Origin of the sequence: Streptomyces rapamycinicus NRRL 5491, assembly GCF_024298965.1 — a bacterium.
GTDB classification, from domain to species: Bacteria; Actinomycetota; Actinomycetes; order Streptomycetales; family Streptomycetaceae; genus Streptomyces; species Streptomyces rapamycinicus.
Map to the genome: position 1 here is coordinate 5,716,307 of NZ_CP085193.1, position 56,601 is coordinate 5,772,907.

55 protein-coding genes, 5 tRNA genes and 1 pseudogene (1 of these 61 running past the window's edge) are annotated in these 56,601 nt (G+C 69.2%); 34 read left to right on the forward strand and 27 right to left on the reverse strand.

Features of this window, described 5'->3' with window-relative positions; all coding sequences use genetic code 11:
- The 14 genes from LIV37_RS23710 to LIV37_RS23775 form a co-directional block, all read left to right on the forward strand.
- A protein-coding gene (locus tag LIV37_RS23710; protein WP_148717807.1) for a phage tail family protein crosses the window boundary here: on the forward strand, positions 1-1,626 show its 3' end. 1,698 nt of this gene lie to the left of the window's left edge; 1,626 of the gene's 3,324 nt are visible here — the last part of the coding sequence; its start codon lies off the left edge, out of view; the stop codon is at positions 1,624-1,626.
- Positions 1,623-3,944, forward strand: a complete 2,322-nt coding sequence (locus LIV37_RS23715) for a LamG domain-containing protein (RefSeq protein WP_020869631.1) — start codon at positions 1,623-1,625, stop codon at positions 3,942-3,944. Before LIV37_RS23710 ends, LIV37_RS23715 begins: the two co-directional genes overlap by 4 nt.
- 14 nt (positions 3,945-3,958) lie before the next feature.
- Positions 3,959-4,390 (forward strand): hypothetical protein, encoded by a 432-nt coding sequence (locus tag LIV37_RS23720; protein WP_020869632.1) that lies wholly within the window; start codon positions 3,959-3,961, stop codon positions 4,388-4,390.
- Positions 4,387-4,887: a hypothetical protein gene (locus tag LIV37_RS23725; RefSeq protein ID WP_020869633.1), complete on the forward strand. Its 501-nt coding sequence runs from the start codon at positions 4,387-4,389 to the stop codon at positions 4,885-4,887. The genes LIV37_RS23720 and LIV37_RS23725 overlap by 4 nt, the downstream gene beginning before the upstream one ends.
- 20 nt (positions 4,888-4,907) lie before the next feature.
- The gene (locus tag LIV37_RS23730; RefSeq protein WP_148717806.1) at positions 4,908-5,999 is read left to right on the forward strand and encodes a hypothetical protein; all 1,092 of its coding nucleotides are present in this window, start codon (positions 4,908-4,910) and stop codon (positions 5,997-5,999) included.
- A 62-nt stretch (positions 6,000-6,061) separates the two neighbouring features.
- Positions 6,062-6,847, forward strand: a complete 786-nt coding sequence (locus LIV37_RS23735) for a LysM peptidoglycan-binding domain-containing protein (protein ID WP_020869635.1) — start codon at positions 6,062-6,064, stop codon at positions 6,845-6,847.
- Between the two features lie 9 nt (positions 6,848-6,856).
- Complete coding sequence (locus LIV37_RS23740; protein ID WP_020869636.1) at positions 6,857-7,081, forward strand: hypothetical protein; 225 nt, start codon at positions 6,857-6,859, stop codon at positions 7,079-7,081.
- Between the two features lie 8 nt (positions 7,082-7,089).
- Positions 7,090-7,344 carry a hypothetical protein gene (locus tag LIV37_RS23745; RefSeq protein WP_020869637.1) on the forward strand — a complete coding sequence of 85 codons (255 nt, stop codon included), beginning with the start codon at positions 7,090-7,092 and terminating at the stop codon, positions 7,342-7,344.
- Positions 7,341-8,015: a collagen-like protein gene (locus LIV37_RS23750; RefSeq protein ID WP_020869638.1), complete on the forward strand. Its 675-nt coding sequence runs from the start codon at positions 7,341-7,343 to the stop codon at positions 8,013-8,015. The genes LIV37_RS23745 and LIV37_RS23750 overlap by 4 nt, the downstream gene beginning before the upstream one ends.
- A gap of 152 nt (positions 8,016-8,167) precedes the next feature.
- Positions 8,168-9,373 carry a helix-turn-helix domain-containing protein gene (locus LIV37_RS23755; protein ID WP_121824585.1) on the forward strand — a complete coding sequence of 402 codons (1,206 nt, stop codon included), beginning with the start codon at positions 8,168-8,170 and terminating at the stop codon, positions 9,371-9,373.
- 112 nt (positions 9,374-9,485) lie between these two features.
- On the forward strand, positions 9,486-9,878 hold the full coding sequence (locus LIV37_RS23760; RefSeq protein ID WP_020869640.1) for a hypothetical protein: 393 nt from the start codon (positions 9,486-9,488) through the stop codon (positions 9,876-9,878).
- Positions 9,875-10,219 carry a hypothetical protein gene (locus tag LIV37_RS23765; protein WP_020869642.1) on the forward strand — a complete coding sequence of 115 codons (345 nt, stop codon included), beginning with the start codon at positions 9,875-9,877 and terminating at the stop codon, positions 10,217-10,219. Before LIV37_RS23760 ends, LIV37_RS23765 begins: the two co-directional genes overlap by 4 nt.
- Before the next feature lie 145 nt (positions 10,220-10,364).
- Positions 10,365-10,844 (forward strand): hypothetical protein, encoded by a 480-nt coding sequence (locus LIV37_RS23770; RefSeq protein WP_020869643.1) that lies wholly within the window; start codon positions 10,365-10,367, stop codon positions 10,842-10,844.
- Positions 10,844-10,999, forward strand: coding sequence for a hypothetical protein (locus LIV37_RS23775; protein WP_020869644.1), 156 nt, complete (start codon positions 10,844-10,846; stop codon positions 10,997-10,999). The genes LIV37_RS23770 and LIV37_RS23775 overlap by 1 nt, the downstream gene beginning before the upstream one ends.
- A gap of 220 nt (positions 11,000-11,219) precedes the next feature.
- Here LIV37_RS23775 and LIV37_RS23780 read toward each other — a convergent pair.
- From LIV37_RS23780 to LIV37_RS23795, 4 genes are all read right to left on the reverse strand, one after another.
- Positions 11,220-11,292: transfer RNA gene (locus LIV37_RS23780), tRNA-Lys, on the reverse strand.
- 130 nt (positions 11,293-11,422) lie between these two features.
- Positions 11,423-13,810, reverse strand: a complete 2,388-nt coding sequence (locus LIV37_RS23785; RefSeq protein ID WP_121824583.1) for a DEAD/DEAH box helicase — start codon at positions 13,808-13,810, stop codon at positions 11,423-11,425.
- A gap of 271 nt (positions 13,811-14,081) precedes the next feature.
- Positions 14,082-14,657 carry a hypothetical protein gene (locus tag LIV37_RS23790; protein WP_121824582.1) on the reverse strand — a complete coding sequence of 192 codons (576 nt, stop codon included), beginning with the start codon at positions 14,655-14,657 and terminating at the stop codon, positions 14,082-14,084.
- 303 nt (positions 14,658-14,960) lie between these two features.
- Complete coding sequence (locus LIV37_RS23795) at positions 14,961-15,311, reverse strand: metallopeptidase family protein (protein WP_037953306.1); 351 nt, start codon at positions 15,309-15,311, stop codon at positions 14,961-14,963.
- A 208-nt stretch (positions 15,312-15,519) separates the two neighbouring features.
- Here LIV37_RS23795 and LIV37_RS23800 point away from each other — a divergent pair, with 208 nt between their 5' ends.
- From LIV37_RS23800 to LIV37_RS23820, 5 genes are all read left to right on the forward strand, one after another.
- Complete coding sequence (locus LIV37_RS23800; protein WP_121824581.1) at positions 15,520-17,133, forward strand: metallophosphoesterase; 1,614 nt, start codon at positions 15,520-15,522, stop codon at positions 17,131-17,133.
- A gap of 81 nt (positions 17,134-17,214) precedes the next feature.
- A tRNA-Glu gene (locus tag LIV37_RS23805) sits at positions 17,215-17,290 on the forward strand.
- A 223-nt stretch (positions 17,291-17,513) separates the two neighbouring features.
- Positions 17,514-18,335, forward strand: a complete 822-nt coding sequence (locus tag LIV37_RS23810; RefSeq protein WP_020869649.1) for a DUF1684 domain-containing protein — start codon at positions 17,514-17,516, stop codon at positions 18,333-18,335.
- 236 nt (positions 18,336-18,571) lie between these two features.
- Positions 18,572-18,646: transfer RNA gene (locus LIV37_RS23815), tRNA-Asp, on the forward strand.
- 4 nt (positions 18,647-18,650) lie between these two features.
- A tRNA-Phe gene (locus LIV37_RS23820) sits at positions 18,651-18,724 on the forward strand.
- 105 nt (positions 18,725-18,829) lie between these two features.
- On the opposite strand, the gene LIV37_RS23825 is transcribed toward LIV37_RS23820, so the two are convergent.
- The 11 genes and pseudogenes from LIV37_RS23825 to LIV37_RS23875 form a co-directional block, all read right to left on the reverse strand.
- The gene (locus LIV37_RS23825; RefSeq protein WP_020869650.1) at positions 18,830-20,044 is read right to left on the reverse strand and encodes a tyrosine-type recombinase/integrase; all 1,215 of its coding nucleotides are present in this window, start codon (positions 20,042-20,044) and stop codon (positions 18,830-18,832) included.
- Entirely contained in the window at positions 20,044-20,223 is a 180-nt protein-coding gene (locus LIV37_RS23830; RefSeq protein ID WP_093463518.1) for a helix-turn-helix domain-containing protein, read from the reverse strand. Before LIV37_RS23830 ends, LIV37_RS23825 begins: the two co-directional genes overlap by 1 nt.
- Positions 20,216-21,507: pseudogene (locus LIV37_RS23835) on the reverse strand (replication initiator). The gene LIV37_RS23830 and the pseudogene LIV37_RS23835 overlap by 8 nt, the downstream one beginning before the upstream one ends.
- Positions 21,508-21,672: 165 nt before the next feature.
- Complete coding sequence (locus tag LIV37_RS23840) at positions 21,673-21,969, reverse strand: hypothetical protein (RefSeq protein WP_121824580.1); 297 nt, start codon at positions 21,967-21,969, stop codon at positions 21,673-21,675.
- 24 nt (positions 21,970-21,993) lie between these two features.
- The gene (locus LIV37_RS23845; protein ID WP_020869652.1) at positions 21,994-22,188 is read right to left on the reverse strand and encodes a hypothetical protein; all 195 of its coding nucleotides are present in this window, start codon (positions 22,186-22,188) and stop codon (positions 21,994-21,996) included.
- 13 nt (positions 22,189-22,201) lie between these two features.
- The gene (locus LIV37_RS23850; RefSeq protein WP_020869653.1) at positions 22,202-22,387 is read right to left on the reverse strand and encodes a mobile element transfer protein; all 186 of its coding nucleotides are present in this window, start codon (positions 22,385-22,387) and stop codon (positions 22,202-22,204) included.
- 12 nt (positions 22,388-22,399) lie between these two features.
- Positions 22,400-23,026: a DUF2637 domain-containing protein gene (locus LIV37_RS23855; protein WP_020869654.1), complete on the reverse strand. Its 627-nt coding sequence runs from the start codon at positions 23,024-23,026 to the stop codon at positions 22,400-22,402.
- 24 nt (positions 23,027-23,050) lie between these two features.
- A complete protein-coding gene (locus tag LIV37_RS23860) occupies positions 23,051-23,260 on the reverse strand; it encodes a hypothetical protein (RefSeq protein ID WP_020869655.1) in 210 nt (69 codons plus the stop codon).
- Between the two features lie 80 nt (positions 23,261-23,340).
- Positions 23,341-24,717 (reverse strand): FtsK/SpoIIIE domain-containing protein, encoded by a 1,377-nt coding sequence (locus tag LIV37_RS23865; RefSeq protein ID WP_020869656.1) that lies wholly within the window; start codon positions 24,715-24,717, stop codon positions 23,341-23,343.
- 5 nt (positions 24,718-24,722) lie between these two features.
- Complete coding sequence (locus LIV37_RS23870) at positions 24,723-25,073, reverse strand: SCO3933 family regulatory protein (RefSeq protein ID WP_020869657.1); 351 nt, start codon at positions 25,071-25,073, stop codon at positions 24,723-24,725.
- A gap of 184 nt (positions 25,074-25,257) precedes the next feature.
- Positions 25,258-26,043 carry a GntR family transcriptional regulator gene (locus tag LIV37_RS23875; protein WP_020869658.1) on the reverse strand — a complete coding sequence of 262 codons (786 nt, stop codon included), beginning with the start codon at positions 26,041-26,043 and terminating at the stop codon, positions 25,258-25,260.
- Between the two features lie 111 nt (positions 26,044-26,154).
- On the opposite strand from LIV37_RS23875, the gene LIV37_RS23880 reads away from it, so the two are divergent.
- The 4 genes from LIV37_RS23880 to LIV37_RS52635 all read left to right on the forward strand — a co-directional run bounded on the left by LIV37_RS23880 (position 26,155) and on the right by LIV37_RS52635 (position 28,271).
- Complete coding sequence (locus tag LIV37_RS23880) at positions 26,155-26,562, forward strand: NUDIX hydrolase (protein ID WP_020869659.1); 408 nt, start codon at positions 26,155-26,157, stop codon at positions 26,560-26,562.
- A gap of 45 nt (positions 26,563-26,607) precedes the next feature.
- A complete protein-coding gene (locus tag LIV37_RS23885) occupies positions 26,608-27,033 on the forward strand; it encodes an ATP-binding protein (protein WP_121824579.1) in 426 nt (141 codons plus the stop codon).
- Positions 27,027-27,440: a hypothetical protein gene (locus LIV37_RS23890; RefSeq protein ID WP_121824578.1), complete on the forward strand. Its 414-nt coding sequence runs from the start codon at positions 27,027-27,029 to the stop codon at positions 27,438-27,440. Before LIV37_RS23885 ends, LIV37_RS23890 begins: the two co-directional genes overlap by 7 nt.
- Before the next feature lie 396 nt (positions 27,441-27,836).
- A complete protein-coding gene (locus tag LIV37_RS52635; RefSeq protein WP_121824577.1) occupies positions 27,837-28,271 on the forward strand; it encodes an endonuclease domain-containing protein in 435 nt (144 codons plus the stop codon).
- Between the two features lie 194 nt (positions 28,272-28,465).
- On the opposite strand, the gene LIV37_RS23895 is transcribed toward LIV37_RS52635, so the two are convergent.
- Positions 28,466-28,951, reverse strand: a complete 486-nt coding sequence (locus LIV37_RS23895) for a type II toxin-antitoxin system VapC family toxin (RefSeq protein ID WP_121824576.1) — start codon at positions 28,949-28,951, stop codon at positions 28,466-28,468.
- Positions 28,944-29,771, reverse strand: a complete 828-nt coding sequence (locus tag LIV37_RS23900; RefSeq protein WP_148717805.1) for a hypothetical protein — start codon at positions 29,769-29,771, stop codon at positions 28,944-28,946. The genes LIV37_RS23895 and LIV37_RS23900 overlap by 8 nt, the downstream gene beginning before the upstream one ends.
- A 675-nt stretch (positions 29,772-30,446) precedes the next feature.
- On the opposite strand from LIV37_RS23900, the gene LIV37_RS23905 reads away from it, so the two are divergent.
- Entirely contained in the window at positions 30,447-32,528 is a 2,082-nt protein-coding gene (locus tag LIV37_RS23905) for an AIPR family protein (protein ID WP_121825308.1), read from the forward strand.
- Between the two features lie 689 nt (positions 32,529-33,217).
- Positions 33,218-33,892 carry a DUF4232 domain-containing protein gene (locus tag LIV37_RS23910; protein ID WP_020869664.1) on the forward strand — a complete coding sequence of 225 codons (675 nt, stop codon included), beginning with the start codon at positions 33,218-33,220 and terminating at the stop codon, positions 33,890-33,892.
- Between the two features lie 113 nt (positions 33,893-34,005).
- On the opposite strand, the gene LIV37_RS23915 is transcribed toward LIV37_RS23910, so the two are convergent.
- Positions 34,006-34,593 carry a hypothetical protein gene (locus LIV37_RS23915; RefSeq protein ID WP_020869665.1) on the reverse strand — a complete coding sequence of 196 codons (588 nt, stop codon included), beginning with the start codon at positions 34,591-34,593 and terminating at the stop codon, positions 34,006-34,008.
- A 287-nt stretch (positions 34,594-34,880) separates the two neighbouring features.
- On the opposite strand from LIV37_RS23915, the gene LIV37_RS23920 reads away from it, so the two are divergent.
- The 3 genes from LIV37_RS23920 (at position 34,881) to LIV37_RS23930 (ending at position 38,377) form a co-directional block, all read left to right on the forward strand.
- On the forward strand, positions 34,881-36,269 hold the full coding sequence (locus LIV37_RS23920; protein WP_121824575.1) for an MFS transporter: 1,389 nt from the start codon (positions 34,881-34,883) through the stop codon (positions 36,267-36,269).
- Between the two features lie 173 nt (positions 36,270-36,442).
- Entirely contained in the window at positions 36,443-37,198 is a 756-nt protein-coding gene (locus LIV37_RS23925; protein ID WP_020869667.1) for an SDR family NAD(P)-dependent oxidoreductase, read from the forward strand.
- Positions 37,199-37,252: 54 nt separating this feature from the next.
- Entirely contained in the window at positions 37,253-38,377 is a 1,125-nt protein-coding gene (locus LIV37_RS23930) for a DUF1152 domain-containing protein (RefSeq protein WP_020869668.1), read from the forward strand.
- 795 nt (positions 38,378-39,172) lie between these two features.
- Here LIV37_RS23930 and LIV37_RS23935 read toward each other — a convergent pair.
- A complete protein-coding gene (locus tag LIV37_RS23935; RefSeq protein ID WP_020869669.1) occupies positions 39,173-40,240 on the reverse strand; it encodes an ABC-2 transporter permease in 1,068 nt (355 codons plus the stop codon).
- A gap of 109 nt (positions 40,241-40,349) precedes the next feature.
- Between LIV37_RS23935 and hrpA the strand changes: the two genes are divergently transcribed.
- The 3 genes from hrpA (at position 40,350) to LIV37_RS23950 (ending at position 44,832) form a co-directional block, all read left to right on the forward strand.
- Entirely contained in the window at positions 40,350-44,276 is a 3,927-nt protein-coding gene (gene hrpA, locus LIV37_RS23940) for an ATP-dependent RNA helicase HrpA (protein WP_020869670.1), read from the forward strand.
- Positions 44,277-44,413: 137 nt separating this feature from the next.
- Positions 44,414-44,488: transfer RNA gene (locus tag LIV37_RS23945), tRNA-Asp, on the forward strand.
- A gap of 119 nt (positions 44,489-44,607) precedes the next feature.
- The gene (locus LIV37_RS23950; RefSeq protein ID WP_020869671.1) at positions 44,608-44,832 is read left to right on the forward strand and encodes a DUF6274 family protein; all 225 of its coding nucleotides are present in this window, start codon (positions 44,608-44,610) and stop codon (positions 44,830-44,832) included.
- Between the two features lie 452 nt (positions 44,833-45,284).
- On the opposite strand, the gene bldC is transcribed toward LIV37_RS23950, so the two are convergent.
- Positions 45,285-45,491: a developmental transcriptional regulator BldC gene (gene bldC / locus LIV37_RS23955; RefSeq protein ID WP_020869672.1), complete on the reverse strand. Its 207-nt coding sequence runs from the start codon at positions 45,489-45,491 to the stop codon at positions 45,285-45,287.
- A gap of 499 nt (positions 45,492-45,990) precedes the next feature.
- The gene (locus tag LIV37_RS23960; RefSeq protein ID WP_020869673.1) at positions 45,991-46,827 is read right to left on the reverse strand and encodes a DUF8083 family protein; all 837 of its coding nucleotides are present in this window, start codon (positions 46,825-46,827) and stop codon (positions 45,991-45,993) included.
- 176 nt (positions 46,828-47,003) lie between these two features.
- On the opposite strand from LIV37_RS23960, the gene LIV37_RS23965 reads away from it, so the two are divergent.
- Together LIV37_RS23965 and LIV37_RS23970 are read left to right on the forward strand one after the other, a co-directional pair.
- The gene (locus tag LIV37_RS23965; protein ID WP_020869674.1) at positions 47,004-48,158 is read left to right on the forward strand and encodes a Leu/Phe/Val dehydrogenase; all 1,155 of its coding nucleotides are present in this window, start codon (positions 47,004-47,006) and stop codon (positions 48,156-48,158) included.
- 424 nt (positions 48,159-48,582) lie between these two features.
- On the forward strand, positions 48,583-48,837 hold the full coding sequence (locus tag LIV37_RS23970) for a DUF3073 domain-containing protein (RefSeq protein ID WP_020869675.1): 255 nt from the start codon (positions 48,583-48,585) through the stop codon (positions 48,835-48,837).
- Positions 48,838-48,941: 104 nt separating this feature from the next.
- Here LIV37_RS23970 and purM read toward each other — a convergent pair whose 3' ends face one another.
- The 3 genes from purM to LIV37_RS23985 all read right to left on the reverse strand — a co-directional run bounded on the left by purM (position 48,942) and on the right by LIV37_RS23985 (position 52,583).
- Complete coding sequence (gene purM, locus LIV37_RS23975; protein ID WP_121825306.1) at positions 48,942-50,009, reverse strand: phosphoribosylformylglycinamidine cyclo-ligase; 1,068 nt, start codon at positions 50,007-50,009, stop codon at positions 48,942-48,944.
- A 43-nt stretch (positions 50,010-50,052) separates the two neighbouring features.
- Positions 50,053-51,612, reverse strand: a complete 1,560-nt coding sequence (purF, locus tag LIV37_RS23980; RefSeq protein WP_020869677.1) for an amidophosphoribosyltransferase — start codon at positions 51,610-51,612, stop codon at positions 50,053-50,055.
- 167 nt (positions 51,613-51,779) lie between these two features.
- Positions 51,780-52,583, reverse strand: a complete 804-nt coding sequence (locus LIV37_RS23985) for a maleylpyruvate isomerase family mycothiol-dependent enzyme (protein WP_020869678.1) — start codon at positions 52,581-52,583, stop codon at positions 51,780-51,782.
- A 93-nt stretch (positions 52,584-52,676) separates the two neighbouring features.
- On the opposite strand from LIV37_RS23985, the gene LIV37_RS23990 reads away from it, so the two are divergent.
- On the forward strand, positions 52,677-53,075 hold the full coding sequence (locus tag LIV37_RS23990; RefSeq protein WP_121825305.1) for a nuclear transport factor 2 family protein: 399 nt from the start codon (positions 52,677-52,679) through the stop codon (positions 53,073-53,075).
- A 102-nt stretch (positions 53,076-53,177) separates the two neighbouring features.
- Here LIV37_RS23990 and purL read toward each other — a convergent pair whose 3' ends face one another.
- The 3 genes from purL to purS are packed head-to-tail and all read right to left on the reverse strand — an operon-like array spanning position 53,178 to position 56,391.
- Complete coding sequence (gene purL / locus LIV37_RS23995; RefSeq protein ID WP_020869680.1) at positions 53,178-55,427, reverse strand: phosphoribosylformylglycinamidine synthase subunit PurL; 2,250 nt, start codon at positions 55,425-55,427, stop codon at positions 53,178-53,180.
- Positions 55,424-56,104, reverse strand: a complete 681-nt coding sequence (gene purQ, locus LIV37_RS24000) for a phosphoribosylformylglycinamidine synthase subunit PurQ (RefSeq protein ID WP_020869681.1) — start codon at positions 56,102-56,104, stop codon at positions 55,424-55,426. Before purQ ends, purL begins: the two co-directional genes overlap by 4 nt.
- Positions 56,101-56,391 carry a phosphoribosylformylglycinamidine synthase subunit PurS gene (purS, locus tag LIV37_RS24005; protein ID WP_121825304.1) on the reverse strand — a complete coding sequence of 97 codons (291 nt, stop codon included), beginning with the start codon at positions 56,389-56,391 and terminating at the stop codon, positions 56,101-56,103. The genes purQ and purS overlap by 4 nt, the downstream gene beginning before the upstream one ends.
- Positions 56,392-56,601 lie beyond the last annotated feature (210 nt).

Here is a 56,601-nt window from a genome sequence, read left to right on the forward strand (position 1 = left end):
GCGGTGAAGCGGTCGATCGCCTCGCTGAATACGGTCAAGGGCCGGAAGCCCGCCATCAGTGCGAGCAACAGCGGCGTGCTGTCCGCGGTCCGGAACGCCCAGAGCTGGATCAACGGCGTGCACGGCCGGACCGTCTCGATCAACGTCGTCACGGTCGGCCTGGGCGCGGCCAGGGCAGCGATCGCCGCGCTGGGCGGTTTCGCGCGCGGCGGGCTGGTCCGCGGCTACGCATCCGGCGGCCCGATCCAGGGCTTCCCCGGGGGCGGGCCGATCGCCGGGCCGGGCACGGGCACCTCGGATTCCATCCTGGCCATGGTCAGCAACGGCGAGTTCGTCATGCGGGCGAAGGCCGTGGCCCGGTACGGGGTGCGGTTCATGCGGGCGCTCAACGAGGGGCGCCTGCATCTGGGGCAGGCGCAGGCGTCCGCGTCCAGTTCGGCCGCCGGATCCGCAGCCAGCGGGACCGGCGACCTGCGCACCGCCGGGGTGGACATGGTCCGCGGCCTGATCGCGGGCATGACCTCCCAGGCCGGGGCGCTGCAGGCGGCGGCCGGGCGGACCGCCGGCGCTGCGCTGCTCGGCGTGCGGTCCGAGCTGGAGATCGCCTCGCCGTCGAAGAAGATGGCCAAGCTCGGGCGGGACGCCGGGGCGGGCATGGTCAAGGGTCTGACCGGTACCAAGGCCCAGATCTCCTCCATCTCCAAGACGCTGGCCAAGGACATCTGGGATGCGTTCTCCGGTACCAAGGACAACCGGCTGGTGGCCCAGCTGAACCGGACCACCAAGCGGCTGCAGTCGCTCGCCTCCCAGCGGGATTCCATCGCGAAGAAGATCGCGGATGCCAAGAAATTCGCCGGCGACACCGCGGCCACCGCGAAGGAGGGGGCGCAGCTGTCCAACCTCGGCATCGAGGAAGGGCAGGTCACCGCGGGCAGTATCAAGGCGGGGCTCGCCGACCGGCTGGCGAAGATCAAGCAGTTCACCAAGTACGTCGACCTGCTGGGCAAGCGGGGGCTGCACAAGTCGGTGTTGCGGCAGATCCTCAACATGGGCCCCGAGGCCGGATACGCCTACGCCTCCGCTCTCGCGGGAGCGGACAAGGGCACGCTGGGGACGATCAACTCCCTGCAGACGCGCGTCAACACCGGCGCGGACAACCTCGGCCGCCTCGGCGCGGACCGCATGTACGACTCCGGGAAGAACGCGGGCAAAGGCTTCCTCAAGGGGCTGGAGGGCCAGCAGAAGAACATCGAGAAGCTGATGCTCAACATCGCCAAGGGCATGCAGAAGGCGATCCGCCGCGCTCTTGGGATCAAGAGCCCGTCCACGGTGATGGCCCAGATCGGCCGCTACTCCACCGAGGGCCTGGCCCGCGGCCTCCTCGATCGCGTACCGGTGGTGGAGTCGGCCATGGACACGGTGGCGGGCACGGTCGCCGCGGTCCGCCCGGTGCCCGGTGCGCCCGCCGCCGTACCCGCCCGGGCCTCGGCGGAGCCGCGGGTGATGCACGTCCAGGTCGACGTCTCCGGAGCCCTGGACCCGATCGCGACGGCGAAGGAGATCCGCAAGATGTTCCTGAAGCTGCAACGGGACTTCGGCGGCATGAACCTGGGGGTGAGCCTGTGATCCGCATCGCGGTTGAGGCCGCGTTCGGCTACGCGCCGACCGCGGCCTCGGTCACCTGGACCGACATCACCGACTGGGTGCACCTCGGCGAGGGGGTGAAGATCGACCGAGGGGCGTCCGATGAGCTGGCCGAGACCCAGCCCGCCACCGCGGCCCTGGTCCTGGACAACTCGGACGGCCGCTTCACCTCGGGCAACGCCTCCTCGCCGTACTACCCGGACGTGCGCCGCAACTGCCCGATCCGTATCCAGGAGGCCACCACCGCCAAGAACCTGGTGCGGCACCCGTCCTTTCAGGACGCGACCGGAGACCAGGACTCCAGCGGCTGGGACGACGGCAGCACCCCGCCGCTGTCGTCCTTCAACAGCCAAGTCCACTGGCACACCGGCGGCTGGTCCCACCTGATCAACTGGACCGACACCGGCACCGGCGGCCTGTACGGACAGACCCTGTACGGGCTGAACATCGGCCAGGCCCACACCGCATCCGCGTGGGTGTGGGTCCCGGCCGGTGACCCGCCCGTGCGTCTGGTCATCGACAACACCACGGCCGGCGCCCCCTCGACCACGACGGGGGCATGGACGCAGATCAGCGTCACCTGGACCACGACGGCCGCCGTGCACCGCCTGGACTTCACCACCTCCGTCACCTCCCCGGTGACCGGGGATCAGGCGTGGGTCGATGACGTCCAGGTCGAGGAAGGCACCGCGCCGACCTCGTTCGACAGCGACGGCGCGCGGCTGCACCCGCGGTTCCGCGGCATGGTGAACCAGTGGCCGATCTCCTGGAACGGCATGCTGTCCAAGGTCACCATCACCGCCACCGACCTGTTCAAATGGCTCGCCCGGCTCCCGCAGCTGCAGCCGCTGCTGGTCGAGGAAGTGCTGCAGCTCGGGCCTGTCGCGTACTACCCGATGTCGGAGCCGGCCGACTCGACCACGGCCGGGGACATCTCCGGCCTGGGAGCGGGGTCCCTTGGCCAGGTCCAGGGCGGCACCGGCGGCACCGTCACCTTCGGCGACGCCGCGGGCCCGCCCGCCACCGGACAGACCACGGCCCAGCTCACGCCCGTCTCGGCGACGGCCGGGCGCTATCTGCGCGGCGACCTCGGCCCGCAGACCGAGGCGTCCGTCAACCCGCTCTTCGTGGAAGCGTGGTTCCAGACCACGACCCGCGGCCGCCTCATCTGCGCACTCGCCTCCAAGGACGGCCAGTACCAGCTGCACTTCCTCCTCGACAGCGGCACCGGGCAACTGGACATCGAGTACACCAGCTCGGATCTCCCGCGCACCTCGGTCTCCGTCGCCACCCCGGCCCTGGACGACGGGCAATGGCACCACCTGGTGTACGACGAGTTCAACGCCCAGGTCTACCTCGACCACACCGTGCCCGGCTACGCGGTCACGGTCGACAAGATGCTGCAGCTGCGCACCCTGTGGGCGGGCGGCTACGGCGCCGCACGCATCTGGTCCGGCGCCCTGGCCCACATCGCCGTCCACCTGTCCAGCACGACCTACGCCCTGAGCGAGTACCTCGACCACTACGAGGCCGGCACCACCGGCTTCGCCGGGGAGGACGCCGGGGCGCGCATGCAGCGGCTGGCCGGATACGCGGGTATCGGCACCGTCACCACCTCCGGCAGCTTCGATGAGATGGCCTCCCAAGGGGAGGGCGGCAAGTCCGCGCTGGAGATGATGCGGGAGGTCGAGGCCACCGAGTCCGGGCGGCTGCTCTCCGACCGTCAGGACGCCGCGCTGGTCTTCCAGGGCCGGGACCTGCGCTACAACCCCGTACCTGCGATCACGCTCGCTTACGCCGATCTGGAAACCGGCGGCGTGGAGTTCGCCGACGATGATCAGAAGCTGGTCAACTACGCCACCGGCGCCCGGCCGGGCGGGGCGACGCAGACCATCACCGACCCGGACAGCATCGCCACCTTCGGCCGGTACGAGCAGTCGATCACCGTGCTGAAGAACGACGACGACCGGGTCATCAGCGCCCTGCGGTGGATGGTCCACCGCTACGCCAACCCCCTGCCCGAGCTGCGGCAGATCGCCGTCGAGGCGTACAGCCTGCCCCTGGCCACCTACCGCGCTTTGCTGGACGCGGACGTCTCCACCGCGATCACCATCACCGGCCTGCCCCCGGAGGCCCCCGCCCCCGAGACCACGGCGTTCGTCGAGGGCTACTCGGAGACCATCACCCTCGCCGGGCACCAGATCGACATCCACACCAGCGCGGCCGACACCGACACCGTATGGATCCTCGGCGACCCCACCTACTCGGCGCTGGGCCTGACCACCCGCCTGGCCTACTGAAAGGGGGTGCTCGCGTGGGCGCCATCGTCCGCAGCGAGACCTACTACCGCCGCCCGCCGACCTGCACCCAAGCGAAATGGGACGCCGCCACGTGGCCCGAGCGGGCCCTGATCTACCTCGAGTACGTCCTGCGCATGCGGATCCCCCGGCCCGAGGGCGACAACGGGCTGACCGCCTGGGCGCGCATCGACTCCGGCCGCTGGCTCGCCGAATGCCCCACCTGCAGCTCGGCCCAGATCGTCACCCCCACCGACCCGCGCATGACCTGCTGCCGGGACTTCACCGGCTGGACCACCCTGGCCATGCCGGCCGACCCGGACGCGGTCGAGGCGCCCCTACTCGGCCTGCCCACCCGCGAACAGTTCTGGTGGGCCGACGACGACCCGGCCAACCCCAACCAGCCGCCCGCCGACCCGGGCCCGACCGATCCCGGAGGCGAGTCGTGAGCTTCGCGCCCCGCACCTGGAACGCCGGTGAGACCGTCACCGACACCATGCTCAACGAGGAGATCCGCGACCAGTTCAACGAGATCTTCGCGGCCTGGACGAGCTACACCCCCACCTGGACCGCGGCCACCACCAACCCGTCCCTGGGCAACGGCACGCTGATCGGCCGGTACCTGAAGGTGGGCCGCACCTGTACCGCCCACATCAACCTCGTCACCGGGTCGACCACCACCTACGGCAGCGGCAATTACGCGTGGGCGCTGCCATTCACCTCAGCCAACGCGGGCTGCACGTACATCGGGCACGCCCACCTGCTCTCCGGCTCCACCCGGTGGATGGGCCAGTTCGTCATCAGCCCGAACTCCACCACCGCGAGCCCGTTCTTCCCCGCCAACTCGACCACCACCACCGCCGCCTTCATGCAGCAAGGCGCCCCGGTCACCCTCGCCTCCGGGCACCAGGTGCGCATCACCGTCCAGTACGAGACCGCCAGCTGAGCAGAGAGGGGGACTTACCGATGCCGATCCCTGCTGGAGTGGAGACGGTCACGCTCAGCCCCGGACAGCCGCTGGTGCTGCCGGACGGCACGCTGGCCCGCGGCCGGCTCACCATCACCGCGCCGGACCTGGTCACCGTGGCCGAAGACGATCTCATCACTGGCGGCGCCGTCCAGATGCCCATCACCGACGGTGTGTTCGCGGATGTCGCCCTGGTGGCCACCGACGCCACGGGCATCTCACCGACCGGCTGGACGTACACAGTGACCGCCGAGTTCACCGCGGGCGGCGGCTGGACCCGGTACATCGCCCTGCCCAAGAACGCCCCGGCCGTGAAGCTGTCCGACATCCTCATCACCGATCCGGTCGAGGGACAGCACGCGGCGCTGGTCGCCCTGTCGGACATCACGGCCGGCGACATCGGCGCGCTCGCCGCCGCCGCGAACCTAGCCGACCTCACCAACGCGAGCACCGCCCGGACAAACCTCGGCCTCGGGACCGCGGCCACCCGGGCAGTCGGCGCAGCGGCGGGCACCGTCGCGGCCGGGGACGACTCCCGACTGTCCGACGCCCGCACCCCGACCGCGCACAAGAGCACGCACGCCACCGGCGGTACGGACGCGCTCACCCCAGCGGACATCGGCGCCCTCACTCAAGCCCTGGCGGATGGCCGGTACCTGCTGCTGACCGGGGGCAGCGTCTCCGGTGCGCTCACGATCGCGGGGCTGCTGTCCCTCAACGGCGGGGCCACGGCGACCGTCGCGAACGCCGCTGCCGTGGCTCACGCTGTGCTGGCGTCCGGGGACACCTTCGACCGCTTCCGGGTCTACGGGGACGGCAAGCTCGAGCTGGGCCCCGGCAACGCCGCCCGGGACACCAACCTCTACCGGTCCGCGGCCGACGTCCTCAAGACCGACGACACGTTCCACATCACCGTCAACTTGCGCATCAACACCACGTCGATGGGCGGCGGGGTGGGCGTCATCGGCATGGCCAACGCCACGACGGTACCCACGACGAACCCGGTTGGCGGCGGGGTGCTGTACCCGGAGGGCGGCGCCCTGAAATGGCGCGGGTCCTCCGGCACCGTCACCGTCATCGCCCCCGCGTAGCCCCTTCTCTCATCCCGCCCCGTGCCGTCTGGCCGGGGCTTTCTCATGCCCAGGAGTTCCGTATGGCTGAACCACTGTCCGCCGCCAAGTTCCTCGCCGCGCTCAAGGCCGAGGGCGTGGCCGTCGTCGAGGTCGGCGACTGGCGGCACCACAACCGCGAAGGCCACGGACCGTGGGGGTCGGTGCACGGCGTGATGATCCACCACACCGTGACCTCCGGCACGCAGGACAGCGTCGACATCTGCCGCAACGGATACGCGTCGCTGCCCGGCCCGCTGTGCCACGGCGTCATCGACAAGGACGGCGTCGTGCACCTCGTCGGGTACGGGCGCGCGAACCACGCGGGCGGAGGAGACCCGGCCGTTCTCCGGCACGTCACCGCCGAGGACTACGGCACCCGGCCGCCGGCCCCGACCCGGGGCAACGCGAACGGCATCGACGGCAACCGGGCCTTCTATGGGTTCGAAAGCGTGAATCTCGGCGACGGCAAGGACCCGTGGACCGAAGCCCAGCTCGAGGCGATCGAGAAGGTGAGCGCCGCGATCTGCCGGGCGCACGGCTGGACGGCCCGGTCGGTGATCGGACATCTGGAGTGGTCCAACGACAAGATCGACCCGCGCGGCTTCGGCATGCCGGACATGCGTGACCGGATCGCGGACCGGCTGAAGACCAAGCCCAGCAGCCCGACCGCCGGTACGTACACCGTCGGCAAGGGCGACACCCTGTGGTCCATCGCCGCCAGCAAGCTCGGCAACGGGTCCCGCTGGACGGAGATCGCCAAGCTCAACAAGCTCGCCGACGCCGACCAGATCGTCCCCGGCCAGAAGCTCAAGCTCCCCAAGAAGTGAGGTAGAACCATGACTCAGTCCCCGCCCGTCGAGGCGAAGGTGAAGGCGGCCACGACTGGCGCCTTCCTGGTCTCGCTCGTGCTCGCTGTCCTCAACTCGGTAGCTGCCGAAGAGTCGCTGCTGGACCCGCTGCCCGGCTGGCTCCAGGCGGTCGTCATCGCCCTGGTCCCGCCTGCGGTGACGTTCCTGTCCGGCTGGCAGGCCCGCCACACCCCGCGCATCTCCCCGCTGTAGGAGGACCCTTGGACGCCACCACCCTCGGCGCGCTCGGCTCGCTGCTCGTCGGCGCCGGCGGACTGGCGGCCGCGGTGGTGGCATGGCTGGGCAAGCGAGGGGAGAACGCCCTCACCGGCTACAGCTCGCTGACCAACGACCTGCAGGAAGAGCGCGACGCGCTGCGCCTCCAGCTCACCGAGCTCCACGCGCAGCGCTCCGCCGACCAAGCCGAGATCACCCGGCTACGCATTGAGATCGCCCGCCTTGGAGGACAGCCGTGACCCGCACTCAGCGAGCTCTCGCCCGCCGCTGGCGCTCGATCGCGCTGGCGTGTTGGCTGGTCGCGGTCACCGGCGCGGTGCTGCTGGTGTGGGCGCGCATCGAATCCGCCGACCGGCGCGGCGACCAGCTGGCGGCCGAGGCCGACCGGCGCGGCACCGCAGTGAGCACGTTGGCGACGGATGTGCGGAGGTTGCGCACGCAGCTCAAGGCTGACGGCCGGACACCGGTGGCGCCGGATCCGACCCGGGCGGTGGAAGATCTCCCGGATCGGGCTGAGGTGCCGGTGCCGATCCCCGGCCCGCGGGGGCCTGCGGGCAGCCCGGGGCGGGCTGGCCGGGATGGGGACTCCGGGAGTCCGGGCCCGTCCGGACCGTCGGGCAAGTCGGGCGTGGACGGAGCCGACGGCGCGGCGGGGCAGCAGGGGCCGCAGGGCGAGCCTGGTCCGGCTGGCCCGCAAGGACCCGCGGGTGCGCCAGGTGCGGACGGGAAGGACGGCCGGGACGGGGCTGATGGCCGGGATGGGCAGACCTGCCCGGCCGAGTACCACTTGGAGGCGCCGAGCTGGGATCCGGATGCGCTGGTGTGCAGGAAGGACGGTGCCCCTCAGCCGGGGCCGACCGATAGCCCGACGACGCCGGCCGCGCTCGCGCCGGACCGGCGACGCCTCTGATACGTGAGCCCCCTCTGGCCTAACGGGCCGGAGGGGGCTTTCGTCATGTCAAGGAAGCGCGACGGCCCCCACCGAAATGGGGGCCGATCAGCAGTACCCACCAGACCAGCCGGGGGTACCGTTCTGGTGTCGAAGCAGAACGGAGCCCCATCATGGCACAGGCCAATGACGGGCGTCCCGCGGGAGTTGGAGCGCGCATCCGCGAACTGCGCGCCCTCCGCGACTACTCCCTACGGGAACTCGCCCAACGAGCCCACGTCTCCAAGAGCATGCTGTCCGACGTCGAGCGCGGCGAGCGACAGCCAAGCGAACAGGTCATCGCCGCCGTCGCCAAGGCCCTACGCGTCAACGTGTCCGTACTCCACGGCCAGCCGTACATCGAGCAGCTGCGCAAGGACCAGCTCGACCGACTCATCACCCCCCTCGGTATCGCGCTCGACGACTGGGGCATCCCGCCCGAGGACGACGCCCCGCCGCCCCGGCCCCTGCCCGAGCTACAGCAGGCCATCCGTACCGTCCAGGACCTGCGGACCGTCTCGGAGTACGGCAAGCTCGCCACGGGGCTGCCCGCGCTACTGGCGGAGATCTCCTACGCGACGCTGCTGCACCCGACGCCCGGCCGGGACCGGGAGTTGATCCACTGGCTCCAGACCGAAGCGGCCCTGGGCGCGTTCTCCGTCGCGTACAAGTTCGGGTACATGGACCTCGCCCGGCTGTCGCTGGCCCGCATGGCATCCGCCGCGGCGCTGTCGGGGGACCCGCGCCAGGTGGCGGCCGAACGGATGAAGCGCGCTCAGCTCAGCACGGACGGACCGGCCATGGAGCAGGGGCTGAGGCTGGTCAAGCAGGGGCTGAGGGACCTGGCTGACGACGGCACCGCCGAGACCCGGGCGGTCCGTGGTGGGCTGCTTCTCAAGGGCGTGCAGTTGTACGGGGTGTTGGGCAACGCTGATGAGTCGAATGCGTACCTCCAAGAGGCGGAGGGGATCGCCAACGAAATAGGGGAGACGAACCACTACCTGTTCGTGTTCGGGCCGACCAACGTCGCCCAGCACGCCATCGCGGCCGCGGCCGATCGTGATGAGCACGGTGAGGCGTTGCGGCTTGCTCGCGCGGTTCACCTCCCAGAGGGCTATTCACCAGCGCGGGCAGGCGTGTACTGGATCGACCGGGCCAGGGCCGAGGCGCTGACCGCCCACCCGGACGACGCCTTGGAGTCGCTGGTGAAGGCGCGGGATGCGACGCCGCAGCAGACGCGGTATCACCCGACGACGCGCGAGACGGTCGGCACGCTGCTGCGAGCCCGGCCACGGCCGTCGCAGGAGTTGCGCGAGTACGCCCTTTGGAGCGGCGTGTAGCGTTTCCGTCACCTAGAGTCAAGCCCCTGGCGTCCGCAACGAGCGGACGGCAGGGGCTTGTTTCGTCGGCACGATGTGACGGTCAACACACTGCCCGTACATGGAGCCGACCATGCCGACCGACGCCCTGCCCTGGACCCCGCCCGCCAACTGCTCCGTGCAGATGCTGCCCGCCGGAAGGTGGTGGGACGCCGTCCAAGCACCGCGCGCCCTCGGCGAGCACGCGCTGCGCCTCCTCGGCGACGCGACCGGAGCGGTCATCGACGACCCGCGCGGCAAACGGCTGGCATGGCTGATCGCACCCGGCGCCTCGGACCCGTGGGACATGACCTGGCTGCCCGGCATCGAGCTACGCGGGCAAGCGACGTACGTTCACGTGCCCGCCGTGGAGCAGACCGAAGGGCCGGGCGTCCACTGGCGCGTCCCGCTCGCCCCCGGCCGGTACCTGACCGAGCCCGCGTATCTGCTCACCGTCCTCCAGATGGCGACGAAGGCGGTCCAGTGACGCCCCGCCAGCAGCTCACCGCCGCGGCCGAGCTGGACCCCAGCGCGCTCACCCGCGAGCAGCTCCAAGGATGGAACTGCGTTCTGTGCGGTGCCCGCCTCGCGGTCGACCAGTCGGTCGGGACCGTCACCATCACCCGCGGGGCGACTCAAACGACCTACGAGGTGTGGGCATGCGCCCCCGGCTGCGTCACCGGCCCCGCCCCGCAAGAGCCCACGGAATGGGCCCGTTTCCTCGACCACGCCATGGCCTGCGCCGACTGCACGGACGGCGAGCGGTGCGCCACCGGGAACCAGCTGCACGACGCGGTGCGCGCGGCCCTCGACACCGCGACCCCATGACCGGGCGGGCCGCTGTGATCCGGATGCCCCCGTGCCGGACGCAGCGGTCCGCCCCCTTACCCCCTGCGGCCGGATGTTCGGCGGTCGGCCACAGCACCACCCAGGCCCGCCATAGGCTGAGCCCAGACCGCGAGAAAGGACCGCAATGCGACCGCAGCGATTCCAGGACTGGGCCGTCGAAGCGCTCCGCCAAGGCCCCGAGGTGGCCGAGGTGGAGCCGTGGCAGGAAGGCCACAAGCAGCCCTTCGGCGTGAAGACCCGGCTTCGCACGGGCGCCGAGATCTGGATGGGCATCACCGCTGTGTCACCTCCCGGCGAGGACTACGGTCAGCCCGAGCAGCCGGTCGAGGGAGAAGCACCGGCCGCCGTGCCGGTTCCCGAACTGGTCGGGGCGACCGGCAAGGTGGCCATCACGCAGGCGGAACGGCACTTGGCTGCCCTGCTCAACAACGCGGGGAGCGGGGAGGTGGCCGGCGCCTACGGCTACTCGGACCGCGGGCCCGCCCAGAATCCGGGTGTGGGCGTGGACTTCCACAGCGGCGGCAAGATCCACTGTGTGTTTGTTCACGCGCTGCGCTCCGGGCAGAACCCAGGTAGTCCATACAACCTGCCTACGGAGGTCTGATGAGCAACCGGTTCGATCCCGCGTTAGTCGCGGGGAACTGCCCCACCTGCGGCTTGAGCACCAGCGCCCAGACCGGGGAGCCCACACCCATGCACCAGGAGAACGGCGACCAGTCCAAGGGCACGTGCCCGGGCAGCGGGTCGCCGTCGCAGTAGCCCCCTCGGTCCCGTCCGTGCGTCGCCCCCGTGGCGCGCGGACGGGGCCTCTTCGTGTGATTGACGCCACACATACAGGCCGCGCGCAGACGGGCGGCAACCGCGCCAGAAACCTTGATCGTTTACACTTCGTCCGAGCGACGTCCGAGCTAACGATCTTCATCGACCGTTCTGACGACTCAGGCCCAGGCCAGACACTCTCTGACCTGGGCCTTAACTGTGGGTCATCAGGGGCTCGAACCCTGAACCAATGGATTAAAAGTCCACTGCTCTGCCAATTGAGCTAATGACCCGCACCCCCGCAGCATAGCTCGGCGAGGGGCCAACACCCGAGCCAATACCCTCCGGGAGCGAAAGGCCGTGCAACAGCGTGGTGTTGCACGGCCTCCAGCACGTCCCGATCAGCCGTTGTGTACGACCCGATCAGCCGTTGCGCTTCCAGCGCGGCTTGTCGGCACGGCGGTCGAAGGACCGGTCGTGCGAGCTGTGGGAGCGCTCGTACGAACGGCCGCCGGCGGCACCGCCCCGGTGGTCGTCACGGCGGGCCGGACGGTCGTCGCGACGGTCCCGGTTGAACGGACGGTCCCCGCCACGGTGGTTGTGGTCGCGGCGCTCGAAGGAGCGGCCACCACGGTCGTTGCTGTCCCGGCGGTCGCGGCTGAAGCCACGGTCGTCGCGGCGCTCGTACGGACGGCTGCCGCCACGGTCGTCACGGCGGTTGAAGCCACCACGGTCATCGCGGCGGTCATCGCGCCGGTCACGGTTGAAGCCGCGGTCCCGGTCGCCGTCCCGGCGCTCGTACGAACGGCTGCCGCCACGGTCGTCACGGCGGTTGAAGCCACCACGGTCATCGCGGCGGTCATCGCGCCGGTCACGGTTGAAGCCGCGGTCCCGGTCGCCGTCCCGGCGCTCGTACGAACGGCTGCCGCCACGGTCGTCACGACGGTTGAAGCCACCACGGTCATCGCGGCGGTCGTCCCGCCGGTCACGGTTGAAGCCGCGGTCCCGGTCGCCGTCCCGGCGGTCGAAGGAACGGCCGCCCCGGTCGTCCCGGCCCCGGTCGTTGTCCCGGCGGTCGTACGAGGAGCGGCGCGGCGCCTCGCCGCCACCCGCGCCCTCGGCCCCCGCGCCCTTCACGGCGGGCACGGTCGTGGGCTCCGCCGTGCGCTGCGCGGGCAGCGTCACAGCGGCGGCCTCGGCCACCGCCCCGGCCCCGGCCGCGGTCGCGGACTCCGCCGGTGTCACGGTCTCGCCGCGCTCGCGCGCCGCCCGCGCGGACAGCCGGTCGGCCTCCTCGCGCAGCTCGGCCGCGCGCCGCTGCGCGCGCTCCAGCTCCCGGGTGAGGTCCTGCGCCTCGCGCTCGGCCTGCTTGGCCGCGTTCGAGGCCGCCTCCGCCTGCACCTCGGTGAGCGAACGCGCACCCGTGATCTGGGCCACGTCCTCGTCGAACGCTCCGCCACCGCCGACGATGTGACGCGAGGCGTCGACGCCCGCGTCCTCCATCAGCCGGAAGATCTGGCGGCGCTGGTGCGGCAGGGCCAGCGAGACGACGGTGCCGCTCTGGCCCGCCCGGGCCGTACGGCCGGAGCGGTGCAGATAGTCCTTGTGGTCACCGGCCGGGTCCACGTTCAGCACCAGGTCGATGCCGTCGACGTGGATACCGCGCGCGGCGACGTCCGTGGCGACGAGCACATTGACGTACCCGTCCTTGAAGTCGGCCAGAGTGCGGGTGCGCGCGCCCTGCGTCATGCCGCCGTGCAGCGCGTCGGCGCGTACGCCCGCGTCGCACAGCTGCTCGGCGACGCGGTCGGCGCCCAGCTGGGTCCGTACGAAGATGATGGTGCGGCCCTTGCGCGCCGCGATGGCGGCGGTGACCGGCGCCTTGTCCTTCGGCTTCACCACGAGCACGTGGTGGGTCATCGTGGTGACCGCGCCCTGCGCCGAGTCGACCTCGTGGGTGACCGGGTCGACCAGGTAGCGCTTGACCAGGCTGTCGATCTCGTTCTCCAGCGTCGCGGAGAACAGCAGCCGCTGCCCGCCCTGCGGCACCAGGTCGAGGATCTCGGTGACCTCGGGCAGGAAGCCCATGTCGGCCATCTGGTCGGCCTCGTCGAGGACCGCGACCTGGACCTTGTCGAGGGACGCGGCGCCGCGGTCGATGATGTCTCGCAGTCGGCCCGGGGTGGCGACCAGGATGTCCACGCCGCGCTCCAGCGCGTAGATCTGATTGCCCATCGACGTGCCGCCGCAGACGACCTTGAGCTTGAGGCCGAGCACATCGCCGTACGGCTGCAGCGCGTCGCTCACCTGCATCGCGAGCTCACGGGTCGGGGTGAGGATCAGCCCACGGGGACGCTTCTTCTCGGTGTGACCGCCGGCCAGCGTGGTCAGCAGCGGAAGGCCGAACGAGAGGGTCTTGCCGGAGCCGGTACGGCCGCGGCCGAGGATGTCCTTCCCGGCCATGGCGTCGGGGATGGTCGCGGCCTGGATCGGGAAGGGCGTGGTGACGCCGTTCTGCGCCAGCTTGCGGACGATCTGCTCGGGGAGGCCGAGGTCGGCGAATGTGATGTCGGGCGCCTTAGGGGTGTCGGGGGCTTCCGTGGCGGCTTGCTCGTCCTGCTCCGACGGCTCGAACGGCTCGGCCGGGGCGGTCAGCTCGCTCGACTCGCTCTGAGCGGCCAGCCCAGCGGCCAGCCCACTCAGCTCGCTCTGAGCGGCCAGCTCGCTCGACTCACTCGGAGCGGTCAGCTCACTCGGCTCGCTCGGCTCTTCGTGAGCGGGCATGACGGCGTGATCAGTGGAAACGGACATGCGAAATGCGAAACCTTCCGGAGTCTCGGCACGCGCCCAAACTCCGTGTGTTGTCGCAAACGACCGCCTCTATGCGGTCAGCCACGGGATGGCAAGGAACGCGCCTCGCGGCGCACTTCTACGAGGCGCCGGGCAAATGGGATCAAACGATCTACCACCATACGCACCTCCACCCCTCAAGAGCAAATTCGCTCCATCCGCGCTGGTCGGCGACGACCGGGCGCCATCCCGCGGGCGTATCCCGCAGGCCCATTCCGCGGATTCCGCGGACTTACCCCGCGGGCTGGTCCGAAGGGGAAGCGGGCGCGGTCGGGGGCTCGGGAGCGGTCGGCTTCGGGTCCGACGCGCTCGGCGGCGGGCTCGACGGCCGGGGCGCGGGCGGCGCGTCGGACGTGGTGGCGCCGCCCGGCTGCGGCGGGGCGGAGGGGTCCGGGCGGTGGTGCGGGGCGCCCTTCTTGCCGGGCGGGGCCGAGGGCTCGGCCTCGGGGTCGGTCGCGGAGGCCGAGGCCGACCGGTCCTCGCCGTCCTTCTTCTTCCCCTTCTCGCCCTTCTTCCCCTTCCCGTCCTTCTCGTCCCGGTCGGAGTCCGCGTACGGCCGCCCCCGGCCGTCCGACCGCACCACGGCGCCGCCCGTGTCCGCCGCCTCGCCCTTCTGGTGGGAGCCGCGGTGTTTGTCCGGCCGCTCGGGGTCGTCGGAGATGCTCATGCAGCCGCCCAGCGCCAGGGCGACGGCCACGAGCGCCGCGACCGCCGCCCCGCGCACGGCGGCACGGGGCGCGCGCCGGGGGATCCGGGGGGAACGGGCGGTGCGAGGAGCGGGGGATCCGGGCACGGGGGATCCGGGCATGCGCGGGACACCTCCAGACGGCAGGGATGTGACGCCCTGCCCAACTGGCGCCGCCCCGCCCAGGACACGCATGCGGTACGGACCCGGCCCGTCGCGTAGACCGCACGTCCGGCGTCGGTCGTAGGCGGAGGCGTCCGGGGACGGGTGCGGGCAGGCGTCCGGGGGCGGAAGTGGGCCGGGCGTCCGGAGGCGGATGTGGGCGGGGGCGTCCGGAGGCGGATACCGGCGCCGGAGTCAGCCGGAGCCCGCGAACGGGCCCTGGCCGCGAACGGGCCGTGGCCGCGAACGGGCCGTGGCCGAGGATCAGCCGTACCCGAGCGCGTGCAGCCGCGCGTCGTCGATCCCGAAGTGGTGCGCGATCTCGTGGACCACGGTCACCTCGGTCTCCTGGACGACGTCCTCCCGTGTCTCGCTCAGCCGCAGCGTCGGCCCCCGGTAGACGGTGATCCGGTCCGGCAGTACGCCCGCGTACCACTCGCCCCGGTCGGTGAGCGGCGTCCCCTCGTAGAGCCCGAGCAGCTCGGGATCGTCCGTCGGTGGCTCGTCCTCCACGAACACGGCGACGTTGTCCATGAGCCGTGTCAGCTCCGGCGGGATCCGGTCCAGCGCCTCGGCGACCAGTTCCTCGAACTCCTCGCGCGTCATCTCCAGCACGAGGCCATTGTCGGGCAGCCGGGCCCGGAAAGGAGCCGTCGGCGCCAAGCTATCCGCGCCGGACGTCTCCGGGCGCCGGGCGCGGCCGCCGTCCGGCGCATCGCCGCCCCCGGCGCATCGCCGCCCCCCGGCACACTGCCGTCCGGGCACCGGCCCACCCCGGCGCCGCCCAGGCATACGCCGCCGCGCGGACGGGCATACGGGACCAATGGCCCGCGAACCGCTCCGGCTGCTGCGTGCCACCGCTCAGCGCGCGGGCACCGCGGCCGTCTCCCCCCTTCGCCGCTTCCGCCGCCCCTCGCAGACCCCCTCCCCCGCCGCTTCCGCCCATCGCACGCGCACTCCGTTCGACCCCGCTCCGTTCGACCCCACGGCGCTCGATCCCACCGCGCGCCCCCACCCCCTTGTCCGCGCCGCCGGGCTGGCCGCCGTGACCGTCCTCGGCGCCTGGATCGGGCTGCTGGTGGTCGGGAGCGTCCACATCTCCGTAGGCCCGATGGACACGCGGATGGCGCTGCGACCGTCCCTCACCGGCGGCACCAAGATCAACGTGGCCCCGCTGGGCGCGCTCGAGCTGAACAGCCACCACGCCCCGCTCCGCCTGGACGTGGACGTGGACCGGCTCGACCCCATACGGTCCCAGGCCCTCGTCGACCACCCCGAGCGGCTCTCCGGGCTGCAGGACGAGGTCGCGAGCGACATCACCCGCGGCACCCTCGGCCTCGCGGTCCGCTCCTGCGTCGCCGTGGTCTTCGGCGCCACCGCGCTGGGCCTGACGGTCTACCGCCGCCCCCGCCGGGCACTGGCCGCCGGAGGGCTCGCCCTCACGCTGCTGACCGCCTCCGGCGGCGCCGTCTACGCCACGTGGAACCCGAATTCCGTACTGGAGCCGCGCTACTCCGGGCTGCTCTCCAGCGCCCCCTCGGTGGTGGGCAACGCGCGCAGCATCGTGACCGACTTCGACGTCTATCAGCGGGAGTTGGCCCGGCTGGTGACCAATGTCACCCAGCTCTACGAGGCGACCTCGACGCTCCCCGCGTACCAGCCCGATCCGACCACCATGCGGGTGCTGCACATCTCGGACGTCCATCTCAATCCGGCCGCGTGGCACATCGTGCAGTCGCTGGTGCGGCAGTACAAGGTCAGCGTGATCATCGACACGGGCGACACGATGGACCACGGCACCTCCGCCGAGAACGGCTTCCTCGACCCCGTCTCCGACCTCGGCGCCCCCTATGTCTGGGTGCGCGGCAACCACGACTCGGCGTCGACCCAGCGCTACCTGGCCAAGCGCAAGGGGGCACATGTCGTGGACAACGGCGATGTGGTCACCGTCGCCGGGCTGCGGATCGCGGGCATCGGCGATCCGCAGTTCACCCCCGACCGCTCCGCCGCGGCCGCCGGTGACGCGGCCGAGCACAGCGCCGGCCGGCAGCTCGCCGAGGCTATCCGGGACCGCAAGGCCGCGGGCGCCCCGGTCGACATCGCCCTCGCCCACAACCCGATCGCCGCCCGCGAGACCGACGGCACCGTGCCGCTCGCCCTCACCGGCCATGTCCATCACCGCCGTACGGAGGTGCTCCCCGGCGGCACCCGGCTGATGACCGAGGGGTCGACGGGCGGCAGCGGGCTGCGCGCGGTGGACGACGGCACACCGGACACGGTGCAGGCGTCGGTCCTCTACCTGGACCGGGACACGCGACGGCTCCAGGCGTGGGACGAGATCGATCTGGGCGGTCTGGGCCTTGCGAAGGCCGAGGTCAGCCGTCATCTGCCGGCCGAGAACCGGCCGGGCGCGACACCGACGCCCACCACTCCGTAAACCGTTTTGGCGAACCTCACCGGCATCCCATATGCTTCTCGCGTCCCCGAAAGCGCCGCAAGGCGCCCAGGTGGGCCATCGGCCCTCATCGTCTAGTGGCCCAGGACGCCGCCCTTTCAAGGCGGTAGCACGGGTTCGAATCCCGTTGGGGGCACCACCTTCTTTGAGTCACCGCAGGTCGGACCGTACCTGCCGGTGACTTTTTTCATGCGCGCGTTCATGCGCACGTTCATGCGCGCGTTTCGTGCGCGCGCCACACAACGGCCCCACACCCCCACACCCCCCCACCCTCACCCCCCCCGGAATGTCTCCCTCCCCCACGCGGTTGTACGTAGGCAACGGCACCGGACCCGCCGCAGGCCCCATGCGAGGGAGCACAGATGACCGTCCAGGACGTCGACCGGGTGAGCTTCGCCGAGGAGTGGGAGCGCTGGCACCGCGCCCATGAGCAGGCGCTCGCCGACCCCCACGGATTTCTCGCGATCACCAGCCTGCGCTGGCTGAGCCCGGAGCCGACCCGCTTCGAGGATGCCCCCGGCGCCTGGTCCAGCGGCCCGGAGGGCGTGGTGGTCGAGCTCGCCGACGGCGAGGAGCTGACGATCGACGGCACGGCGGTGCACGGGCGGTACGTCTTCGGGGCGATCGCCGAGCGGGCCAGCCTGTACGCGGGGTACGGCGACGCGGTGATCGAGATCGCCAAGCGCGGCGGCCACGACATCGTCCGCCCCCGCCACCCCGGCAACCCCCTCCGCACCGACTTCACCCGCACCCCCGCCTACGCCCCCGACCCCCGCTGGGTCCGCCCCGGCCGCTACCTCCCCTTCGACGAGCCGCGCGCGATCACCGTGGGCGCCGTGGCGGAGGGTCTTGAGCACGTCTACGACGCGCCCGGGCAGGTCGAGTTCGAGCTGGACGGCGAGACGTTCCGGCTCACCGCCTTCAACGGCAAGCGGCCCGGCACCCTGATGGTGCTCCTCACCGACGCCACCTCGGGCGTGACCACATACGCCGCGAACCGCTCCCTCCAGATCGACGCCCCCGACGAGACCGGCCGCGTCACCCTCGACTTCAACCGCGCCACCAACCTCCCCTGCGCCTACACCGACCTCGCGACCTGCCCCCTGCCACCCACCGAGAACCGGCTGCCGGTCGCGATCGAGGCGGGCGAAAAGCTCCCCCTGGAACGCGGCGGCCGCCCCTGATCCGGCCCCGGACGGACAGACCTCCGGCCACGCCCCACCGCTCACCGACCGAGGCCCGGCCCGCCCGGTGAGCGGTCAGAACACGGCCGGAGGTCTGATACGCTGATCCAGCGACAACGACGCGGCGGAGAGAAATCAAGGCCCCGGTTCGAAGATCGCAAGGAGTGCGAATCCACGACGGGAAATCCCGTTGGGAGCGCACCCCACATGTGCGAGACTCGTGCTCGTACACGCAAGGTCCTGTGGAGCAGTTTGGAGTGCTCGCCACCCTGTCAAGGTGGAGGCCGCGGGTTCAAATCCCGTCAGGACCGCTGCGGCTGGGTAGCTCAGTTGGTACGAGCGTCCGCCTGAAAAGCGGAAGGTCGCCGGTTCGACCCCGGCCCCAGCCACCGCAGCCCTGAACTGGGCAAAGCCCCCTCCCGGGTCACCCGGAGGGGGCTTCTTCGTTGCCCGTGACGCCTACGGCTGACGCCAACGGCGCCGGATCACCGGATCTACGCCAACCGGTCCTCCAGACGGCCGAGCGCCTTCCGCTGCTCATCAAGCGAGGCATGGGCGTAGACCTGCATGGTCACGCCGTGATCGCTGTGCCCGGCGATCTGCTGGACGACGTGCACGGGGACCCCAAGATCCAGCAGCAGGGTGATGCAGGTGTGTCGGAGATCATGGAAGCGCAGGTCCAGGCCGAGCCGCTTCCGCACCGGGTCCCAACTCCGGCGGAGGTTGTCCGGCTCGTACGGAGTCCCGATCCGGGAGGGGAAGACCAGCCCGTTCTCCTGCCAGGCCATGCCGGCCGCCGCCCGCTCCTGTGCCTGACGCTCCTGGTGGGCGCGGAGCGCGGAGACGGCGAGGGGCGGGAGGGGGATGGTGCGCTCGGAAGACCGCGTCTTGGGCAGGACGAGCCGCAGTTCCCCGCCGACGCGCTGGAGGTTGGTCAGCACGGTGAGGGTGCCCCGCTCCAGGTCCACCGCCGACCAGCGCAGGCCCAGCAGCTCACCGCGCCGCATGCCGAGGAGCAGCGCCAGGACGTAGAGGGCGTGCAAGCGGTGCTCCCGGAGCTCTTTCAGGACCAGCTTGGCCTGAGCAGGTGAGAGCCCCTTGCCGGTCCGGTAGGAGGGCGCCGGGGTCTTCACGAGCTTGGCGACGTTCCGCATGATCAGCTCCTCGCGGACGGCGTGCTCCAGGGCGTTCCGCAGCACGGCGTGAATCGACTGGACCATGCGGGCCGACAGCTTGCGCTCACAGCAACGGCGAGCGGCGCAGCACTGCGGCTTTGCCCGTTCCTTGTCCCAGCCGTTCTTGCAGCACTGGCATTCTTCGCGCACCCGGTTCAGCCACACCCGGACCTCTTGGGCGCGCAGGTCGCGGAGCTTCCTGCTACCCAGGCCGGGTACCAGGTGGACGCGCACGACGCTTTCGTAGCCCTGGTACGTCTTGGGCCGCCGGTTGGGCGCCACCTCCTCAGCCAGCCAGTAGGCCAGATACTCGCCGACCGTCGAATCGGTGTCGGGCAGGGGCACCCCCTTCTGATCTTGAGACTGGAGATCGATCAGCTTGCGGTGCACCTCCTCCCACGTCTCGCCATACACGGACTTGCGCTTACGGATGCCGGACGCCGTGATCACGTACGCCCGACCGTGGTAACGGCCGTCCTTGCGCTTGGTGATCGTTCCGGCCCCATTGGGGTTGCGCTTGCGCTGCGATGGCATCAGGCGGCCTCGGCAATCTGGTGGTCGATGAAGTCACGGAGTGCGGCGGCGGGGACGCGCCGGGCGCGGCCGATCGTGATGGAGGGCAGGCGCCGGGACCGGATCAGGTCGTAGACCGTGGAACGGCCGATCTTGAGCCGGGCCATCACCTCCGGCACGGTGAGCAGTTCGTCAGCCATGGGTTGGCTCTCCTTCCGTTCCGGGAGCGGGGTGATGGTGGCGGTGAGCCATTCCTCGGCGGGGGTGAGGCCGGTACCGGCGTAGGCCCATTGGGCGAGGACGAGCGTGGTCTCGCTCTCCTCCAGCTCGGCGGCGACTTGGGCCCGACGCCAGGCGGCACGGGCGTCGCGGAGCGCGCCAAGGGTGGTGGAGTAGCGGCGGGATTTGGTGGAGAAGTGGCCCCGGAAGCCGAGCATGTGGGCCCAGGCGCGGAGCCGGAGGTGTGCCAGGTCTTTGCGGGCGCCGAGGGCCCAGGCGGTGCGGACGAGGCGGCGGGCGTGCTCGCTGATGTCGAGTTGGGCGACTTCGGCGATGAGCCGTATCGGCCGGTCGAGGGCCCCCGTCGCTGTCTCGGCGCCCTTGGTCGCGTACTTGGCGATGTACGCGGCAACGGCCCGGTCGGTCAGCTCCTGGCGGCCGTTGAAGTCGGCGCCTCGGATGGGCCGTACGTCGAGTTCGTCACCGAAGGCGAAGGTGTAGGCCCGGCCGTCGATGACCGGCCCAGCAACCTGTGCCCTGGACGCAGCGGCGCGGATGGCATCGGTCAGCAGCTCGACGGTGGCCCAGGTCGGAGGCGGAGTGTCGCCACCGCCGGGACCGTCGATGCGGATCACGGCATGGAAGTGGACGGCGCCGCGCTTTTGGTACTCGGCGACCTTGGCGAAGGACAGTCGGGCGTGCTCGCGGAAGGCCCGTTGTGTGAGCCCGGCCCGCTTGGCGACCTCCCGCCGCAGATAGATCGAGGCCCGCCGCCACAGCAGGCCAGCGTGAGCGTTCCAGAGCACCGCGGATTCGTAGTCGTACCGGTCCGGGGCCAGCGGTGTACCAAGCGCGTCGTCGTCCTGGTCGTGGCGGACGCCGCACCGGCACCGACGGACCGTGCCAGCCGGACCGGTGGGCCGGTTGTGGACCGGGCCGAAGCTGGGCGCGGTGAAGGTGGCGAAGACGCGAGGGTGAGTGGCGACGTCTTCCGGGATGCCCTTGCCGCCACGTAGTCCGGCGGTGATCAGGTGGAAGGTGTCGCGGCGGTAAGTCTCGGCGCAGGCCGCACAGCGGGTGACACGGCGGTTGTTGCAGCGGACCAGTAGATGCCCGGCGGGCAGGTCGGTGGAGTCCAGGTGGTGGAGGACGCGGCCGATCTCGCCGGTGTCCCGGTCAAGGTGATGTTCGGTGCGGTGGCCGTCGAGGCGGATCGGGCTGGTGCAGCCGCCGAGGCCGGAGAGCTGACGGAGCAGTGCGGGCATGGTGCCGAGTGCTGCCAGGCTGCGGAGTTCGGGCAGCGGTGGCGGGGTGGTGCGGGTGATGATGGGGTCTCCTCTTTCGGCTCTTGGGTCGGGAGGGGTTGGGCTGCCGGGGCGGCGGATGCTTGGCGGTATCGAGGCCGCCCCGGCAGTCGTGTTCGAGCGGGATCAGCGGCGGCGCTGGCTGGCCAGCAGCGAGCGCATGACCACGGCGGCCACGGCGACGGAGACGGCCGTGACAGCGACAGCGGCCAGGAGCGCGGTCAGGATGATGCCGACCGTGACCACGGCGCCGACCGTTCCGGCGTTGAGCCCGCTCAAGACCCCGGCCGGGCGAGCTGGAGCGGGCGCGGGGGCGTGCTGGCAGGAGCAGGCCGGGGCGTGATGGTGCTGGGCGGTCGGGACGGCTGTGGGCACGTGGACGATCGACGGCTTGGGGGCTTCGGGGTACTTAGGTCGGAACACTGCGATCTCCTCTCAGCTACTCGTCTAGTCGTGTTGTTCGTTGACGGAGTCGACGCCGGAGCGCGTACCGGACTCCACGGACGGCGCAAGACCGGTGTGGGCAAGCCAGAAGCCGAACAGCGCGATCACGACGGCGACCCACAGGCGGACGCCCATGAACTTGATCGCGATCCAGGCGACGGCGCCCAGGACGAGGACTAGGGGCAGGCTGACGGTCACGGGCGATCTCCTTTCAGCGGATGGGGCAGCGGTGCGTACGGGCGGCCAGCTCGGCGGCGGCGTGGGTGTCGTAGTCGGCGGAGAAGTCGCAGCGGGGAGCGGTGCACACGGCGGTGTGCTTCACCCGGCCCCGCTGATCGTTGGCGCTGCCGACCCGGACCGGGCCGATACGGATGACGTTGCGGAAGCGGCGGAGCATGGTGGACTCCTGTCAGAGGCGGGAGGCGATGGCGTCAGCCAGCGGCGCGGGAACGCCGAGACGGGCGCGCAGGGTCTCGGGGTCGATGGGCGAGCCGGTACGGGCGTGGTGGTCGTCGGCGAGCTTGCGCGCGTGGTTCACCAGCGCGGCCGGAACGTGCGGCGCGGACTGTTGCGGCTCAGGCTCCGGGGTAGTGGTTGGCCCCGCGGTTTTCGGTGCCGCCGGGACCGGGACAGCTTCAGTGGGTTCGGCCGAGGCCGACGCGGTTTCGGTCGCTGGTGTTGTGTGGGCGAGGAGAGTTCCGCCGAGGAAGGCGACGGCTGGCCATCCGGCGACGAGGATGCGCAGCCAGTCCGGTACGTCGGCCAGGTCGAGCAGCCCGGCAGTGGCGACATTCGCCCCGAGCGACGCGGTCAGGGCGATGACGAACCAGCACCAGCCCGCCGCCCTGGACGAGCCCGACCGCAGCCGCTTCCAGGCCGCCACAAGCAACAGGTCGACGGACACCGGGTACGCCCACGCCTTCCACCCGTCCTGCCCGGCCGCCGAGGCCAGATCATGCAGGTGGGCGAAGGACAGCGCGGCAGCGATGACCGCCTGTACCAGCACCGCGTCAACCCGCGCCAGATGAGCGCGCATGGGTAGGGACTCCTTCCGGTTCGGTCAGCCGCCCGCTGTGAGTTCGTCGGCACGGGCGCGAGCGGCAGCGGCGACCTCAGCGGCCTGGGCGTCATCGGGCTGGGCAGCGGCGATGCGCTCCAACAGGTCCGCTTTGCGGTTCATCAGCTCGGCCTTGCTCCCGGCCCCGCGTGTGCGGAAGTCGGCCAGGTCGGCCAGGAACGCGGAGACTTCGGAGATAGTGGGACGGGACACAGGTACTCCCTCTCGGTTTCAGGCATGGCGGGGGTAGGGACACGGCGCGATGCGGTCGCGCCAGCCGTCAGACGGGTGGATTACTCGGCGGCCGGAAGCGGCTTGAGTAGAGATGTTGGAGCGCTCACCGGAACGGCCGGCACATCCGGCCGGAAGGGTTCGAGCGCGGGCATGTCCGGCACGAGGTGGACTGCCTCGCGGCACACTTCGGCCGCGTCACCCAGCGACAAGTACGGCGTGCGGATGCGGGACCAGCCGCCAGAGGTGTCCCCGGCGACCGCGAGGCCGGGCCGTTCCGGAGCGATGGCACAGGCCGCGCCGACTGCTTCTGGGGCGATGTCGCCGAGCGCCATCTTGGCGGAGGCTTCATCGTTCACGCGGTGGCAGACCCGGCCGGTCAGCTGAGCCCGCAGCATCGTCGCCCCCTTGCCCAGCTCGGCGCCGAAGCGCTGCCCGCACACCTCCAGGTAGATGCCTGCCGCGCGGCCGAGTTGGGCAAGCCGGATGAGCTGGGTGACCATCTCGTCCCGCCGTTCCTCGTCCTTCCGCGTGGCGACCAGGAACAGCTCGGCCACCTCGTCCACGAGCAGCACCACCGGCACCGGCCGCTCACCCTCCGGCAAACCCCAGATGTCAGAAGCGATCTCCTCATCCGGAGTGCTGGGAGCGATGCCCTGCCGGGCCTTGATCAGGTCGTACCGGTCCTCCATCAGCCCGACCAGCACAGGCAGCAGCTCCGCCGCCTGCACAGGATCGGTAGCCAGAGCCGAGAGCCGTGGAGCGAACGGCGCCAGCTCCACACCCCGCTTGCAGTCGATCCCGACCAGCACGACCGGCTGCCGGGCGAGCCCGGCTATCAGATGCCGCAGGAACATCGACTTCCCCGAGAGCGTCGCGCCCAGCGTCAGTTGGTGCGGGATGGCCCGGTAGTCCCGGACGAACGGCGTCGCGTCCTCCCGCAGCGCCACCGGCACCTTCAGGAAGCCCCCACCGGTCTTGCGCGGCATCCGCACCTTCCGGAGCACATCGAAGCCGATCAGCCGCAACTCCACCACGCCAGGCTTGATCTCCTCCACGTACGCGCCGTGAACTCCCCAGGCATGCCGCAACCGTTCGGCGGAGGCAGCCACGTCGGCAGGTTCCTGTCCCGGTGCCAGCCGCAGCCGGACCCGCAGCCCGGTCGACGTCGGACGGATCAGCCCCCGACGTGGAGGCACCGGCCGCACCTCCCGATGCGTGAGCGCTCGCACCGCCCAGGCCCGCAGCCGCGACGGCGGAACGGTCAGCCCGCACGCGTCCATCACGGACCCGTACGACCCCAGCAGCCGGGCCGTGGAGATGGGCATCCCGACCATGGACCAGTAGGCGGCCGGGTGCCGGGCTCGGAGGTAGGCGGCCCCGCCGACCACTCCGGCGACCGGACCACCCACCTCCACCAGACTCATCACATCAGCCATCAGACTCAGGCCCCCGCACCCACCGATATGGCGGCCGGGGCGATGGCCTCGGCCCGGAAGGCGATCCCATGACGCTGCTGCCCGTTGAACACGGACTCCCAAGGCCGGGCGATCAGACCGATCAGCGTGACCGGCGCCCCGAGCGCCAGCCCCTCCGTGACCCCGCTTTCCGGCACGGTGACCTGAAGCAACGAGGACTCCCCGTCGTCGATGTAGACGACGCCGAGCCGCATCAGCGTCTCACCGCTCTGGGCGTCCTTGGCGATCTCGCCGGTCTGCCGGTCCTTCACCTTCGGCTCCGGCGCCTCGGTCAGCAGAACCGTGGCACCGGAGGTCTCAACTCGGATGGAACGCAACTACTTCTCCTTCTCTCACGAACAACGCACCTAGTTGTGTAGATGAGTTGCGGCCTTCGAACCCGAACGAGCGGGAACGGGGACCACCATGCCACACAGCTTGCCCACTCGTCTATACGAGTATGCATCTTCGTGTGTACGAGTCAGCAGAAGCAGCCCGGGGCGACCACGCCCCGGCCATGCGTCAGTTGGCAGGCAGCTGGTAGGCGAGGACGTACGCGTCAGCGGCCATCACGGTGTCGCAGACCTCCACAGCCCGCCCCTCCGAGTCGAAAGCGGTCCGGACGAGATGGATCACCGGCACACCGGAGGCGAGCTGGAGCGTGCGCACCTCGGCGGGCGAGGGCATCCGGGCCCGGATCTCCTCATCGAAGTGGTCCAGGCGGTGCCCCATCTCCTCCAGCCGGGCGTAGATGCCACCAGGGCCGGGGTTGGGCTGCGCGATCGGAGTGTTCCGCGCAAGATCCAGCGGCAGATACGAGGTGGCGAACTCCACCGGCCGCCCATCCAGCAGATACCGCCGCCGCCGAGCCAGCACCTTACGAGGCGAACCCAGCCGGGCGGAGATGTCCGGCGACGGCCGCTCTTCCTTCACCTCCAGGTTGTCCACCTCCGGACGGCTCCCCGCAGCCTCCGCCTCCACGGTGAAGGCAGCCTTCCCCTGATCCCGATGCCGCCGCGCGAAGCGATCCGAAGCCAGCCGCCGCACAGGCGGCCGGGGTCGGACGAAGACCCCCTTGCCGTGCTCGGACACGGCTAGCCCCTCTTGCTGGAGCAGCGACAGGGAGTTGCGGACGGTCATCCGCGAGACACCGAAGTGATCGACCAGCTCAGTCTCGGAGGGCAGCTTGTCGCCTTCCCGGAAGCGTCCCTTGTCGATCGCTTCCCGCAGCGCGTCGGCGATCTGCCGGAACACCGCCCGGTCGCTCGTCGGGTCCAATACACCCAGGACGGAAGTCAGAGAAGCCATTCGCACATACTCCTTTAGGTATCTAGACGAGCGGCTGACCGGGATTGCTACGGTGGAGAGCCTAGCCAGCCGAGAGGGCAGAGGAACGTGAGCACTGAGCGCCCGCACTCCGTGAGCGTCGCCGGAGTCATCGTCGACGACGCGGGCCGTGCGTTGCTGATCAAGCGACGGGACAACGGTAAGTGGGAACCGCCCGGCGGCGTGCTCGAACGTGAGGAAACCATCCCGGACGCCTTGCAACGGGAAGTCCTCGAAGAGACCGGCATCAAGATCGCGCTCCCCGCGACCCTCACCGGCGTCTACAAGAACATGACCGGCCTGATCGTCTCCATGGTTTTCCGCTGCGAGGCCATCGACGGCACCCCGACCACCGGAGCGGAAACCCGCGCCCTGCGCTGGGCCACCCGCGACGAGGTCACCGAGCTCGCCGACGAGGCATACGCGATCCGCGTCCTGGACGCGCTCGACAACACCTCCCCGCCGGCCATCCGCGCCCACGACGGCGTACGACTCATCTAGCACGCACCCACGACCCATAGCCCCTACCAGCACGAAGGAACTTGTATGGACGAGTATATGAGTGCTCCGCGAGTTTGGGGCCTGATGTGCCCAGGATCCCGAGAAGAAGTCACCCGCGCCCGCCGCTGGACCCGCGACATCCTCAACAACCACCCCTGCGCCGACGACGCCGAGCTGATCGTCAGCGAACTCGGCAGCAACGCCCTCACCCACACCGCGAGCGGCAGCCCCTACGGCACATTCCAGCTCACGCTGTCCCTCTCACCCCGCACCGTCGCGATCTCCGTAACCGACGAGGGAGGCCACCCCGAAGAACCCCGCTCCACGGAGGCCGACCCGGACGACACCCACGGCCGCGGATTAACCATCGTCATGGCACTCGCCCGCCGCCTGGACATCACCGGCAGCCAGCACGGCCGCACCGTCACTGCCCAACTCGTAGCACCCGAGGCAGGAGCCACGACATGCTGAGGCCCCTACTGCGACCCGGCTACTGGTGCGAGTGCTGGACGCGTTCACCAGTCACAGGACCCCGCTCGGTCCTGCTCGCCTCCATCGAAACCGACAGCCCGAGCGAGGCCACTCGATGGATCCGCGTCACCGTGCGAACCATCGCCTCAGCACTCGACCGCGAAACAGCCCACAAGGCATGGGATTGGGTCACCTACGGCCACAAGGAAGCCGAAGACGCCCTCACCAACGGCGAAGCAGCCACGTTCGCCCTCACCCAACAAGACACCCACATCGAATGGATCGTCCGGCCGGTCATCTTCCTCCCGCACGCCCACCGCGAATCCCGACGCCTCCCGGCATGCGCCGAACAGTTCTCATGCCCCACCACACACAAGATCGCCCGCCACCAGGCCAACGACCGCTGAGTTACAACCTTCTCTACGGGTTCAAGTGCGCCGCGCAAGCGCGGCGCGCGCGGCTCGGCGGCGCGGGCCGCCGCTCCTGTCTCCGCCCCGCTCCGGCCCGACCGCCGAGCCGCGCGACAGCAACGGGCACCTTGGCTGAGGAGAAGAGCACCGTCGTGGCTGGGGGTCGGCTCCACGGCTTTAGGCACCTCCCCGGTCCGGGTCCCGCGTCGAGCAAGGCCAGGGGGCCACTCGTGCTAATTCCGGGCAGGTCCAAAGCCTGCCCGAGTTGCCAACCAGCGTACGGCCCCCTGACCATGCCCGACCCCAAACCGGGCAGGCCACCGCCCAAACCCGTGGAGCCGACTTTGAAGAGAGCCCAGGCAGTGACCCGCACCGCTAGTAGTCTCTTACCCCGTGACGATAAGCCAATGGTCAGCTGCACCAGACGATGAGTTCGATTGCAGAGAGTGCGGCAAGGATCTACACCGGAGCGCCTTCTACTCACACCCAAGGACAGGGCAGGTAAAGCAGCCGTACAAGGAGTGCTGCAAGGCCAGGCGACGCCGACGATACAGTCAGGATGAGGTCATATCCAAGGCCCGAGAGGCTAATTGGGAACGGTACGGGGTAACGCCTACCGAGTACGAAAGAATAAGAAAAGAACAGGCCAACTTATGCGCCATTTGCGGCCAAGAGGAAACCTCGACGCCCAAGTACGGCACTCGCCATATCCTCGCCATCGACCACGATCACAAAACGAGACGCGTGCGCGCACTTCTCTGCCGAAACTGCAACACGGTTCTTGGGTTCATCGAGAAAAATTTTCCCCGCCGCCCTCCTGGCCTTTAAATATTTAGAAGACCACAGAAACCATCCATCCAATCGACCAGAAGACTGATTTCGAAATCTACGCAGGAAGCCGCAGCGACGAATTGAGATCTTAACGAGCTGGCCACACATTCCCCATCACGTGCCGCTCGGCCCCTTCAGGACAACGGACCGGTGCACCCACACACCACTGCTCGAAGGCTCTGCGTAGGGGCCTAATTGCCGACATCAGACGACGCCATTAGATCAATCTCAGCATCATCCGTTGTCGGGTTCCAGACCTCGCGAGGGCCAGTGACATGCGTTATCCCTATAGTCTGACCGTGCGGGAACGCTTTATCGCGCGAGAAAAAATAATCGGCTTTCATGCGAATCGCCGTGGCCAGGTGAGTAGCGTCGGGACCACGCAGGTTGTACTGGGCAGCGAGTTGCCGGACCTCCCTCGCCACCAAAATGTCCACTTCAACCCACTGGATATCAAGGCGATCAAGATATTCATCTACTACCCGATCTCGATCACTTGGCACCACATCACCTTTATGGCCATTCAACTCGACCAGCAGAAGAGTCGAAGCGACGACCTGTATGTCACCCCTATAGGCAGCGCGAAGAACTTTGTATGAGTTAGGCCATAAGCCCTTTTCCTTCTTGATGACGTTGAGGAAGATATCAGCGTCAACGTAAACCAAAGGCTCAGGCACTTCTCACCTGCTTTAGGTACTCGGCAGTACTAAGATCGCCCGTCATTCGCGGATTGATGCCCAGGATATCTGCCGGGTCCATTTGAGATTGATAGTCCGGCAAAACTTCCAAGTCACTCATCTGCAAAGAAACGGCTTGCCCTTCAGAGTTCCTTTGCAAGATCCCTGACGCCATTACTCGCCTCCCCCAAGCGTTCCGCAGAATCTCACTATGCTCACTGTGAGCTACCACTCGGACAGCGTGACGAGTGCGTGGGTCCCGAATAAGTGCCCGCGGGGAACTTCCCTTGCTGTGACTGAGCACATCCAACGTGCCAGTCACACTGGAAAAGGCACTCTTTGCAGGAAGAACAGCTTGCGTGGCATTGCTGACGGTACCCTCGTCGACAACTGCGGTATGGCGATCGCCGTTAAGACTGGTTACAGCCACCTGCTCAACGCCGCCGGATCCAAAATGCTTGCCGATGTGACTGACTCTAGCCACCGTCCGCTCGCTGAAGAACGGAGGGATGCGGGGAGAGTCCGTCAGAGACTCGATGCCGTCAACGTAACCATGCAGCGGTGCCGCAATCGACTGCCAAGTTCGCTTGGTTGGTATGACCGCCGGTACCAAGACGATGCGAATGTCCGACTCCATGGCCATCTCTTCGATAGCCCATCGAAGGCGAGGAGTACGGACAGGCAAGGCCGTCCGGTCAACCTCCTCAAGCGACATCCTGACCTCGTTGAGGATCTGCGTGTAAGTCTTGAGATCGAGTCGGGTTGAAGTGGGGGCGATGCGCACCTCAAGAGCGCTATCGTCGCGGACAGCAGTGGTCACGGCTACACCCCTTTCCCAGCGGTTGAGTCCATCGTCCCACCGAGGTGTGACGCCTGGTCTTTGATCACGTAAGTGATCAGAGGCTACACAGAGGGTAGTCTGCTCCCCTCCTCCGCAGCTCAAACGCCGTGGCTGTTTGACGTGTCGCGACCAGCCAATGAAGGACAGCGGCTTCGTCCAAAGCTGCTCCCCCTCGCTGCCACCAGCCGCGCGATACGGCATCCACCTCGGCCACGATCTCGCGCCGACGGCGTGCCAGATTGCCAGAATCAACGGCGACCTGCGGTCATTAGCGGTTGATCAGCCGTCTCCGCCAGCTCCCCTCAAGGCACCGTCACCGCAGGTCAGCGCCGCACTAGTCCCGCTTCAGCCAGTGCTTCCCAAGCTGAGGGCTTGAAGGTCACACAGAGCCGGACTGTGATGCGAGGGCACCGTCCATCCCGAGCCCGCTCACTCGCACGCAATGCCGCACCGCACGGTGTTGCGCGTTGCTGAGCTCCCGCCGCGGAGACGACGCTTGCTGCCGTGGCTGCGCTCTGGTCCAAACAGCGCACCCGAGAAGCACAAGCGCTACTAGAGTCGTCCGCGCGCCAGCATGCGAGCGAAGGTGCGACATCAGAGAGACGTGACACGGACGGGGGACCTGTGAAGACTAGGCCACTTGAGTTGCACCAGATGCGATCAGCTTTGACACAGGCATACCAAGGGCTCATCGATGAGAGCGACCTGAAGCGGAACTCTGACCAGGAGCGAGAACGTGCTTTTCTGTCGCGCGCAGTGGCAGCCACTGCAATTCGCCGGGTGACGGGTTGGGAGCTGAAGCGTTGCGCCGAGGCGGTGATCGACGGAAGTGATGACAATGGGATCGACGCTGTGGCGGTTACAGACGGTTCCCAAGTTTGGCTGGTTCAGGCAAAGTGGAGCGACAAGGGAACGGCAGGGTTCCATACTGACGCCGCCCGGGCCTTAGTTGATGGACTGCGACTGCTTGAAAATAGGCAGTTCGACACGTTCAATAAAAAGCTGCAGCCATTCACAGCCGCCCTCGACTCCGCACTGGGTGACCCTAACCTTAAAATCAACCTGGTAATCGCACTTACCGGTAAGGATCCGCTCAGCTCTCATACAACTGCGATCCTCAACCGCGTTAGCGAGGACCATCATGGTCACGGGCCGATGCTGAGTTATGACCTCATGACAACCACCGAGCTGCTGCAGCAGCTACGCGAGGATCGCATGCCAGCCCCAGTGGACGTCACGGTACGTTTGCTGAAATGGCTTAGACGAGATCTACCGTTCCCGTCGTATCAGGGAAGTTTGTGGGCACGGGATGTAGCCGAGATATACCAGAGACACGGCGCCCAACTCTTCTCGAAAAATATCCGGCAGTCGCTGGGACTTACGCGCATCAATGTCGGTATCGAAAAGACACTGACAGAAGAGCCAGAAAACTTTTGGTACTTCAATAACGGAATCACCGTTTTGTGCGACTATGTCGAGCCCTTCTATCCCGGACGTCGACATCCCGACCATCCCGTAGACTTGAGGCTAACGCGCGCCACCGTAGTCAATGGCGCTCAAACCGTTACATCCATTCACCGAGCCATGCAGGAGGAGCCGGAAACGGTAGCAGAGGCCGATGTTTCAGTTCGAATCATCGCCCTAGGCGACGATTACGCTAAGTACGCCTATCGGATTGCCGAAACAACAAATACGCAAAATGACGTCTACCGTCGAGATTTCATCTCCCTTGATGAAAAGCAGGCTCAGATCCGCCAAGACTTCGATCTGACCCTGGGTAAAAGCTACGTGTACAAGCGCGGTGAAGTAGACCCCGTTCCAGACTCCGGATGCTCTGTCGTGCAAGCAGCTGTGGCTCTCGCATGCGCTTACAGAACACCGGAGCTTGCCGTACGGACCAAGCGGGATACTGAGCTACTCTGGGAAGCAGGTTCCCAAGGGGCATATCAGCGACTTTTTGGGGAAGTGCCGAGCGCCTGTCGAATCTGGCGATGCGTACAAATCCAGCGAGAGACTGGAACAGCGCTCGCTGCTTTGCGTAATCACCTCCAAGGCCGTACGCATGCCACCGCCCAGCACGGTGACTTGTTAATCACACACCTGGTATTCCAGTTGCTCGATCTTGCGGAAATTGATGAATTATCATTTCCTATAGAATCCGCGTTGACAGCCATACCCGAGCTGGTCGCTGCCATCTTGCCTTGGCTGGTGTATCGAGTGAACCTCAGCTACGGCCCTACCTCGTTTCTCATGAGCACGTTCACCAATGAGGCGCGGTGCAGAGAGCTTGCACAACTGGTGACGGAAGATGTACGTAGCGGAGCCCTTGCGCCGGAACTTCCACACGAATACGTGGCATTGGCACGGCCAAACCGGCGTCGTGCGTCTGCCACAGTTCCAACCCTTGTCAACGCTGGCCTGATCAAAGATGGAACACCGCTGACGTACGTCCCGAGCAACCCCGCGGAGGCGCTGGCAACCAGGGAGTGGCTTGCGGTCGACGAGCGTAGGTCTCAGGCCCGTTGGCAGAACCACCGTACGAAGCCACTCATCTGGTCCTACGACGGTCTCGCTTACTCAGCCAGTGGACTCGTCGTCCGCATTTGGGAAATGGCTGACTGGGCCAAAGCGCCGCCTGCAGTTCAGGGCCCAACACGCTGGCAGGTCAATGGTGATCGAACCCTCCAGGAGCTCGCAACGGAGTTGCTGGCAGCGCAGGAAGCGGGGGGTGGATAGGCATGGGGGCCTTTATCAGCGTGGCAGAAGTGGTACCGCACAGTGGCGTCCTCATCGAGTGCTCGCAAGTACGCCGTCGTCTCTGCTTGGATGCGCTCCAGGTCAACCACGAGACCATCGTGCCAGCGAGCGCACGAAGTCACGCCGTTCTGACATCCACGAGTGACATCAACGGCGCCGGACTCCAGCACTCCTAGGCGATCTGCGGCGGCCAGCATGGCCAGCCAGCCCCCGGCGGTGCCGAGCAGCGATCGAACTCCTAAAGTGGTGGTCAGCAAGTGCCCGCAGCCGAACGCGACAGGCCCCAATCACGAAGAGGTCGTCTGACGCCAGCCGTGACGCCAACGGCCCCGTACACCGACGCCAGCAGCGGACGTCAGCGGACCGCCCAGCCAGGCGAACCGGCCACCGGCAGCAGCCTTACGCGGCCTGAAAAGCGGAAGGTCGCCGGTTCGACCCCGGCCCCAGCCACCGCAGCCCTCACCAGGGCAAAGCCCCCTCCCGGATCATCCGGAGGGGGCTTCTTCGTGTCCGGGAGGGATCTGCGCTTAAGTGTGACAGCGGCGTGTTAGCCGGGGGTTAGCCGATCGGCAGTGGCGGCGGACAGGGTTGTTCCCAGGACGCGGAACGCACCGTGGACAACGCGCCGCGTCCTCGGCCCACACGTCACCCATCCCTGGGGGGATCCCATGTCGCGTACGACCGTTCTCCGCCGTACCCGCACCGTCGCCGTCGCCTCGCTGATCGCCGCTGCCGCGTTCTCGCTCACGGCCTGTGGAGGCGGCGAATCCGACAGCGACGCCAAGGGGGGCTCGGCCTCGGCGACCGCGAACGGCACGTCGGGGGGCTCGGGCGGCGGGTCGGGCTCGACCGGTGGCTCCGGTGAGGACATCGACGCCAAGGCGGGCAACGCCTCGGGCGGCTCCTCGTCGGCGAGCCGCTGCACCAGCGACCACCTGGAGGCGGCGTGGTCGAACTTCGAGGGCGGTCCGGACATGGAGTACGACGGGCAGCAGACCGCCCGGGTGGTGCTGAAGAACACCGGTAGCACCGACTGCACCATGGTCGGCTTCCCGGGGGTCCAGCTCCAGACCGAGCACGGCGAGACCTGGGACCTGCGGCGCACCGACGACAAGCCGAAGCCGGTCCGGGTCGACGCCGGCGGGCGGGTCACCTTCGACATCACCTTCCTCGCGTCGACCCGCGACGACGACAAGAAGTTCGCACCGGACCAGGTCGTGATCACCCCGCCGAACGAGGAGGCGAACCTCTCGCTGGACTGGCCGTACGGCGGGGCGCTGCTGGACCAGTCGGGCGCCACCCGCCCGGGGACCTTCGTCGGGCCGGTCAGCACGCCGGAGTGAACCCGCTACTCCCACCGGGGCACAGCCCCCTCCCGGATCCATCCGGAGGGGGCTTCTTCATTGCCCACGACGCCCGCGACGCCCACCGGGGCGCACTTGTCCCGCATGAACGATCAGACGTTGGCGCAGATCGCGAAGACGCTGATGCCCACGTTGTCGGTGGCGGTCTGGCGGCCCAGCCCGATCCAGCCCCGTGCGTCAGCGGTGGGGAAGCTGCCGACCAGGATGGCGGTGTCGCCCCGGGCCTCGGCGCCGCCGCCGATGACCTTCTTCCCCTTCGGGCAGTACACCGTGCGCCGCTGGAAGTTCGGGACGTTCTCATTGGGCAGGGTGACCACCTCGTAGCCGGGCACGCCCTCGTCGGAGCGGGGGGCTCCGTGGGAAGCGGGCATCTCTGAGCTCTGGGAGGCCGTTGACTCGGCGCCCTCGGACTCCGCGGTCGCCTCGGAGCCTTGGTACTTGGTCGCCTCGGAGCCGTGGGACTCAGCCCCCTCGGAGCCTTCCGGCATGGCCGCCTCGGAGCCCTGGGACTCGGTGCTCTCGGAGCCTTCCGGCATGGCCGCCTCGGAGCCCTGGGGCATCGTCGCCTCGGCGCTGTAAGAGCCGGTCGTCTGGTCGTCGCCGTCCTGTGTCGCCGACGCGACGCCAGGCGTCAGCGCCATGGTCAGTGCCGCGGCAGCGATGACGAGCCTTCCACGCATGTGTGTCTTCCCTTCGTCATGGGCCCCTGGACGGAACCGACACCGTGAAGGCGTGACCAGGCGAAGCGGAGAGTAAGGCATGAAAGTATGCAAATCCCACGAACGTGGGACGCGTGAGAGGCGTACGGGTGCAGCTCTCCTGAAAGGCCGGAGGCCGCCGGTTCGCGTCCTGTCCCGGTGAGCGGAACGCCGCCATTCCCGCCACGAGAAACAGCGGCGAACAATCCCCCAACACCACCCGAGCCGCAGGTCGTGATCCCATTCGAAGCGGCCATTGGAGAGCCGACATGGCAGACGTGAAGGGCACCCCGCGCGAAGTACGCAAAGCAGCGATCGCAAGTTTGTTCGGTAGCGCATTGGAGTGGTACGACTTCTTCCTCTACGGCACGGCCGCCGCGCTCGTCTTCAACTCCCTCTTCTTCCCGACCTTCGATCCGCTGGTGGGAACGATCGCCGCCTTCGGCACCAACGCGGTGGGGTTCCTCGCCCGGCCGATCGGCGGAATCGTCTTCGGGCACTTCGGTGACCGGATCGGCCGTAAGTCGATGCTGGTGACCACACTTGTGATCATGGGTGTCGCCACCTGTCTGATCGGTCTGCTGCCCACCTACGCCACCATCGGGATCTGGGCACCGGTGCTGCTGATAGCGCTGCGGATCGTGCAGGGCATCGCCGTCGGCGGCGAGTGGGGCGGCGGGGTGCTGATCGTCAGCGAACACGCACCGAGCCACCGCCGCGGCTTCTACTCGGCCTGGAGCCAGACCGGTGTGGGGCTCGGCTTCGTCCTCTCCGCCTCCGCCTACGCACTCGCCCAGGCGGTGACCACCAAGGAGTCCTTCCTCGCCTGGGGATGGCGCATTCCGTTCGTGGTCGGCATCCTGCTCACCGCCGTCGGGCTGCTGATCCGGCTCCGGATCATGGAGACGCCCGCGTTCCGCGAGACGGAGTCGGAGCCGGAGAAGAAGTCCAAGCCGCCGCTCATCGACGTCATCCGCACCCACCCCAAGTCCATACTGATCGCCTTCGGGGCGCGGGTCGCCGAAACCGGTGCGAGCTACCTCTTCCTCACCTTCAGCCTCTCCTACGCGGCCGAGGTCGGGGTGGGCAAGGGGGTGGTGCTGGCCGCGCTCGTGGTGGGGATGCTGTTCGAGTCGTTCGCGATGCCGATGTTCGGGGCGCTCTCCGATCGCATCGGACGCCGACCGGTGTATATCGGGGGCGCGATCGCGGTGATCGTCTGGGCCTATCCGTTCTTCGCGATGTTCGACTCGCGCAATCCGGTGCTGATCTTCGTGGCGATCTTCGTGGCGGTCGTGATCGGCCACGGGGCGATGATCGGCACCCAGCCGGCGTTCTTCACCGAACTCTTCGCCAGCCGGGTGGCCTACAGCGGGCTCGCCCTGGGGCATGAGCTCGCGTCGATGATCGTCGGCGGGTTCTCCCCCATCGTCGCCACCGCCCTGCTCGCGTGGTCGGGGGCGTCCTGGCCGATCGCGCTGTTCATGATCGGCATGGGCGCGGTCACGGTCTTCGCCGTGGCGGCCGCTCCCGAGACCAACCCGGCCGTCCTCAAGGACGGCAAGGACCGCAAGGGCCGGGAGGAGCCGGAGGGGCCGGAGGAACCGGAGGAACCGGACGAGCCCGAGGAGACCGAGGTGAAGTCCCAGACCGTCTGACCGGCCCGTCCGCCTCGTTCCCGTATCGCTGCCTGGGTGCGCCGCACCCAGGCAGCACGCGTCCTGGTTGACCCCCGCTGACCTGCGCAGACTGGGCCGGGACGCGGGTCGGGACGCGAGTCGGGACGCGGGTCGCGTCCCGGGTCGGAAGCGAGATGAGGAACGGAGTACCCATGTCTGGACGTCTGCACGGCAAGGTCGCGCTGATCACCGGAGCGACGGGCGGGATCGGCTCGGCCACCGCCGAACTCTTCGCGCAGGAGGGAGCACGGCTGCTGCTCACCGATGTGGCCGCGGAGCCCCTGAAGGCTCTGGAGGAACGGATCGCGGAGCGCGGCGGTGACGTGGCCTCGGCCACGCTGGACGTCGCCTCGGCGGAGGCGTGGGGCGATGTGATCGCCACCGTGGGGGAGCGCTTCGGCCGCCTGGACGTGCTGGTCAACATCGCCGGGATCCTGGACTGGCCGGGCATCGAGGGCACCGATGAGGCGTCCTGGGACCGTGTCATCGAGGTGAACCAGAAGGGCACCTGGCTGGGGATGAAGGCGGCCATGCCGCTGTTGCGCGCGAGCGGCCGGGGGTCGGTGATCAACACATCCTCGGTGCTGGGGCTGGTGGGCAGCGGTGCGGCGGCCGCGTACCAGGCGTCGAAGGGCGCGGTCCGGCTGCTGTCGAAGACCGCGGCGGTCGAGTACGCCCGCGACAACGTACGGGTCAACTCGCTGCACCCGGGGGTGATCGCCACCCCGATGATCCAGGGCCTCCTGGACGAGCAGGGCGATCAGCAGCCGGACATCGTACGGACGCCGATGGCCCGGGCCGGCCGGGCGGACGAGATCGCACCGGCGATGCTGTTCCTCGCGAGCGACGAGTCGTCGTTCGTCACCGGCTCGGAGCTCGTGGTCGACGGCGGGCTCACCGCGCACTGACGACCGCCGCGTCTCCTACGACGGAATTGTCCGTTCCCGCCGTACGCTGGGCGGATGACGCGGCTGATCGTGGCGGGCGGAGGAGGCGGGGACGCGGTGGCCGCCGCGGTGCTCGACCGGGCCCTGTACGGGCGCGGGGCGGGCGATGACCGGGCCCTGTACGGGCGCGGGGCGGGCGATGACCGGGCGGTGGTCCTGACCTACGCCTGGGACCGGCTGCTCGTCGACCCCGTCCCCGGGCCCCGGGCCGCGGCCGACTTCACCGGTCTGCGGGCGCTGACGCCGAACGTGTACGCCGTGCCCGCGGACGGGAAGCCCGTGGCGCCCGCCGGATCCACACTGCCCCGGCTGGCCGCCGAGCTGCCGCACACCTTCGCCCTGCTCGACCCCCACCACGGCGTCGAGGGCATGGTCCGGCAGTTGGAGGAGCTGATCGAGCATCTGGCCCCGGCGTCGGTCGACCTGCTGGACGTGGGCGGCGACATCCTCGCGCACGGCGATGAGCCGACGCTGCGGAGCCCGCTCGGGGACGCGCTGTCGCTCGCCGCGTGTGCGCAGGTGAACGCGGAGATCCGGCTGCTGGTCGCCGGGCCCGGGCTGGACGGGGAGCTTCCGGTGGAGGTGCTGCACGAACGGCTGGAGCGGGTGGTCCATACGCTGACCGCCGGCGATGTCGCGCCCATCGGCCCCGTCATGGAGTGGCATCCGTCGGAGGCCACCGGCATGCTCACGGCCGCGGCGCGGGGGGTGCGAGGGCTGTGCGAGGTACGGGACGCGGGGCTCACGATTCCCCTGACGGACGACGGGGCTGTGGTCCATGAGGCGGATCTCGACACCGCGTTCCGCCGGAACCGGCTGGCCGGGGCCATCGCCGACACCACCGGACTCGCCGAGGCCGAGTGGCACTGCCGGGAGATCTGCGGCTACTCGGAGATCGACTACGAGCGGGAGAAGGCCGCGCGGTCCGGGGCGGCGCCCGAGGGTCCGTTCCGGCCAAGGGCCGTACTGGCCGGGGTCACCCGCTTCGCGGAGGAGGCCCGCGCCCGCGGCGTCAGCCACACCACCTTCCGGCGTCTCACCGAGGTCCTCGGGCTGAACGGTGTCCAACGCGCCGATCTGCGGGCCCTGCTGATCGGGACTCAGCCCGAGCGGTACGACGCCCCGCTGTGGCGGCTGTGATCCCCCGGATGGGGTATAGTTGATCTCGCAACGCCGCCCCGGAGGGCGGGAGTTGATGCGTCGGTCGTCTAAGGAAAGATACTCGTCTCCAAACGAGGGATGTAGGTGCAAGGCCTGCTCGGCGCTCCTTAGAAAAGTCCCTCCCCTGATCGCAGGGGAGGGACTTTTTTCGTGTGTCCGCCTGCCTGCCGGGGTGTCCGCCTGCCTGTCGAGGTGTCCGCCTGCCGGGGTGTCCGGCCGACCACACGGCGAAGCCGCATGGCGATGTTTTCCTTTCCCCTCCCCGCCCCTTCCCGTAACCAGGGGCTCCGCCCCTGGACCCCGGGGCCTGGGGGCCGCATATCGACGCCGAGAGAAGGGGCGGAGCCCGGGTTGCGGGGCCTGGGGCGAAGCCCGGACCGAGGCCTGAGGCGGAGCCCCAGTTGCGGGGCCTGGGGCAGAGCCCGGACCGGGGCCTGGCGCAAAACCCCAATCGCGGGGCCTGGAGCGGAGCCCGGACCGAGGCCTGGCGCAAAACCCCAATCGCGGGGCCTGGAGCGGAGCCCGGACCGAGGCCTGGCGCAAAACCCCAATCGCGGGGCCTGGAGCGGAGCCCGGACCGAGGCCTGAGGCGGAGCCCCGGTTACGGGGCCTGAGGCAAAGCCCCGGTTTCGGGGCCTGAGGCAAGCCCCGGCTACGGGGCCTGGGGCGGAGCCCGGACCGGGGGCTGGGGCTTTGCCCCAGTTTCGGGAAGGGGCGGGGAGGGGAATGGCTCGCCGTAGGCGGCACGATCCGCCGGGCGGCCCCCCAACCCCCTCAGCACCGCGTCGGCGTCGCCCTCGGCGGCCGCCCGCCCGGGTGGCGGTGGCGCCAGGTCCAGAAGACCACCGCGGACAGCAGACACCAGACCACCAGCACCAGGAACGGAAAGGCGTGCTGGTTGGCGCGGAAGTAGATCGCCGTGTGCTGGGCGTTGACCGAGGCGCCCGGCGGGAGCCAGCGGCCGACGGTGCCGAGGAGGGAGGGGAGCAGGGGCCAGGAGACGGCGCCGCCGGAGGAGGGGTTGCCGAGGAGCACCATCAGACCCCAGGTGGGGATGAGTGCCCAGCGCCCGAAGAGGACGTTGAACATGGAGAACACCAGCCCCGAGGTGAACATCGTCAGCGCCAGGATCGCCCAGGACTCCGGGAACGGGAGCTGGAGCGCGCCCAGCCCCTGGTCGACGATCACCGCGATGGTGAACCCGCCCAGCAGGGCGTACGCGATCATGAAGGCGATCCGCTCGGCCGGGTTGAGCTCGGAGGCGTTCACGCTGAGCTGGATGGCGCCGAGGAAGCCGATGATCGTGGCGGCCAGGGAGATGTAGAAGACCGCGAGGCCGCGCGGATCGCCGGGCTGCAGCGGTTTCACGTCCTTGACCGTGACCGGCACCCCGGAGACCCGGCCGACCTTGCCCGCGGCCTGGCCGAGCACCTGGGCGACGGTCGCCCCGGCCGCGCTCGCCACGTCCATCCGCACGCCGCGGCCGCGCACCTGGAGGACCGCGAAGACCCGCTGCTCCTCCAGGGACCAGCGGGCCTTGGCGTAGCCGGGGTAGGGATGCAGCCGGAGGGAGGCGTTCAGGGCCTGCTCCATCCCGGCGAGGAACCGGTTCAGCGGGGCGGCGCCGTGATCGGGGACCACGACGGCGGTGGGGACGTTCCGGGGGGTGGGGTTCGCGAAGGCGTAGGTGTACGAGCCCGCGAAGAGCCCCGCACCCGCGGAGATGATCAGCACGATGACGGTCGCGGGGAAGAAGGGGGACCGCTTGAAGGCCCCCCACCCCCATCGCGGTGATCGGCGTTCGGGCTCGGGGTCGGGGCGCTGCGCCAAGTCATCGGCCATGAGATCACGCTAAAGCGATGGACCCTTACATATCGCACATATCGCTCGACGCGGCGCGGGCGGAAATGGTTCGCCAGCCGTTTTCCGGAGGTGAGATCCTGGGATCCGTATGTCCACCACGCCTGCCCCCGCCCTGCCCGCCCTGCTGGAGCGGCTGCCCGAGCTGATGCTGCGCGACCAGCAGCGGCTGGGACGCCGGCTCGACGGTGCGCGCCGGATCCGTAAACCCGAGGCCCGTGCGGCCGTGCTCGGCGAGATCGCCGACGAGATGACGCGTGCCGAGCTGCGGGTCGCGGACCGCCGCGCCGCGGTGCCGGCCATCACCTATCCGGAAGAGCTGCCGGTCAGCCAGAAGAAGGACGCGATCCTCGAGGCCGTCCGGGATCACCAGGTGGTGATCGTCGCGGGTGAGACCGGCTCCGGGAAGACCACCCAGATTCCGAAGATCTGCCTGGAGCTGGGGCGCGGCGTCAAGGGCCTCATCGGCCATACGCAGCCACGCCGGATCGCGGCCCGCACGGTGGCCGAGCGCATCGCCGAGGAGATGCGGTCACCGCTCGGCGAGTCCGTCGGCTGGAAGGTCCGGTTCACCGACCAGGTGGGCCAGGACACCCACGTCAAGCTGATGACCGACGGCATTCTGCTCGCCGAGATCCAGACCGACCGCGAGCTGCGCCAGTACGACACGATCATCATCGACGAGGCCCATGAGCGCAGCCTCAACATCGACTTCCTGCTCGGCTATCTGGCCCAGCTGCTGCCCCGCCGCCCCGACCTCAAGGTCGTGATCACCTCCGCCACCATCGACCCGGAGCGCTTCTCCCGCCATTTCGGCGACGCGCCGATCGTCGAGGTCAGCGGGCGTACGTATCCGGTCGAGGTGCGCTACCGCCCGCTGCTCGAGGAGGGCGGCGAGGACAGCGACCGCGACCAGATCACCGCGATCTGCGACGCGGTCGACGAGCTCCAGGCCGAGGGCCCGGGCGACATCCTGGTCTTCCTCTCCGGCGAGCGGGAGATCCGCGACACCGCCGACGCGCTGAACAAGAAGAAGCTCCCGGTCACCGAGGTGCTCCCGCTGTACGCGCGGCTGTCGCACGCCGAGCAGCACCGGGTCTTCCAGAGACACACCGGCCGCCGGATCGTGCTGGCGACGAACGTGGCCGAGACCTCGCTGACCGTCCCCGGCATCCGCTATGTGATCGACCCGGGCACCGCCCGGATCTCCCGCTACAGCCATCGCACCAAGGTCCAGCGGCTGCCCATCGAGCCGGTCTCCCAGGCCAGCGCCAATCAGCGCAAGGGCCGCTGCGGCCGGACCAGCGACGGCATCTGCGTCCGGCTGTACTCCGAGGACGACTTCGTCACCCGCCCGGAGTTCACCGACGCCGAGATCCTGCGGACCAACCTCGCCTCCGTCATCCTCCAGATGACCGCCGCCGGCCTCGGCGACATCGAGAAGTTCCCCTTCATCGACCCGCCGGACCGCCGCAACATCAAGGACGGCGTCCAGCTCCTGGAGGAGCTGCACGCCCTGGACGGCAAGCAGAAGGACCCGCGCAAGCGGCTCACCCAGGTCGGCCGGAAGCTGGCCCAGCTGCCGGTGGACCCGCGGCTGGCCCGGATGGTGCTGGAGGCGGATCGCAACGGCTGTGTCCGCGAGGTCATGGTGATCGCGGCGGCGCTGTCCATCCAGGACCCGCGTGAGCGCCCCTCGGACAAGCAGCAGCAGGCGGATCAGCAGCACGCCCGCTTCAAGGACGAGGCCAGCGACTTCCTGGCCTTCCTCAATCTGTGGAAGTACGTCCGGGAGCGGCAGAAGGAGCTGTCCTCCTCCGCCTTCCGCCGGATGTGCCGCAATGAGTACCTCAACTACCTGCGCATACGCGAATGGCAGGACATCTACAGCCAGTTGCGCACGGTCGCCAAGACCATGGACATCCATATGTCCGAGCAGGACGCGGCGCCCGACCGCGTCCACACGTCGCTGCTGGCGGGTCTGCTGTCCCATGTGGGCCTGAAGGACACCGACAAGAACGAGTACGTGGGCGCGCGCAGCGCCAAGTTCGCGGTCTTCCCCGGCTCGGCGCTGTTCAAGAAGCCGCCGCGCTGGGTGATGTCGGCGGAGCTGGTGGAGACGTCCCGGCTGTGGGCGCGGGTCAATGCCCGGATCGAGCCGGAGTGGATCGAGCCGCTCGCCCAGCACCTGGTCAAGCGCACCTACAGCGAGCCGCACTGGGAGCAGAAGCAGGCCGCGGTGATGGCGTATGAGCGGGTGACGCTCTACGGGGTGCCGATCGTCGCCCAGCGGAAGGTCAACTACGGCCGGATCGACCCCGAGACCAGCCGCGACCTGTTCATCCGCAACGCCCTGGTGGAGGGCGACTGGCGCACCCACCACCAGTTCTTCCACGACAACCGCAAGCTGCTGGGCGAGGTCGAGGAGCTGGAGCACCGCGCCCGGCGCCGCGACATCCTCGTGGACGACGAGACGCTCTTCGACTTCTACGACCAGCGGATCCCCGAGCATGTGGTGTCCGGCGCGCACTTCGACTCCTGGTGGAAGCACAAGCGGCGCGAGGAGCCGGAGCTTCTCAACTTCGAGAAGTCGATGCTCATCAACGAGCGGGCGCAGGGGGTCACCAAGGACGCCTATCCGGACTCCTGGCGCCAGGGGAAGCTCAAGTTCAAGGTGACGTACCAGTTCGAGCCGGGGGCGGACGCGGACGGTGTGACCGTCCACATCCCGCTCCAGGTGCTCAACCAGGTCACCCCGGACGGCTTCGACTGGCAGATCCCGGGGCTGCGCGAGGATCTGGTCACCGAGCTGATCCGCTCGCTGCCCAAACCGGTCCGCCGGCACTACGTCCCGGCGCCCAACTACGCCAAGCGCTTCCTGGAAAGCGCTGTCCCGCTCCAGGAGCCGCTGACGGCGGCGCTGGGGCGGGAGCTCCAGCGGATGGTGGGCGTACGGATCGAGCCGGAGGACTGGGACCTGACGAAGGTCCCCGACCACCTGAAGATCACCTTCCGGGTGGTGGACGAGCGGCGCCGCAAACTGGCCGAGGACAGGGACCTGGAGGCGCTGCGGCAGCGGCTGCGGCCCAAGACGCGGGCCGCGATCTCCAAGGCGTTCGAGTCCTCCAAGGAGGCCGTGGGGATCGAGCAGCGCGGCGGGCTGACCCGGTGGACGGTCGGCACGCTGCCGCGCACCTTCGAGACGCGCCGGGGCGGCCAGCCGGTCAAGGCGTATCCGGCGCTCGTCGACGAGGGCTCCTCGGTGGCCGTGCGGCTCTTCGACACCGAGGTCGAGCAGCGGGAGGCGATGTGGCGGGGGACGCGCCGGCTGATCCTGCTCCAGCTGCCGTCCAACCCGGCGAAGTTCGTCCAGGGCAAGCTCTCCAACCAGGCCAAGCTGGCGCTCTCCAGCAGCCCGCACGGCAGTGTGCAGGCGCTGTTCGACGACTGCGTGGCCGCGGCGGCCGACCGGCTGATCGCGGCCCGTGGCGGCCCGGTCTGGGACGAGGAATCGTTCCGCAAGCTCTTCGACGCCGTCCGCAGCGACATCATGGACGCCACGCTGGACACCGTGCGCAAGGTCCAGGAGGTGCTGGCGGCCTGGCAGTCGTGCGAGCGGCGGCTGAAGGCCACCCGCAGCCCGGTGCTGCTGACGTCCCTCACGGACATCAGGGAGCAGCTCTCCGAGCTCATCACGCCGGGTTTCGTGACCGCTCACGGCGTACGGCGGCTCCCGGACCTCATGCGCTATCTGGTGGCCGTGGACCGGCGGCTCCAGCAGCTTCCGGGCAACGCCGAGCGGGACCGCTCCCGGATGGCGAAGGTGCGGGAGATGCGGGACGAGTACGCCTGGCTGCTGGAGCAGTTCCCGCCCGGGCGCCCGGTGCCCCAGGAGGCGCTGGAGGTCCGCTGGATGATCGAGGAACTGCGGGTCAGCTACTTCGCGCACGCCCTCGGCACGGCCTATCCGGTGTCCGACAAGCGCATCGTCAAGGCCATCGACGCGGCGGCTCCGTAAGGGTGTCCCGGGGGCTCCGGCGGCCCGCCGGGGCCCGGCCGGGCGCGAGTTCGACCGCGCCCCCTGACCTGCTGTAGAGTCTGCATCGCAGCGCACACAGCGCGGCGCACGGCGGCGGAGCCGCAAGCGTCACTGTTGGTCCTGTGGAGCAGTTTGGAGTGCTCGCCACCCTGTCAAGGTGGAGGCCGCGGGTTCAAATCCCGTCAGGACCGCTTACCCGGAAGGCCCGGATCCATGTATGGATCCGGGCCTTCGGCGTCTTGACGGCACACCACACACAGAGGTACCCAAACTAAAAGGTGTGCGCGGGGGTGCGCGGGAGGTGCGGCGTATGACGACGTCTGCGAAGCATGAGACCAGGGCGCTGCTTCGTGCCCATCTGGCGGCCGCCGCGGGCAACCGCCACTTCACCCGGCACTGTCCGATCTGCCATCGGCTGCTGCGGCTGGCGATGGAGCACTCGGCGGCCGACGAGACGGCCGATGAGGCGGGTGACCGGGCCGAACACGAGAAGCGCGAGGGGACGACGGCGGTCTCGCCACCGTCAACTCGGTAAGCCCTTACCGCGGTTGCCTTTTAGCGCAACCGCCGGGCACAGAGCAAGGGTTGGGAAGTGTGACGGGAGTCACCGAATGAGTTTCCGGAGTGAGGGAACTTACACCCCGCTCACCACAGGTCAATTTAATATGTGCAATTGCACCCTCTGTCCGTGACCCTCGCGAGCCCCCCGAAAGCGCTCCGCGAGCTTCCTCGAGCCCCTTGCGGACCACCCCGCACAACCCGAACGATTGCGCTTCCAAGGGCACTTGAAGACCCCTGGAGGCACCCTCCGGAACACCGTTCCCAGGCATAAAAAAAGATCGCGCCGGACCCGGCGGAGTCCAGCGCGATCAACGACGCACCCATGTCGAGCGGTGGAGGGCCTGTTGGGGCAGGCACCCGTCGTGGTGGAGCTATACAGGCGAAAGCCGGGCTGGGGGGCCCGGAAATGCCCGGTTATGCGGTTGTTCAGCCCTCGCTGCGCTGCTGCGGGATGCCCGCAAGAAGAGCACGGACCTCCGCTTCGCGGTAGCGCCGATGCCCTCCGAGCGTACGGATCGACGTGAGCTTGCCTGCCTTCGCCCAGCGAGTGACCGTCTTAGGGTCCACGCGGAACATCGTGGCAACCTCAGCCGGGGTCAGCAGCGGCTCGGCATCAGGGGTGCGAGCGGTCATGAGCGGCCTCCTCGGGAGAACCGAACCATCACGGTTCTTTCCTCTAAATTCTGCACCTTGACCCACGTTGCCCGAAATGGCGGACGCGGGCCGAGTCGGTTATAGGACGAACGGCTTGTCCTCGGCACTACAACTACACCATCTGTCCAGCCCCGTCGGCCAAACCGATGGAATTGCCCTCTCAGGTGACCAACCTCGACGGAAGCCGATGGACCATGCCATAACGGACTGTCACACGGCCGTGACGATCAGTCACAAGAGGATCAGGGGTCACCAGATCCGTCAAGGAGTGCAATACCGATGAATCCGCCCATAGTTGGGCGGAAGGAGTCCCTCCCGGACTCCTTGTCCTATTTTGACACGAGGATGGGTGATTACCGCAAGGCCCGAAGTCAGTGCTTTAGGTCACGATTGAGGCAATGGCCCGGATCGGGACCTACGTCCCCTCTGTTCCGGCGAACCGCTCAACCGGTCACCCGACGCCCGTTCGACCGGGCGTTCAGCTCGCGTTCTGCCGCCCGCGGACCACGCTCCAGCGGTCGGTCAGCCGCTCGTACGCGACACCCGCACGCTCCCCGTCCCCATCGCGCAGCGCCGCCAGGCCCTCCGCCACATCCGCGGCCGAGCGGTCGTCCTCCAGCTGCCCGGCCGGCAGCGCGTGCACCAGGCCGCCGTAGTCCAGCTCGACCAACGACCGGGGGTGGAACTCCTCGAGCCACCGGCCGACGTCCACCAGCCCGTCGATCAGTGGCCCTTCGCCGAGAGCCTCCTTGAGCACCTTAAGCCCACGCGCCACCCGGCGCCTGGCCTGGACCATTGGGGTGCGGTAGCGGAGGATGAGACCGTCGTCACCCTTGGTGAACTCGCGCTCCTCGTCCCCGAAGAGCACGAACCAGCGCACCGGCACATGCCAGGTGGCCGAGCGGATCCACGGCCGGGCGTCCGGGTTGCGCTCCAGCCACCGCTCGAAGTCGGCCACCGCCTGCCGGCGCACCACCGGGGGCAGGGCCGCGTCCAGAAGGGGCCCGGGAAGGCGCTCCGGCAGCTCCTCCAGGGCCAGCCAGCCCCTCAGCCGGGTGCGCCACGGGCAGACACAGGTGACACCGTCCACGAGCGCCACGAAGGCGTCCGCGCTCTCGTGCACCGGAACCGCCACCGGGGGGACCGGCAGCAGATCCGCGAGCGAGCGGCGCAGCTCGTCCTGCGCGCCGGGCAGGTCGTCGCGCTTGGCATACCGCGCCCAGTGCGATCTCTCCGGCTCCGGAAACGCTGCCAGTGGCTCATAGACCCGGAGATACGCCGCGTACGGGACAATCACCGAAGACGCCAAGGTCACACGCGCTCCCTCAAGGCTGAGACCACCGCCAGGGGCTCCCTTACCCCCACCTGACGGCATCGTCCCATGCCCGGCATACGGACTCGTCGGGGACATGGCCGATCCGCCGGGCCCCCAGGGCTTACCCTCTTGCCCACGGCCCTCCCCACCAGCCAGGAGGGCGTCTACCCCGACCTATGGGAGTCACCACCGTGACCGACGTACGTCACACCGTCAGCGCCGACGGTCCGACGGAGAGTCGCGTGCCGAACCCTCTCTCACCTCTTTCGACACTGTTCCGCTCCGATCTCGGCGGGCATGAGCAAGTGCTGCTCTGCCAGGACCGGGAGAGCGGCCTCAAAGCCGTCATCGCCATCCACTCCACCGCCCTGGGCCCGGCCCTCGGCGGCACCCGCTTCCACGCCTACGCCTCCGAGGAGCACCCCGAAGAAGCGGCGCTCCTCGACGCGCTCAACCTCGCCCGCGGCATGTCCTACAAGAACGCGCTCGCCGGGCTCGACCACGGTGGCGGCAAGGCCGTGATCCTCGGCGACCCCGAGGAGATCAAGACCGAGAAGCTGCTGCTCGCCTACGGCCGCTTCGTGGCCTCCCTCGGCGGTCGCTACGTCACCGCCTGTGACGTGGGCACCTATGTGGCCGACATGGACGTCGTCGCCCGCGAGTGCCCCTGGACCACCGGCCGCTCCCCCGAGAACGGCGGCGCCGGCGACTCCTCGGTGCTGACCGCCTTCGGCGTCTTCCAGGGGATGCGGGCGAGCGCCCAGGCGTCCTGGGGCGCGCCCACGCTGCGCGGCCGCCGGGTCGGCATCGCGGGGGTCGGCAAGGTCGGCCACCACCTGGTGGAGCACCTGCTGGAGGACGGCGCCGAGGTCGTGATCACGGATGTGCGCACCGAGTCGGTGGACCGCGTGCTGGCCCGCCACCCCCGCGTCCAGGCGGTCCGGGACACCGCGGCGCTGATCCGCGCCGACCTGGACGTCTACGCCCCGTGTGCGCTCGGTGGCGCCCTGGACGACGCCACGGTGCCCGTCCTGACCGCGAAGGTGGTGTGCGGCGCGGCCAACAACCAGCTGGCCCACCCGGGCGTGGAGAAGGACCTGGACGGCCGCGGCATCCTCTACGCGCCGGACTACGTGGTGAACGCCGGTGGTGTCATCCAGGTGGCCGACGAGCTGCACGGTTTCGACTTCGACCGGGCCAAGGCCAAGGCGGCGAAGATCTTCGACACGACGTTGGCCATATTCGATCGGGCACAGACCGACGGCATCCCGCCCGCCGCGGCCGCCGACCGGCTGGCCGAGCACCGGATGGCTGAGGGCCATGACGCCTGAGCCGTGGCCTGGCAGATGCCACGGGCATGGGCCACGGGGCGCCCGAGGGCCGCTGGAAGCGCCTGAGGGCGTCTGAGGAGCGGTATGAGGCCATGCGGACGGGCCGTGCGGGACCCTTGCCGGAGGCCGCCGTACGGAGGGCGTGAGAGCCCCCTGGGGGCCGTCGGGGAGAGATCCCTCACGGCCCGTCGGCGGGTCGGCGCAGAAGACACGTTAAAATCGCAGCTGACCAGCGAGGAACGGGCTCCTCGCGGGTTCTGCCTCGTGGCACGTCGTGTGGGCGACGTACCGTATGGCCACAGAAGCAGGTACCGTTGAAGCCCTACGGACCGGTCTCTCTTTTGAGAGTCCGCTCCGACTTATGAACGTGAACGCGTGTCAAGACTCTGGGGCCGTCGAGCCCCGTCGTTGAGGGGGTCGAGCCATGGGGCGCGGCCGGGCCAAGGCCAAGCAGACGAAGGTCGCCCGCCAGCTGAAGTACAACAGCGGTGGGACGGATCTCTCACGCCTGGCCGAGGAGCTGGGCGCATCGCCATCGAACCAACCGCCGAATGGTGAGCCGTTCGAGGACGATGAGCTGGACGACGACCCGTACGCACAGTACGCGGATCTGTACAACGACGATGAGGACGAGGACGACGAACAGTCGGATCCGTCCCCGCAGCGTCGCCGCGCCTGAACCACTCGTTCAAGGCGCTCGGCTTATCGCCGCACACCTCCACCGGTCCGGGGCATCCGCCTCGGGCCGGCTCCTGTGCTGTCCGCGCGCGCGGCGCGGCCGTCTCAGCCCGCATGATCACCGGTCAGCGTCACCGCTTCCGCGTCCCCGGCCGCGCGCTCGGTGATCTCACCGCTGACCCAGGCCTCGACACCGCGGTCGGCGAGCGTGGTGAGCGCCACATCCACGGAGTCCGCCGGGATCACCGCCATCATGCCGACGCCCATGTTGAGGGTCTTCTCCAGCTCCAGACGCTCGACCGAACCGGCCTCGCCGACCAGCTGGAAGATCGCTCCGGGGGTCCAGGTCGAGCGGTCCACGACCGCGCGCAGCCCCTCGGGGACGACCCGCGCGAGGTTGTTGGCGAGCCCACCGCCGGTGATGTGCGAGAAGGCGTGCACCTCGGTGGTGCGGGTGAGTGCCAGGCAGTCCAGCGAGTAGATCCGGGTGGGCTCCAGGAGCTCCTCCCCCAGTGTCCGGCCGAGCTCCGGCACCTCGCGGTCCAGCGCCCAGCCGGCCCGGTCGAAGAGCACATGGCGAACGAGTGAGTACCCGTTCGAGTGAAGTCCGGACGACGCCATGGCGATCACCGCATCACCCGTTCGGATACGATCCGCGCCCAGCACCCGATCGGCCTCGACCACGCCCGTACCGGCCCCGGCGACATCGAAGTCATCGGCGCCCAGCAGCCCCGGGTGCTCGGCGGTCTCGCCGCCCACCAGGGCGCAGCCGGCCAGGGTGCAGCCCTCGGCGATGCCCTTGACGATGGCGGCGACGCGCTCCGGGTAGACCTTGCCGACGCAGATGTAGTCCGTCATGAACAGCGGCTCGGCACCGCAGACCACCAGGTCGTCCACGACCATGCCGACCAGGTCGCGGCCGATGGTGTCGTACACGCCCATCCGCCGGGCGATGTCCACCTTGGTGCCGACCCCGTCGGTGGCGGAGGCGAGCAGCGGACGCTGGTAGCGGGCCAGGGCGGAGGCGTCGAAGAGCCCCGCGAAACCGCCGAGGCCGCCCACGACCTCGGGCCGGCTCGCCTTCTTGACCCACTCCTTCATCAGCTCGACGGCGCGGTCGCCCGCCTCGATGTCGACGCCCGCGGCGGCGTAGGTGGACCCGGACTCGGACATGACGTTGAGATCTTTCGTATCGGGGATGACGGGCAGGCGGCGATCAGGGACGGCGCAGGGCGTCGGCACCGCCGACACCGGCGGTCAGCGTCGTCACACCGTCGGCGTCACCGCTGCTCGGAACCTTGGTCTCGGACTCCAGGAGGTGCTTGCCCAGCAGCTCCGGATCCGGCAGGTCCATCGGGTACTCACCGTCGAAGCAGGCACGGCACAGATTCGGCTTGGCGATCGTGGTCGCCTCGATCATGCCGTCGGTGGAGATGTACGACAGCGAGTCGGCGCCCAGCGACTTGCCGATCTCCTCGACCGAGAGACCGTTGGCGATCAGCTCGGCGCGGGTGGCGAAATCTATGCCGAAGAAGCACGGCCACTTGATCGGCGGGGACGAGATCCGGATGTGGACCTCGGCGGCCCCGGCCTCACGGAGCATCCGCACCAGGGCGCGCTGGGTGTTGCCGCGGACGATCGAGTCGTCGACGACCACCAGGCGCTTGCCCCGGATGACCTCCTTGAGGGGGTTCAGCTTGAGCCGGATGCCGAGCTGCCGGATGGTCTGCGAGGGCTGGATGAAGGTCCGGCCCACATAGCTGTTCTTGACCAGCCCGGAGCCGTACGGAATCCCGCTGGCCTCGGCGTAGCCGACGGCGGCCGGGGTGCCGGACTCGGGCGTCGCTATGACCAGGTCGGCATCGGCCGGGGCCTCCTTGGCCAGCCGGCGGCCCATCTCGACCCGGGACAGGTACACGTTCCGCCCGGCGATGTCGGTGTCGGGGCGGGCCAGGTACACGTACTCGAAGACACAGCCCTTGGGGCGGGCCTCCGCGAAGATGGTGGAGCGCAGCCCGTTCTCGTCGATGGCGACCATCTCGCCGGGCTCGATCTCACGGATGAAGGACGCGCCCACGATGTCCAGGGCGGCGGTCTCGGAGGCCACCACCCAGCCGCGCTCGAGGCGGCCGAGGACCAGCGGGCGGATGCCCTGGGGGTCGCGCGCCGCGTACAGCGTGTGCTCGTCCATGTAGACGAGGCTGAAAGCGCCCTTGACCTTGGGCAGCACGATGGGGGCCGCCTGCTCGACGGTGAGCGGCTTGCCATCCTCGTCCACCTGGCCCGCGAGCAGGGCGGTGACCAGGTCGGTGTCATTGGTGGCCGCCACCTGGGTGGCCCGGCCGCCGTCGCGGGGCAGGGCCGCGACCAGCTCCGCCAGCTCGGCGGTGTTGACCAGGTTCCCGTTGTGGCCCAGCGCGATCGAGCCATGGGCGGTGGCCCGGAACGTAGGCTGCGCGTTCTCCCACACCGAGGCTCCGGTGGTGGAGTAGCGGGCGTGACCGACCGCGATATGGCCCGTCAGGGAACCGAGGGAGGTCTCGTCGAAGACCTGCGAGACCAGGCCCATGTCCTTGAAGACAAGAATTTGGGAGCCGTTGCTCACCGCGATGCCCGCGGACTCCTGTCCACGGTGCTGCAGTGCGTACAGCCCGAAATAGGTGAGTTTGGCGACCTCTTCTCCCGGTGCCCAGACTCCGAAGACGCCGCAAGCGTCCTGGGGGCCCTTCTCACCGGGGAGCAGGTCGTGGCTGAGTCGTCCGTCACCACGTGGCACGTCATCGAGTCTAGGCCAGTTCAGCGGTGCCTCCGAACGAGGGACCCGTCAGGAGGGCGTAAGTCACATTCTCCGCACCCGCTCCGGACCCCCGGGACCCGCGCCCGACCTGCGCACGGCCGGGGGCGAAGGTGCCCGTCCGAGGCAAGGATCACATCTCGGACCCGTCAGCCGAGCACGGGGAGGTGGGCGGAGAGGTCGGCACGGTCGCCGCTCGCGGTCAGCGGCCCGGACTCCAGGGCCTCGGCCCAGGTCAGACGGCCCGTGGCGAGGCGGATCCAGGTCGGCGGATCGGTCTCGACGACGTTCGGCGGGGTGCCGCGGGTGTGCCGGGGGCCCTCGACGCACTGGATCACGGCGAACGGCGGGACCCGGACCTCGACCGAGCCGCCGGGCGCCTTCGCCGCGAGGGCGTCGGCGAGCACGCGGGTGGCGGTGGCGAGCGCCTGGCGGTCGTGCGACACGGGGACGCCGGTGGCATCCGCCAGATCGTCGGCGTGGACCACGAGCTCCACACAGCGGGTGACCAGGTAGTCGTCCAGCCGCATCGCCCCGACGCGGGCGGCCAGCAGCCGGTCGGCGGGCGCGACGGCGGCCACCTCGGCGAACCGGGCCTCGGCGCGCTCCAGCAGCTCGCCCGGTTTCGCGTCCGCCGCATTCGCGTTCGCCGCGAGAGCACGGGTGTCGTCGTCGATCGGCCCGGAGTACCCGGCCACCGCCGACGCCCAGCCGGTGACGGTGACCTCGCGCGCGGGCGGCGCGGGCCGCTCCAGAAGGCGTACGACCGACGTCACGGCCATCGCCAGATGCGCGATCAGCTCCCGGACCGTCCAGTCGCCGAGCCGGGTGGGGGCGTCCAGGGCGGTCTCGTCCAGCCCCTCGGCCGCCTTCCGTACCTGCCGGAGCTGCGCGATCACCGCGGTCCGGGTCTTGGCGGGGTCATAGCTGCGGGCACGGGCACGAGGCGGCATGGCGCCGAGCCTATCGACAGCCCCGAGGGGCGGGCGGAGGATGGATAGAAGGGGATAGAGAGGTATTCATCAGGACGAAAGGTGTGAATGACCATGGGCGAGCACCCCGATGCCGCCGTGGTGCGCCGCGCATGCACCGCGTTCCAGCAGGGCGACCTGGACACCCTCTCCACGCTGCTGACGGCGGACGTCATGCAGCATGTGCCCGGTGACAACATGATCTCGGGACACCACAAGGGCCGGGACGCGTGTATGCGGCTGTACCGCACCGAGTTCGAGGAGACCGGTGGCACGATGCGGGTCGATCTGGAGTCGGTGATGCCGGACGGGCGCGGTCATGTGATCTCCGGCCACCACGTCCGCGCCGAGCGCGGCAACCGCACGCTGGACATGAGGACCGGGCTGTTCTTCACCATCGTCGGCGGGAAAATCAGCGACATCGACCAGTGCGTCGAGGACATCGACGCCGCCGACGCCTTCTGGGGGAAGTGAGTCCCACGAGGCCCGAGCCGGAACAGACCGTACGGCCCGCTCCCTGACGCCAGGGGGCGGGCCGTACGGCATGGGTTCTCGGGCCGGTCCTCAGGCCGGTCCTCAGGCCAGCAGACCCGGGATCGTCGCCTCGTACGACTCCCGCAGCTCGGCCAGCGGGATGGAGAACTGCCCCTGGACGTCGATCGCGTCGCCGTCGACCACGCCGATACGGGCCGCCGGGAGCCCCCGGGCCCCGCACATGTCGTTGAAGCGGACCTCCTCGCTGCGCGGTACGGCGACGATCGCCCGGCCCGCGGACTCGGAGAACAGCAGGACGAAGGGGTCAAGACCGTCGGGGACGACGATCCGGGCGCCCTTGCCCCCGCGCAGACACGACTCGGCGAGCGCCTGGATCAGACCGCCGTCGGACAGGTCGTGGGCCGCGTCCACCATGCCGTCGCGCGAGGCCGAGATCAGGATCTCGGCGAGCAGCCGCTCCCGCTCCAGGTCCACCTTGGGCGGCAGTCCGCCCAAGTGGTCGTGGATCACCTGGGACCAGGCCGAGCCGCCCAGCTCCGCGGCGGTGTCGCCCAGCAGATAGAGCAGCTGACCCTCCTCCGCGAAGGCGATCGGGGTGCGGCGGGCCACATCGTCGATCACGCCGAGGACGGCGACGACCGGCGTCGGGTGGATGGCCACCTCACCGGTCTGGTTGTACAGCGACACATTGCCGCCGGTGACCGGGGTGCCCAGGGTCAGACAGCCGTCCGCGAGACCGCGGGTGGCCTCCGCGAACTGCCACATGACCGCGGGGTCCTCCGGCGAGCCGAAGTTGAGACAGTTGGAGATGGCCAGTGGCTTGGCGCCGGACGCGGCCACATTGCGGTACGACTCGGCGAGCGCGAGCTGCGCGCCCGCGTACGGGTCCAGCTTGGCGTAGCGGCCGTTGCCGTCCGTGGCGACGGCCACACCCAGGCCGGTCTCCTCGTCCACCCGGACCATGCCGGAGTCCTCGGGCTGGGCGAGCACCGTGTTGCCCTGCACGAAGCGGTCGTACTGGTCCGTGATCCAGGACTTGGACGACTGGTTCGGGGAGCCGATCACCTTGAGGATCTGCTCGCGCAGCTCCGCCGCCGTGGCCGGGCGCGGCAGCTTGCCCGCGTCGTCCGCCTGGAGCGCGTCCTGCCACTCGGGGCGGGCGTAGGGGCGCTCGTAGACCGGGCCCTCATGGGCGACGGTGCGCGGCGGGACGTCCACGATCTGCTCGCCGTGCCAGTAGATCTCCAGCCGCTCGCCGTCGGTGACCTCACCGATGACAGTGGCGATGACGTCCCACTTCTCGCAGATCTCCAGGAAGCGGTCGACCTTCTCGGGCTTCACGATCGCGCACATGCGCTCCTGCGACTCACTCATCAGGATCTCCTCGGGGGAGAGCGAGGAGTCGCGCAGCGGCACGGTGTCGAGCTCGACCCGCATACCGCCGGAGCCGGCGCTGGCGAGCTCGCTGGTGGCGCAGGACAGGCCCGCGCCGCCGAGGTCCTGAATGCCCTCGACCAGGTCCTCCTTGAAGACCTCCAGGGTGCACTCGATGAGCAGCTTCTCCTGGAAGGGGTCGCCGACCTGGACGGCGGGACGCTTGGTGGGCTTACTGTCGTCAAACGTCTCGGAGGCCAGCACGGAGACGCCGCCGATGCCGTCGCCGCCGGTGCGGGCGCCGTAGAGGATCACCTTGTTGCCGGTGCCGGACGCCTTGGCGAGGTGGATGTCCGCATGCTTCATCACGCCCACGCACAACGCGTTGACCAGCGGGTTGCCCTGGTAGCAGGGGTCGAAGACGACCTCGCCGCCGATGTTGGGCAGGCCCAGGCAGTTGCCGTAGCCGCCGATGCCCGCGACCACACCGGGCAGCACCCGCTTGGTGTCGGGGTGGTCGGCGGCGCCGAAGCGCAGCGGGTCCATCACGGCCACCGGGCGGGCGCCCATGGCGAGGATGTCGCGGACGATGCCGCCGACGCCGGTGGCCGCGCCCTGGTAGGGCTCGACGTACGAGGGGTGGTTGTGCGACTCGACCTTGAAGGTGACCGCGTAGCCCTGGCCGACGTCGACCACACCCGCGTTCTCGCCGATGCCGACGAGCAGCGCGTCGCTCTCGGGGGCCTTCTCACCGAACTGCCGCAGATGGACCTTGCTCGACTTGTACGAGCAGTGCTCGGACCACATGACGGAGTACATCGCGAGCTCGGCACCGGTGGGGCGGCGGCCCAGGATGGCGCGGACGCGCTCGTACTCCTCCTGCTTGAGACCGAGCTCGGCCCAGGGCTGCTCGGCCTCCGGGGTCTGCGCCGCGTGCTTGGTGGTGTCCAGGGTCATGCGCTGACCAGCCTCTTGAGGATCGAGGTGAAGAATCCGAGACCGTCGGTGCGACCGGTGCCGATCAGCGGTTCGACGGCGTGCTCGGGGTGGGGCATGAGGCCGACGACATTGCCCGCCGCATTGCAGATACCGGCGATGTCGCGGAGCGAGCCGTTGGGGTTGAGCTCCTGATAGCGGAAGACCACGCGTCCCTCGGCCTCGAGTTCATCGAGGACGCGCTCATCGGCGACATAGCGGCCGTCGATGTTCTTCAGCGGGATGTTGATCTCCTGGCCCCGCTCATAGGAGCGCGTCCAGGCGGTCTCCGCGTTTTCCACTCGCAACTTCTGATCACGGCAGATGAAGTGCAGATGGTTGTTCCGAAGCATCGCACCGGGCAGGAGATGGGTCTCGGTGAGTACCTGGAAGCCATTGCAGATGCCAAGCACCGGCATACCGGCCTTCGCCTGGTCGATCACCGAGTCCATTACCGGGGAGAAGCGGGAGATCGCTCCGGCCCGCAGATAGTCGCCATAGGAGAAGCCGCCCGGCAGGATCACCGCGTCGACCTGCTTGAGGTCCTTGTCGCGGTGCCACAGCGGTACGGCTTCCAGTCCGGCGGCGCGGACGGCGCGCTGGGTGTCGCGGTCGTCGAGCGTGCCGGGGAAGGTGATGACTCCGACGCGTGCGGTCACGACTCCGCCTTCACGGCAGTGGCGTCGGCGCCCTCGCCGGCCTCGACCTTCACGGAAAAGTCCTCGATCACGGTGTTCGCCAGAAAAGTCTCGGCGATCTGGTGGATACGGGCGAGGGCGGCGTCATCGACCGGGCCCTCCACCTCGAGTTCAAAGCGCTTGCCCTGACGGACGTCGGCGATCCCCTCGAAACCGAGGCGGGGCAGTGCTCGCTGCACCGCCTGGCCCTGGGGGTCGAGGATCTCCGGCTTGAGCATGACGTCGACTACGACGCGTGCCACTGGCACTCCCGGTGGTGTGGTGCTGGTGCGTAAGGCGGTGCCCAAGCGTACCCCGGGTCAAAATCTACGCGAGTAGATATGCAAGGGTTCGGTCACGTTTAAGCATCGCCGGTGGCAACTGACGGGGAAAGGTCGGGGAAAAACGTACGGTCCCGATCGCGGGGTGACACGCGGATGGAATTACTGGGGTTCACAATGCAATGCCAGTCACTGTAC

Bases quoted from the DNA above. Each gene is read 5' to 3' on its own strand.
- LIV37_RS23915 (WP_020869665.1), bottom strand. From the start codon at position 34,593: ATGCGTGGAAGGCTCGTCATCGCTGCCGCGGCACTGACCATGGCGCTG.
- hrpA (WP_020869670.1), top strand. From the start codon at position 40,350: ATGTCCACCACGCCTGCCCCCGCCCTGCCCGCCCTGCTGGAGCGGCTG.
- LIV37_RS23810 (WP_020869649.1), top strand. From the start codon at position 17,514: ATGACCGTCCAGGACGTCGACCGGGTGAGCTTCGCCGAGGAGTGGGAG.
- LIV37_RS23875 (WP_020869658.1), bottom strand. From the start codon at position 26,043: ATGGCTTCTCTGACTTCCGTCCTGGGTGTATTGGACCCGACGAGCGAC.
- LIV37_RS23905 (WP_121825308.1), top strand. From the start codon at position 30,447: ATGCGATCAGCTTTGACACAGGCATACCAAGGGCTCATCGATGAGAGC.
- LIV37_RS23790 (WP_121824582.1), bottom strand. From the start codon at position 14,657: ATGCCCGGATCCCCCGTGCCCGGATCCCCCGCTCCTCGCACCGCCCGT.
- LIV37_RS23755 (WP_121824585.1), top strand. From the start codon at position 8,168: ATGGCACAGGCCAATGACGGGCGTCCCGCGGGAGTTGGAGCGCGCATC.
- LIV37_RS23910 (WP_020869664.1), top strand. From the start codon at position 33,218: ATGTCGCGTACGACCGTTCTCCGCCGTACCCGCACCGTCGCCGTCGCC.
- purM (WP_121825306.1), bottom strand. From the start codon at position 50,009: ATGTCCGAGTCCGGGTCCACCTACGCCGCCGCGGGCGTCGACATCGAG.
- LIV37_RS23985 (WP_020869678.1), bottom strand. From the start codon at position 52,583: ATGCCGCCTCGTGCCCGTGCCCGCAGCTATGACCCCGCCAAGACCCGG.
- LIV37_RS23970 (WP_020869675.1), top strand. From the start codon at position 48,583: ATGGGGCGCGGCCGGGCCAAGGCCAAGCAGACGAAGGTCGCCCGCCAG.
- purL (WP_020869680.1), bottom strand. From the start codon at position 55,427: ATGACCCTGGACACCACCAAGCACGCGGCGCAGACCCCGGAGGCCGAG.
- LIV37_RS23865 (WP_020869656.1), bottom strand. From the start codon at position 24,717: ATGGCTGATGTGATGAGTCTGGTGGAGGTGGGTGGTCCGGTCGCCGGA.
- LIV37_RS23775 (WP_020869644.1), top strand. From the start codon at position 10,844: ATGAGCAACCGGTTCGATCCCGCGTTAGTCGCGGGGAACTGCCCCACC.
- LIV37_RS23930 (WP_020869668.1), top strand. From the start codon at position 37,253: ATGACGCGGCTGATCGTGGCGGGCGGAGGAGGCGGGGACGCGGTGGCC.
- LIV37_RS23925 (WP_020869667.1), top strand. From the start codon at position 36,443: ATGTCTGGACGTCTGCACGGCAAGGTCGCGCTGATCACCGGAGCGACG.
- LIV37_RS23850 (WP_020869653.1), bottom strand. From the start codon at position 22,387: ATGCTCCGCCGCTTCCGCAACGTCATCCGTATCGGCCCGGTCCGGGTC.
- bldC (WP_020869672.1), bottom strand. From the start codon at position 45,491: ATGACCGCTCGCACCCCTGATGCCGAGCCGCTGCTGACCCCGGCTGAG.
- LIV37_RS23935 (WP_020869669.1), bottom strand. From the start codon at position 40,240: ATGGCCGATGACTTGGCGCAGCGCCCCGACCCCGAGCCCGAACGCCGA.
- LIV37_RS23855 (WP_020869654.1), bottom strand. From the start codon at position 23,026: ATGCGCGCTCATCTGGCGCGGGTTGACGCGGTGCTGGTACAGGCGGTC.
- LIV37_RS23785 (WP_121824583.1), bottom strand. From the start codon at position 13,810: ATGTCCGTTTCCACTGATCACGCCGTCATGCCCGCTCACGAAGAGCCG.
- LIV37_RS23890 (WP_121824578.1), top strand. From the start codon at position 27,027: ATGCTGAGGCCCCTACTGCGACCCGGCTACTGGTGCGAGTGCTGGACG.
- LIV37_RS23730 (WP_148717806.1), top strand. From the start codon at position 4,908: ATGCCGATCCCTGCTGGAGTGGAGACGGTCACGCTCAGCCCCGGACAG.
- LIV37_RS23830 (WP_093463518.1), bottom strand. From the start codon at position 20,223: ATGGCTGACGAACTGCTCACCGTGCCGGAGGTGATGGCCCGGCTCAAG.
- LIV37_RS23760 (WP_020869640.1), top strand. From the start codon at position 9,486: ATGCCGACCGACGCCCTGCCCTGGACCCCGCCCGCCAACTGCTCCGTG.
- LIV37_RS23950 (WP_020869671.1), top strand. From the start codon at position 44,608: ATGACGACGTCTGCGAAGCATGAGACCAGGGCGCTGCTTCGTGCCCAT.
- LIV37_RS23990 (WP_121825305.1), top strand. From the start codon at position 52,677: ATGGGCGAGCACCCCGATGCCGCCGTGGTGCGCCGCGCATGCACCGCG.
- LIV37_RS23965 (WP_020869674.1), top strand. From the start codon at position 47,004: ATGGGAGTCACCACCGTGACCGACGTACGTCACACCGTCAGCGCCGAC.
- LIV37_RS23800 (WP_121824581.1), top strand. From the start codon at position 15,520: ATGGCCCGCGAACCGCTCCGGCTGCTGCGTGCCACCGCTCAGCGCGCG.
- LIV37_RS23825 (WP_020869650.1), bottom strand. From the start codon at position 20,044: ATGCCATCGCAGCGCAAGCGCAACCCCAATGGGGCCGGAACGATCACC.
- LIV37_RS23770 (WP_020869643.1), top strand. From the start codon at position 10,365: ATGCGACCGCAGCGATTCCAGGACTGGGCCGTCGAAGCGCTCCGCCAA.
- LIV37_RS23885 (WP_121824579.1), top strand. From the start codon at position 26,608: ATGGACGAGTATATGAGTGCTCCGCGAGTTTGGGGCCTGATGTGCCCA.
- LIV37_RS23740 (WP_020869636.1), top strand. From the start codon at position 6,857: ATGACTCAGTCCCCGCCCGTCGAGGCGAAGGTGAAGGCGGCCACGACT.
- LIV37_RS23735 (WP_020869635.1), top strand. From the start codon at position 6,062: ATGGCTGAACCACTGTCCGCCGCCAAGTTCCTCGCCGCGCTCAAGGCC.
- LIV37_RS23920 (WP_121824575.1), top strand. From the start codon at position 34,881: ATGGCAGACGTGAAGGGCACCCCGCGCGAAGTACGCAAAGCAGCGATC.